The sequence below is a fragment of the Pseudoalteromonas sp. S4741 genome (assembly GCF_005886135.1).
Classification (GTDB): domain Bacteria; phylum Pseudomonadota; class Gammaproteobacteria; order Enterobacterales; family Alteromonadaceae; genus Pseudoalteromonas; species Pseudoalteromonas tetraodonis.
Genome location: NZ_PNCN01000058.1, coordinates 1 through 57,671 on the forward strand (window position 1 = coordinate 1; position 57,671 = coordinate 57,671).

The following is a 57,671-nucleotide window of genomic DNA, read 5'->3' on the forward strand; positions in this document are numbered from 1 at the left end:
GATCATGGAACGAGCATTTAGTTCCTTTAAATTAGTAATTTCTTATCCGAAGCTCAGGTTAACTAATAAAAATCAAAAGCTTAATATTTATAGTTTAGACTCATATGAAGAAAAAGCTACGCTAAGTTGTTGCTTTACGTTATCGGGGAGGTTTTTATTACAGGCAAAATATAAAGGGGCTTGATGGGCATTGATTGGCATTAGTGATTCGAGTTGTAATTTATTTAATAAATGAGATTGTTCATGGTTTATTCGCTGCGCAGGTATAACCACTAAATCAATACTCGAACTTCGTGTTTGAATTATCTTAAAAATATTATCAAAACTACTAAACAGCATTAAATTTTCGTTTTCTTTAAAGCCTTTTGAAAGTAGATAATGATGACTGTAGTTATCTTTTAAAACCGCAATACGGTATTGCTTAGCCTGCTCTAAATTAGTTAAGGAAATACCTTTGCTTTTAAGGGAGTAAAAATTAGTGTCAAATTGGGCGAGCTTAGCAAACCAAATAAAATTATGTTCCCGCTCAGGCGAACGAGAAATAGAAAATATACAGGTTTGGGGATCTCTCAGTGCAATATTGTAAGCCATACTCCAATCGCTTACAGAGATTGAATAATCAATGCCTGCGCTATCAAGCGCCAATCGGACTTTATCGGCAGCATCACCTACTAAATTGTTATTCGCGTCCAGATACTGCGCAGGCGCAAAGTTCTCTGTTACAACAGTAAGTTTAGCCGCACAATGATGGCTTACAATGAGCAATAATACGAAATACCACTTAGTCACAATAACCCACTATATAAAATTTAAGATGTTACTTTTTTGGTAAAAGCAAATTTAATATAGCGGATTAATTACAAATAGCCAATTTTGGGCCTGTGGGATTAACGATTCATTGCTGCAATTAAGAATGCTGAAATTTTAGCGCCTTCTCTAAGCGTCGTCTCTGAGCTTGATTGACCCACTAATGAGCTGTCGGTAAACGGCGCGATTTCCATCATATCTGCTCCGGTTATTGGAAACTCATCGGCAATGGCTGACAAAATATCAAGCGCATGCTGTGGTGTTAACCCATTTTCTTCAGGTGTACCTGTTGCTGAAGCAAATTGAGCATCTAGTGCGTCAATATCAAAGCTTACATACACTTCATCAACCTTGTCAGCCTTTAGTTGCGCGATTGTATCGGCAGCAACAGCGGCTGCGCCACGCTCAATAATTTCAGCAGCCCAGTGCTGTTTAACGCCAAAGGTACTTTCCCAATGTGATTTAGGCTTACCACTTGAGCGAATACCAAATTGAATTAAATGATGTGGCGCGGGTAAAAATTCTAAAATATGGGTACACCAAGAGCCAAAACATAAATCGATGCCCAAACGCTCTACGAGTAAGTCGGTGTGGGCGTCAAAATGAATAATAGCCGTACGTTTACCTTGCTCGCGTTTGGCTTTTAAGTACGCTTTTGTCAGCGGGTAACTAATAGAATGATCGCCACCAATGCCAAAAATTCCTTTATCGTGGAATGTTGCATAAAAGCTGTCACATACATCTTCGGTAATAGACAGTGGACTTACGAAATGATCGTTATTGTCATTGCCATAAAGCGCTTTTTGGCAATTGGTAATTGTTGCCTCGTTTAAGTATTTATCGTGTAATAAATGCGGTATTACGCGCACATCACCTAAGTCAAATGAACGACACTGTGTTTGCTGGTCAATTAGAGCTGAACGTAAAAACAAAGGCCCCCAGTTAGCACCGCGTAAAATACCACCACCACAATCAGAGCTAATCCCCAACATAACCGCTTTGTGGGGTGAGTTAGGTAATTCATTTAGCGAGTCACGCCATAAAACATCGACATTTTCAGTTTGACCATATAATTTATTTCTGAGTGCTGCTTTGCGTTCTTTTGCCGTATTAACCGTGAATACACCATCGCCAGGTGCACATAAACAGTGTTCAACTTTATTTTTAAATGCTTGAAATTGTGTGCTCATTGTAAACCCTTTTTCAATCTGAATATCTTGTCTATTATTGAGTAGTTATGCAAAACGACGAACGCTGAATAAATTAAAAATTAATTGTATGTGGTTATAAAAATCACTGAACGTTGTGTTCTGCGAGGTTAGGTCAGCGGCAAAACAATACAAAACCTACTAACTAACCTTATGAATATAAACAACTTAAAATTTAGCTAACAACTCTTTTAGCTAGCTACTGGTTTGCTCTGAGGTATGAATATAGTGTCTGAGCAAACAAGTCAACTGGCTCATTTTGTTAGTAATTTTAGCCATTGATTGAATATTCAGAGTTAATGAATAAACCAATACGGACATCCGTCCTGTACTTCATTTAGGTTTCTCGTAATCATGCTAAATTGACAACAACTCTTATTAAAAAGGCTTAGTTATGGAAAAGGTATTTCACTTAGGACTGTGTATTGATGATTTAAAAGGTGCAAAACTGGCTATTGTTCCAGGGGATCCAGATCGTGCAGCACGCATTTCACAGTTCTTAGATAATCCAACCTGCCTTGCTCAAACCCGTGAGTTTCACATTTATTTAGGCCAATTAAACGGCCACTCAGTGGTTGTATGTTCAACCGGTATCGGCGGCCCTTCAACGTCAATTGCGGTTGAAGAACTGGCTCAACTTGGCGTACGTAGCTTTCTTCGCATTGGCACAACAGGCGCGATTCAGCCGCACATTAACGAAGGCGATATTTTAATTAGCCAAGCCTCAGTTCGTTTGGATGGCGCGAGTCAGCATTTTGCACCGCTGTGCTACCCTGCTGTTTCTGATTTTTTTGCCACTCAAGCGATGGTAAAAGCCTGTGAAAACCTAAACATCGATTTTCATATCGGTATCACCGCTTCAAGCGATACCTTCTACCCAGGACAAGAGCGTTACGATACGCATTCTGGTTATGTTCCTAAGTCATTACAGGGTAGCTGTGAAGAATGGCAAAAACTAGGCGTGATGAACTACGAAATGGAATCGGCTACTTTATTTACTATGTGTGCCGCTCTTGGCCTACAAGCAGCCTGTGTTGCCGGTGTATTAGTAAATAGAACACGTCAAGAAATTCCTAACGTAGACCACGGCGAGATTGAGAAAAAATCGGTTGCCGTGGTACTTGAAGCCGCTAAAGTGTTACTTGGCTAATGTTGCGCTAATAACCTCAAGTGTTGGCAAGCCAGTAAAGCTTGCTAACACGGCTTTTGCCACCCCAGATTGGTTTTCATGACCAGCCGTTTCTAATAACGTAACTGATTTTACTGTTTGCTTATCAAAGCTCAGTCCTGCTAAAAACAACTGACTCACAGCACTTTGTAATGGCGATAAACTCGGGCTGTACGCTGCATTTTCTGCATAGCTGCCATAAAAATCACCGTTTTCAAACGTACTTATTTTTACTGCACTGTAATTTTGGCTGTACGGCACATAAGCCGCTAAAGCATAACTCATCAGCTTTTCATCAAGTTGTTCGTTTTCAAAACAATTAGTTTGCTTTGCTGGGTTAAATAAGCTGTGCTCATTGCCTAAATCGGTTGGTCCAAATGAGTGAGGTAATAACTCTGCCAATTTAAAGTTTTGTGCTGGCAGTAAAATATCAAGCTCTTTCGCATCAGCGAGTTCATTCATAAATTGACGACAGTACCCACATGGGAGATCACTAATCGCTATTTTAAGAATTTTTTTACCGCCATTTAACCAGGCATTATTAATGGCAGATTGCTCACCGTGCACCACTAAACTAAGTGCTTGATGGTCAAACTCAGCGTTAGCGCCAAAATAAAAAGTAGTGTTTCCTTGTGAATCGAGCCCTTTTGCAATTGCGCCGACATGAAATTTGGAAATAGGTGCAACCGAAAACTCTGAAGCCATAGGCACTAAGCCTTGTAATAAAATATCTTCGCTAACATTAAGCTCGGTGCAAAGCGCTGAAATATCGTTTGGGTATAAAATACCGCGTTGAGTTTTTAATTGACTGCGTAGAGCTTGCGTTTGCGCTACGTTTAATGAAATGTGTGAATTGCTAAGTGCTGTATTATGTTGCACTTTAAAAGTTGCTGAAGCCATAATAGTTTTTATTTGATCAATGGCCAAGTAGTGTAAAAGGTTGGCAAACTAAATACCAGCCTATTCAACGTAAAAAAAAGGAACACGTCGTGTGTTCCCTCTAAAACTAATCTAGTTTTGGATTAACCTGTATTACGCATACCCGCTGCAATGCCGGTCATAGTGATCATCAAAGCATTATCTATATCGTTTTCATTGCCTTTATCATCGCCACGAGAACGACGTAATAACTCAACTTGTAATACATTCAGCGGATCGGTGTATGGATTTCTAAGCCCGATAGACTCTTTGATCCAAGGCTGATCAGCCAATAAGCTTTTTTGTGGGCTTAATGATTGCACTAACGTTATAGCTTCACCAAGTTCATCACGTAAAGCTACACCCAGCGGCTTATACATCTCTTCCACCAGCGCATTATCGTAATGCTCACTCAACCAGCTATCCGCTTTACTAAATACCATTTCTAGCATTTCTAAACGCGCCCTAAAAAATGGCCATTGCAAGCTCATTTCACTTAAGGTTTCTATACCGTATTTTTCAAGCGCGGCTTTAAGCCCGCTCAATGCACCTAACCATGCAGGTAACATTAACCGGTTTTGACTCCACGCAAAAATCCATGGAATAGCACGTAAGCTCTCAACCCCTCCATTTGGATTTCGTTTTGCAGGCCTTGAGCCTAAAGGTAATTTTGACAGTTCCAATTCAGGTGTCGCCATTCTAAAGTAAGGCACAAAGTTTTCATCGTGGCGCACCACATTACGGTAATGCTCACACGACACATCGCTAATTAATGCCATTACTTCGCGCCACTGTGATTTAGGCTCTGGTGGTGGCAATAAATTACTTTGTAGTACCGCACCCGCATAAATATTTAAGCTTTGTAATGCCACATTAGGCAGGCCAAATTTAAAGCGGATCATTTCACCTTGCTCTGTTACCCTAAGCCCACCTTTTAACGACCCCGGCGGCTGAGAATGCAATGCTTGTGCAGCAGGCGCACCACCACGGCCAACCGTACCCCCACGGCCATGGAATAAAATAAGCTCAATACCGCGTTCATCCGCTAGTTGTACGAGCTTATCCATTGCCTCATATTGTGCCCAACCAGCAGCCATCATGCCTGCATCTTTGGCTGAGTCTGAATAGCCAATCATTACATTTTGGGTGTTTTTAATGTGTCCACGGTACCACTCGTTATTTAAAAGTGTAGTGATGACGTTGTGGCCATCGTTTAAATCATCCAAGGTTTCGAATAAAGGCGCCACAGGCAGTTCAAAACCACAGCCAGACTCTTTAAGTAATAGCTGCACTGCTAATATATCAGAGGCAGTTCGTGCCATAGAGATAATGTATAAACCAAAGGTTTTTTCATCTTGTTGCGCAATAACATCAAAGGTGTCGAGCACCTCTTGCACTTCTGGACTTGGTTGCCAATGCCTAGGAATTAGCGGACGACGTGAATTGAGCTCTGTCAGTAAAAAAGCTTGTTTGTCTTGCTCTTCCCATTGATTGTAATCGCCAATACCTAAATGACGAGTTAATTCAGAAAACACATCGCTGTGTCTTGACGAATCCTGTCGTACATCCAGTTTTGCCAAGCGCAAACCAAAGCTATTTACACGATGGATCACATCTAATAGCAAGCCATCAGCAACCACTTGCATATTGCATTTTAACAATGAGCGATAACACACCTCAATTGGGTGCTTAATTTGGTTAATATCAGTTATTAAATCTTGTGATTCTGTACGCTTGTTTTTAATTTTAGCGCTTAAGTACATCACTGTTTCAGCTACTTGGTTTTTAAGCTCTTTGAGCACGGCTCGATAAGGTTCAAACTCTTGCCCTGCCAGTTTAATGAGCTCATCACTGGCATCAGACATTGAAAGTTCAGCACACAAAGTTTCTAAATCACGCTGGTATAAATCCAGCGCCATCCAACGGCCATGATCGAGTACTTGCTTAGTCACCTCAGCGGTTACAAACGGGTTACCATCCCGATCTCCCCCCATCCACGACGTAAATTCTATCGGGCTGTAGTTGGCTGGTAGCTCAAGGCTCAAATGCTGTTTAACATGCTGGCTAAACTCACGTAAAAAACGTGGCACGGCATCCCATAAGCTATTTTCAATTACCGCATAGCCCCATTTAGCTTCATCAACAGGGCTTGGACGAGAACGACGAATATCGTCAGTATGCCAAGCTTGGCTAATAAGCTGCGCAATTCGATTTAATATCGCTTCGCGCTCTTGCGCAAGGTTGTCGGTTCGCTCAAGCGACGCTAAACAATCGCTTAGTTCAACATGTTTGTTAATAATAGTACGGCGAGTCACTTCGGTTGGGTGAGCGGTTAGTACTAAGTTTATGTGGAGTTTTGAGAGTGTGTCGGCTAAATGATTATGATTAAGCTGACCTTGTTCGGCCTTTGCTGCTAACGTTTTTAATGTTTGAGTGAGAGGATTTAGTTGGCAAAAACCAACATCATTAAAACGTGATACGGTATGAAACTGCTCTGCAACATTAGCTAAGTTTAAAAAATGATTAAATGAACGGGCAACCGGTAAAAGCTCCTCATCACTAAGCGCATGGAGTACATCAATTAACGCTTGGCGATCGGCTTCATGGCCACTGCGAGATGATTTTGATAAAGCCCGAATTTCTTCTACTTTATCTAAAATCTCTTGGCCTTGGGCATCTTTAATAGTTTGTCCTAATAATTGACCAAGTAGATTTACATTACCTCGCAAGGCGGCATATTGTTCACTCATTTCTAGCTCTCCTTCGTTTCTTGGAGACCTATTAATATCACTAAGAGGGAATATTTAATAGATCCATTTGCATTGTCTTGTCGTAAAAAAGCATATGTAAAATAAACACAAAGCGATAACATGATCATTTTTTACGATGGCAATTGCCCACTGTGCAATGCAGAAATGCAACATTTAAAACGTGCCGATGTTGATCATAAAATTACACTAGAAGATTTAAATGCGGATGATTTTAGTGAACGTTTTCCTGCAATCGATAAACAAAATGCCATGGATTTATTGCACGCCCAAACTGATAAGGGGCAGATGATTTACGGCTTAGACGTCACTTATCAAGCTTGGCGCACCGTTGGCAAATACCGTTGGCTTAAAATAATTCGTTTGCCCGTAATTCGCTTTTTTGCCGATCATGCTTACACTTTTTTTGCAAAATACCGCCATCATATAAGCCGTTTTTTAATGCCCAATGCGCAGTGTAGTAATGGTCAATGCAATATCAAATCTAAAGGTGAAAAATGAAAACAGTGATTTTATTTGGCGCCAGTAGCGCCATTGCACAATCCTACGTAAGTCATTTAAATCAGCAAGCAGCACAATTTAATATAATTTGTGTCAGCTCATCGAATATTGAGCATAATGATGACAGGGTAACCTATTTCCACAGCGACTACTCGGCGCAAAGCCTAAATGAGCTAACCCAGTCGTTAAAGTCACAACAAATTGAGCTTGCTCAGGTAATAATATTTAATGGTCAATTACACAACGACCAGCACATGCCAGAAAAAAAGCTCGAAGAAATTAACAGTGATTATTTTATGCAGCTTTTGCACTCTAATACACTTGTCCCCCTGCTGTGCTTACAAAGTATAGTGCCATTGCTTAATCACAAAACTCATTGCACAATTACTGCTTTAAGCGCTCGTGTAGGCAGTATTAACGACAATAAATTGGGTGGCTGGTATACCTATCGCGCATCCAAGTCTGCGCTGAACATGCTATTTAAAACAGCCACCATTGAACTTGCTCGTCGCGCTAAAAATACCAAACTTGTTTTATTTCACCCAGGTACTACAGATACACAGCTCTCTAAGCCATTTCAAAAAAATGTGCCCGCAGGTAAACTGTTTACCCCTGATTTTGTTGCTCAGCAATTATTTAAATTTACTTACGAAAACCCACAGCTAGAACTCAACGGCGAACCTGCCTACTTAGATTGGCAAGGAAACACCATAAAATGGTAAGGAACAAACACATGCATTTTTCGAAAGACCGCATAGCCGCACTTGAAAAACATACCCGTACACACTTTATCAATTCACTTTCAGGGTTTAAAAGTGCAAACTTAATTGGCACACAAGACTTACAAGGTAATACCAATCTAGCCATTGTCAGTTCAGTTATTCATTTAGGCGCTCACCCACCGCTAGTAGGCATGATAATGCGCCCGCACAGCGTACCAAGGCATACATTCGAAAATATTATAGAAACAGGCGTTTATACTATTAACCAAGTAAATAGTGATATTTACCAGCAGGCACACCAAACATCGGCACGTTACGCTAAAGATGAGTCTGAGTTTAATGCAACCGGTCTCAAAACAGAGTACTTAAACGACTTTAAAGCGCCTTTTGTTGCACAAAGCCGACTAAAATACGCAGTAAAATTTGTAGAGAATCAGCATTTAGCTGTTAATGGCACTGAGCTGGTTATTGGCGAAATAATGGATGTTTATGTAGATAAATCAGCACTCCAAAGTGATGGCTTTTTAGACTTACAAGCCATCGATACCGTTGCAGTAACCGGATTAGATAGCTACCACACGGCGAATAAGCTCAATCGTTTACCCTACGCGAAAAAATAGCCCAAGGTTATCAAGTCCTTGGGAATGAGGGACTTGATAACTTCCTCTATTTGTTCAATCCCTTGTTCACTAATCGCAATTAATTTGAATTGAACGCATTTAGCCTACACACTATGCAAAATTTTGTAGGAGAAATATATGACCACAGTTGGTATTGGTACACACACACCCGAACAAGCACTTGCTAGTTTAAGCAATATGACCCACTCAGTAACGCCAATTCAGGCCGATGAGTATTTAGTGCGTATGGCCAAAGCGCAAGCTTATATGCAAGCTAATAATATTGATGCGATATATTTAAATGCAGGTACTAACTTAACGTATTTTACCGGTATGAAATGGTACGCCAGTGAACGACTAGTCGGCGCTATTTTACCCGCCATGGGTGAGGTGCAATACATTGCCCCCCATTTTGAAATTGGCTCTTTAGATGGCTTTAAAGTCATTGATGGCCCAATACACGGCTGGCAAGAACACGAGAACCCGTTTGAGCTATTCGTTAAAGTGCTTAAACAACTGAATATTAGTGACACCGCTACCGTGGGCATTGATGAAAGCGCACAGTTTTTTATTTTTGATGGCATCAATAAAGCCAGTTCAGGGTTAAAACTAGTTAACGCACAACCTGTAACCGCACATTGTAGAATGCATAAATCAGCCAATGAATTAGCATTAATGCAATGTGCCATGGATATGACTTTAGCGGTTCATCAGGCTACGGCGAGCATGCTTTATGAAGGAATTAGTACAGTAGAAGTCGAAGAATTTATAAAAAAAGCGCATCAAAAAGTAGGTGCTCCGGGAAATTACTTCTGTATTGTATTGTTTGGCCTTGCTACCTCATTCCCTCATGGTGTAAAAGATCCACAAATTTTGAAAAAAGGCGACATGGTCCTTATTGATACCGGATGCAAAGTACACGATTACTTGTCTGATATCACGCGTACCTACGTATTTGGTGAAGCAACCAGTCGCCAGCGCCTATTTTGGGATTTTGAAAAAGCAGCCCAGTTAGCAGCTTTCAATCAAGCCGCCATTGGCAAAACCTGTGAATCGGTTGACGAAGCAGCCCGCAGTTACTTAGCAGCTCAAGGCTTAGGCCCTGAATACCAAACACCAGGTTGCCCACACCGCACAGGCCATGGTATTGGCTTAGACATTCATGAATGGCCATACTTAGTGGGCGGCGATAAAACCCCGCTTGCCACAGGCATGTGTTTTAGTAACGAGCCAATGCTGGTTATTCCAGATGAGTTTGGTGTGAGATTAGAAGATCACTTCTATATGACAGATGACGGACCGCGTTGGTTTACCCAGCCAAGCCACAGCATTGACGACCCATTTGGTTTAAACAGCTAACCTGAAAACATTCAATAAAAGAGCAGCACTTTCGCTGCTCTTTTTATGTTCAATGATTGATAAACTAAACTTCATCCCAATATCCATTGTTATTAAAAAGCAATCCTTCAAGGATCCTTATGAAAAACTTAAAAATAGATATCGTCTCAGATGTAATGTGCCCATGGTGTATTATTGGGTATAAAAACTTAGAAGCCGCATTGGCAGAATTAAAAGACGAAATGAGTGCGGATATTACATGGCACCCTTTTGAGCTTAATCCGGATATGCCACTTGAAGGGCAAGACTTAAACGAGCACTTGCAGCAAAAATACAGCTTAACCGAAGAAGAAAGCGCACGAAATCGTCAAAACATGGCGGATGCGGGTGAACGAGCTGGCTTTACCTTTAATTTTGACGGTAAACGCATCATGATCAACAGCTTTGATTTACATCGCTTGCTAATGTGGGCTCGTGAAGAAGGTAAGCAAACTGAGTTAAAACTGGCGTTTTTTGAGGCACACTTCACCGATTTAAAATATTTAAATCAAGAAGATGCATTACTGGATGTGGTAGAAAAAGTAGGCCTTAACAAAGACACAGCCAGAGAAATTTTACACTCAGATAAATACGTACAAGCGGTACGCCAAGAGCAAAATAACTTTAAACAAATGGGAATAACCTCAGTACCTACTTTCATTATAAATGATAAGTACGCGCTTACCGGTGGGCAACCGAGTGAATCGTTTATTCAAGCACTTAAGCAAATAAGTGAAGAAGAAGCCAACCAGGAGCAATAATTTTTCGGGTTAGGCTGCATTTTGCGGCCTAACATTATTAGTTTTTTAAGTTAAACACCTGTCTGTTGTTTAAATTAAGCCCGTCCTCAACATCATGATAATAGCGCTCATAAAGCGCGTTCAACTCACCGCTATCTGCTAACTTTGTTAAGCCTTGCTCTAATAACTCAATGATTGCTTTGTTATTTTCGTTTGCGTAAAAATAATAGTAATTATCGTATTGCAGCATAATATGTGGCTCAATAACAAAGTTATACTGAGGATGTTTACGTATTTCGGCTTTTATTGCTGTAACTGAACGCGGAAAATAATCGCCAAGTCCTTCATCTAACGCTTTTAACATGCTTTCATAACTCAAATCACCATTAACTGTTAGACCATTGTTTTTTAAAACATAAAAGTCTGACCAACTTTGTTTTTGCAACGAAATAAATGGTTTTAGCTGTGCCAAGGTTTTGATCTCAGAAAATTCTTTTAACCGACTATGTTTAACCATGAGCAAGCGCTTTGAATGCAGTCCATTATAAATAGGATAACTTGTGTGGATTAAATATCTTTGCTCTGCGAGGACGCTTGGCATAGTTAACCAAGCTAAATCAACATCACCGTTACGTTTGAGCTCTTGCAAAATCCTCTTGGTATTCATTGGCTCAATGCTGTAGGCAATATTGAGCTTTACATTAACCTCTGCAAAGCTCTTTTCTAATAACGCTAAAATATAGTAGTTTTTTGGTATGCCTTGGATGCTTGGTTTGCCAAGCTTAAGGGTAATTGTTTGCTCAGTGCTACTGGCAAAAAATGACACTGCCATTAAAATCAAACTGCAGCATAAAATAATAAGCTTCATAGTTATTCCAAGTTGCTTTAGCATGTAACAAACTGAACAAATAATAAGTATAGCGGCAACTTAAAATTGCGTTAGTTTATGTGCGATAAAGTACCTTAATAACATGCCAACCAAATTTCGTTTTTACTAAATGCGGTTCTAAAATTGCACCACTAAAGGCCACCTTATCAAACTGTGGAACCATTTGACCTCGTCTAAACTCACCTAAATCACCGCCTTTTTTACCCGATGGGCATGACGAATACTTTTTAGCTAAAGTTTGAAACTTTGCGCCTTTGCCTAATTGCTTGATGATGTCTTCTGCAATCTCTTTATGTTTTACTAAAATATGCAGTGCGTGCGCCGTATTTGCCATGTAAGTGCCTTTTTAATGCTTAAATTTAAACGCCGCGATTTTAGCACAGCCAGTACATTCAGGCATCTATTAAAGCACTTATAAATAGTGGGCTTGGTCTTGCTTTGAAGGGATCCTGCAATAGTGATATTTATCAAATAAGGTATATCGATTTGATGCAATTTTATCATAAAGCCAATTATTAAAACGATTTGGCAACACACTAAATATACCACTAAGTTTCCACGGATAGCCTAGCTGTTTAATCACCTCAAAAAATGCATGGCTTTGTATAAATGCTTGAGCGTTTTCAATGTAAACCATAGAGGCAAAATCAGTTGTCGAATAGCCAAAGTGCATTAATATTTGCTGCCCTTTTGGCGATTGTACACTGCACAGTTTAAACATGGCCTGAGGATCGTGAGCAATAATAAAATTACACCACGCACTACAAAGCTTGCACTGGGCATCGAACAGTATAATTTTTTGGCTTTTTATTAGCGCGGCGGTATGGGTCATTAATTGCTTGCTCAAGTGAGGGCTTATTGCTGCACAGGTTTTTTTTGTAGCTTGCGCTGCAAAGTGCGTCTATGCATATTAAGCTGCCTTGCAGTCATTGATACATTACCGTTGTTACTGTGTAATACATGTTGAATATGCTCCCACTCTAAACGCTCGGGTGACATAATCTCTTCAGGAATTTCGGTTACTGTCGATACCGGCTCTACTTTTAGCGCTTTTAATAAGCTTGCCATATCGACAGGCTTAGTTAAATAGTCATTAGCGCCCAAGCGCATCGCCTCTACGGCTGTAGCTATACTTGCAAAGCCGGTAAGCAATACAATATGCGCCTTGGGTAACAAGTGTCGCAGCGGTGCAATAAGCGCCAGCCCATTTTCATCTGCTAACTTCATATCTAATAAAATACAATCAGGTTGCTGCTGGCGAGCCCTAAGTAAGGCCTCTGTTTGGTTATGTGCAACCTCACAGTTAAAGCTGTGTTTTGTTAAGCGCCTTACCAAAGTGGTAGCAAGGTTAATGTCATCTTCAATAATTAGCAGCTTCATAGCGCCGACTCGGTTATTAATAGTGGCATTTGTATCTTGGCCACCGCTCCACCATCGGGGTGATTATAAACAGTTAACGAACCATTTAAACGCTCAAACGTGACATTTGATAGCATAACCGCTATTCCCATGCCTTGCTCGCTGGGCATGAGCTGCCCGCCTAACTCCGCTAACTCGGAGGATAAAAAACCAGCGCCAAAATCCCGAATAATTAACGCAATACTTTGCGCATCTGGCTGTTGCCAACTCAACTCTAATTGCATTTGGCCTTTTTTTTCGTTAGCAAGTGCTGCATTTTGTAATAAGTTTAAAATAGCAGGTAGCAGCATGGCATCACTTTTTAATGTGGCTTTAGGCGCCTCATTAAGCCAGTTTATTTGTTGATTAGGGTATTGTAATAGTAACGTATCATGAATTTGATTTTGCAGCTGCTCTGCTTTTATAGGTATTTGCGTGTTTTTATCTCGTAGCTGCATAGAGAGCTTTCTAAAATCATTAAGCTGAGTGCGGCATTGCAGCAAGGGTGATTGCATTTGCTGAATAATTTCATTGTTGGGATGCTCTTCTACAAGCTCTTCAAACAATAATTGTAAATTAGCAATAGGCGTTGCTAATTGATGAGTAATTTGCGCCGCTGCGCCATCGAGAGTAACCAGTTGTTCACTACGCAACTGTTTCTCTCTAACTTTAGCAATAGTGCGCTCACGTTGTTGTAAAGCACGGTTCATTGCACCAATAACCAACGCAATCACGCAGGCACTGATAACAAAATTAACCCACATGCCAATAAAGTGGCCACTCATGTTCATTTGGTGCATGCTATGCTCTGGCATTTTAATCAGTAGCATGCTGTAGGCAGCGATAGCCAGCACAGCAATATAGGCAAGCCCACGAGCGCTCAATGTAATTGCCGCTATCATAATAGGTAACAATAATAACGACACAAATGCGTTAGTTGCACCGCCACTTAAAGACAACAAAATAGTTAAAAAAAGTACGTCAGCGGTCAGTTGCATCAGCATGCCAACAGGCTTTGCTTGGCTAACATTTCTATAAGCAAAGATACTTGCTAACTGAAAAACCGCCTCAAGCGTAATAACGGCTAGCAACGGCATGAGCGCAATTTGATGCTCTAATAAAAAATAAACGCTTAACACTGCAATAAGCTGCACAGCAATGGCGCCACTGCGCAGCATTAATAACCGGCTAATAGCAGGATCGGTTTTAATTAACACAATAAGATTCACCTGATTGAATATACATTACTTTGTTATCCATTATAAATAATGCTTTTTAAGTAATGATTTCATAATAAGCGCCTCATATTAGCTGCTCACTCAGCCGCACTCAAGCATATATGGTCAACAAAGTATTTGTATTCTATTAAGCTTAGAAAGCCTATGAGCTATTGTGTAAAACAGGCACAATCATTAAAAGCTTTTAATTAACACAATAAAAACAAATCAATTACCTTTAAACAAAAATGCAGCAAATAGTCCGTAAAATAGCAGTAATTACTAAGCAAACCATGCTATAAACTAGTGTTAACAACTAATTTTTGATATAACGTCCTCATTAGACGAACACGTCATACCACTTTTAAGAGAACACACTATGCCTTACGCACATATCACTGGTTGGGGTAAATGCATTCCACCAGCAAGCATCAGCAACGACGAAATAAGTGAAATTGTAGATACAACCGATGAGTGGATCACCACACGCACAGGTATCAAGGCACGAAGAGTTAGCCATGTAAGTACTGCTGAACTTGCTAGTGTGGCTGCAAAACATGCCATTGCTTGTGCTGGCGTAGATGCAAAAGATATCGATTTAGTTATTTTAGCAACGTGCACCCCCTCAACAGTAGTTGCAAACACCGCCTCATTAGTACAAAAAAATATTGGTGCCACAGGCGCTGCAGCCATGGACACCAACGCGGCATGTTCTGGTTTCTTATATGCTTTACAAGCTGCGACAGCGCAAATTCAAGCTGGCATGATCAAAAAAGCCGTCGTTATCGCGGCTGAGCGCATGACGTGGTATGTAAACTGGGCACGACGCGACAGCGCAGTATTATTTGGTGATGGTGCCGGTGCCGTTGTGCTTGAAGCAGCAGAAACACCTGCAGGCTTATTAGGGACTAAAACCGGTTGTGACAGCGAAGATCGTGATATTTTACACATTACTAATTTTGGCAGTGATTTAAATAAATATGAGCCAATTGGTCCATCAGACCTTTTATTTGAAGGCCGTGAAATATTTAAACGTGCCGTTAAAGGCATGAGTGAAGCCTGTGACGACGTGCTTGAACAAGCCAATCTTAAGTTAGACGATATCGATGTACTAGTTCCGCATCAAGCCAATCTACGCATTATTCAAGCTATTCAAAATCGCTTAAAAGTGGATGACGAAAAAGTAATGGTCAATATTGGTGAATATGGCAACACCTCTGCTGCCACCATTGCAATTGCATTGTGTGAAGCCGTTGAGCAAGGCTTAATTAAACCGCATGCAAATATTATGTCGGCGGCATTTGGAGCTGGCCTTACTTGGGCGGCAAGCTATATAAAATGGGGCGAGCGAGTAACGCCTATTGCACTTAGTGATGCTAAGCTTCCACCGTGTAATAAAACGGGTTTAGAGCTTGTTGCACCGGCTGTAAAAGCGTGTAAAGACGCAGAGCCTAGCTAAAAGCTAATATACAACCATGCACATGTATTGATAAACAGCGCACTGCTTTTAGTGCGCTTTTTGCTTTTTAAGGAAAATATATGCAACTACTAGGCATTCATCATGTAGCCATCATTTGTAGCAACTATCCACGCTCTAAACATTTTTATAGTGAAATATTAAAACTCACGATTATTAATGAGCATTATCGTGCACAGCGTCAGTCTTACAAACTCGATTTAGCTTTACCTGATGGAAGTCAGTTAGAATTATTTTCGTTTAATGATGCGCCAAGTAGACCAAGCTACCCCGAAGCTCAAGGACTTAGACATTTAGCATTTAAAGTTGGGTGTATTAATACTGCTAAACATTATTTAGAGTCACACAATGTCATCGTCGAAAATATTAGAGAAGATGAAATAACCGGCAAAAAATTCACCTTTTTTGCCGATCCAGATGGCTTACCCCTTGAGTTATATGCACTTTAACATCTAATAACTCAAGGTATATTTAATTTAGTTAAATCGATTTTGTAGGTAAGTAAATACTGCACGAATACCCAGTGCCTCACCACCAGCTGGACGCCCAGGTAATGCACGTAAATTCCATGCCATTACGTCAAAGTGAACCCATGGTGTATTTGGCTCTATAAACTCTTTCAAATAAAGCGCAGCGGTTATTGCGCCACCAAATGGCGTACTTGCACAGTTAGCCATATCAGCCACATCGCTTTTCAAAAATGGTTTGTATTGCTCGAATAACGGCAATTGCCAAACAGGGTCGTTAACTTGCATGCCCGAGTCCATAATGGCATTTGCTACAGCGCGATCCGTTGAGAAAAAACCTGGTAACTCTGTACCTAAAGCAACGCGGCACGCACCGGTTAATGTAGCAAAATCTATGATTAATTCAGGATCATCGTTTTGTGCTTCGCTTAAAGCATCACACAGTACTAATCGCCCTTCTGCATCGGTATTGTCTATTTCGACCATAATACCTTTACGGGTTTTTACTACATCGCCAGGGCGAAATGCATTACGCGAAACAGCATTTTCAACCGCAGGCACTAAAACACGAAGGCGGATTGGTAAGTTAGCGGCCATAATTAGCTGAGCCAGGGCAATAACATGCGCGGCCCCACCCATGTCTTTTTTCATGTTGCGCATGCCTGAACTGGGCTTTAAATCAAGTCCACCGGAATCAAAACACACGCCTTTACCGACTAACGTAATTTGTGGCGCATCGACTGCCCCCCATTTCAAGTCAAGTAATCGTGGTTTATTTTCACTCGCGCGCCCTACCATGTGAATAGTTGGGTAATTTTGCTCTAATAACTCATCACCTATCCACTGCGAAAATTCACCGTCGAATGTATCTGCTAGGTCACTCATGACTTGTGATAAGTGCTGCGGCATCATATCGGCAGCTGGGGTATTAACTAAATCGCGTGCTAAATTAATGGCATCCGCTTGTTGTTTTACTTGTTCATATAATGTTTTATCAGCAATACCAAGCTGAGCTTTAGCGGTGGCTTTTTGTTTGTATTCACTAAACTCATAACCACCTAACACAAAGCCTAAAGCAAGTTGAGCAACTAAAGACTCATCACCTTGAATTTGATAACAACCCGCAGGTAATTTACTGGCAAGCTCGCCAGCAGCCCAAAAATCATCAGCGCTTTGCATTACACAAAATACCTGACTTAGCTCACCCGTTTCTGGATTTGGTACTAGTGCGAGTCCTGATTTTTCAAAATCTGTGTTTGCTAGCCAGCGCTGTACAAAACTCGGTTGCTGCGTAAGCCAATCGGTTAGTTCGTTTTTAACGATAAATGATAGAGGAATTCCTGAAGAGGTATGACGAAGTAAAGCACTCATTAAATGACTCACATAATAGAAAATGATGCCTTAGCATAACAATAAGCACTATTAAAAGGTATAGCTAATTATGTTCTGCTAGCTTACTTCTTCTTTGAGGGCGTTGAGTCTTGCTCTTGGTTTTGTTGAGCAATTTCTTGATCAATTTCTTTAATCGGCTTATTCATACTAAAAGAACTCGGCAATACATCAACCCCTACTAACTGCCCTAGTTTAACAACCAGTGGAATAGTTAATGGTGCAAACGGTAATAACGCAAAAACGCCTAGCCCTAGTCCTTTTAATATATCAACAAACTGCTCGTTGGCGCGTTTTAGTTCTGCTTTATTTGTTTGCCCTTGGGTATAACGCCTATAAATTATTAGCATTTCTTTGGTTTCTTGCCTTTCTTGGGCAAGCGCAATTTTAAGCGCGACCATAGCACGACGAAAGCGTAGTTGTTGTCGCTTTTTACTTATTTTCGCAACCCGCCAGGGCGCACGATGGATAACTTTATATAATCGCATAGCCTGTATTCTCACACAGCGCTTTCAGTTCACAAAGAATAATTTACACGCTTTATTCAATCATTTATTCTTAATGTTCATTTTCCTCAGTTTTAATTAAAAACATGCAAAAAAACATACCCAACACTAAACCCGAAAGGCCAAAATCTGATGAGTGCTGCGGCGGCGGTAGTTGCTGTCCATGTGTATGGGATGAGTACAAAGAAAAACTTGCACAGTGGAAAAAACATCATGGTGAAAATATCAATAGCAAGTCAGTTTAATTCAATAATAGAAAGTAGCTAAAATAGCTTATTTAGTTAATAACTATATATATCAATGCCTGCTTTTTCCCCCTTTCCCTGCCCTACTTATGATTAACTATGCATTATTTTTAGATAAATCATTTGGTTCAACTTGTTAAATAGTGATTAACCACCCATTACCCTCTTTAGTTTTTTATCTATAGTCTATTTCGAGGACTCACAGGAGGTGCGCTTAGTTTATTAAGCTTTTGAAACATCTCCATACGGAATTAATGGTGGCTTTTACTACGCTAAAGCAACCTATACTTTCTAATATGTGTTAATGATACTCAAAGGCGAAATGTGTGGTGCATTTCGCCTTTTTATTGGCCTCAAATAATAATCTTACTCTCGCTTATTTTGCTGTTTTAGGGTTATAGTTAATAAAAAGAATATTGTTTGGATTATGTTACTAAAAAAAGCGGATCATTTATTAGCACAAAACAAGCTTAGAGAAGCTGAGTTTCATTACAAAACGCTTTTACAAGCAGAGCCTGATAATGGTGATGCTCTGTTTGGCCTAGGTAAGGTGGCGCTGCGTTTAGAACAATTTGATGCCGCTGTCTATATACTACAACGAGCGTGTCAGCACCTCCCTTATTTACTAGAACCTTTGTATGCACTAAGTGATGCATTTAATGCGGTTAACTCCCCTGAAAATGCGCAAAAAGTACTCGAGTACGCAACCAGTATTGCCGCAGACAACCCAGATACCCATTATTATTTAGCTCAGCACTATTTAACCTTTGGCGAGCTCGATAAAGCACAGTCAACGCTTGAGGAAGCATTAAAGCTTGGAATAGCACCGGTTACGGCTTATGTTTTATTTGAATTGGTACAATTAGGACGTTTTAATAAAGCAAATAATTACATCGTTCAATTACACCATTTTTTAACTCAAACAAATAACCTACGCTTAAAAATGGTCTGCAACTATGCTTTAGCTAAAAGTTACGACAAGTTAGACGATACTGATCAAGCGTTTAACTATTTTGTGATTGCCAATCAGCAACAACACAAACTCAGTGAATTTAAAACTGAAGATTTAATTGGGTTTTATGATCAACTTATTGAATATAATAATGAAAGTGTGCTCAATTTTGCAAACCTAAATAAGCAGTATCCTGTTACGCCCGTGTTTATTATTGGTATGCCACGAAGCGGCTCAACCTTACTGGAGCAGATGTTAGCAGGACACAGTCAATGGGCAACGCTTGGAGAAGACACCAGTATTAGTAATAAGATAGTCGCTTTTTTAGAACAAAAAAAAGGGTTACGCTACCCTCAATGCTTAACTAAGCTAACAACGCCTTTAATTAACCAAGCCAGAGCCATGTATTTAGATACCTTAAGTTCTTCTGGGAGCAATTGCGCATTTGTGATCAATAAACTGCCTAGCAATTACCAAAACTTAGGGTTAATTTATATTTTATTCCCAGATGCTAAGTTTATTAACCTGAGTCGAAACTTTCATGCAACCGCATTTTCAGTGTTTACTAATTACTTTGCTGAAAACGAACCCTATTTTTGTGATTTAAATGAATTTACTTTGTACCATCAGCTTTATGAAAAATTGATGAGCCATTGGCAGCAATTTAACCGCTTAGCTATTTATAATTTAAGTTATGAGCAGTTAATTGAAAACCCTAAAGATCAATTAACCGCACTATTGAGTTTTACTGGCTGTGAATTTGAACAGACTTGTTTAGACTTTTACAAAAATAAAAGCGCCGTTACAACGCTCAGTAAACATGCGATTAGGCAGCCTGTAAATAACAAAAGCCTTGATAAATGGCAGCGTTATGAAGCCCCTTTACTTAGTCTGCTCTCGTTGCCTCAAACCAATTAAGCACATCCATAAACTGTTCTTGGCGTGCCTGTGGATGGGTAAGCATATTAATATGGTCGTAATCTACTTTGTGCCCAAAGCGGCGGCCATATATTTGCATTTTTTGCACCCCAGTACCTGACTCATCAATAAACTTTTGAATATCGATAGGCTGTGCCAATGCTTTATCTTTTACTGCCGCAATATGTAACGTTGGAGGAAGCGTGAGATTTGCTAATGTTTTAGCGTAATCAAAGCCATCATCACTGTCTATCCACGGATTTTTCTTAGCCCACTGCATACTTTGATAATGCGACTTTTGAGTTTCATCATCACTGCCCCACTTTAAGCGTTTTGCTGGTAAATAACCGTGTTTTTTCGCCAATATTGGCGCCATAAAATACCAAATTAAATTAGCCTGAAATAACTTTTTAGGGTGGTTATTAAATAGCGAACGCTTTGAACCAAAATAGGCACACGCTTTTACATCGTTTATCAACTCTGGAAAGCGAGCAAACACGCTATTAAGCAACACCCCACCCCAAGAATGAGCAACTAAAAAGTCAGGTTTTTTACTCTCTAACTGTTCAATTTTTTTAATAAATGCCGGAATATCTTCAACAATCGCCTCAGTTTGTCCATACCGTGCTTGCTTACAAATAGCTGGTTTACTTTCACCACGCCCGCGTAAATCAGCTACGTAGCAACAATACCCGTGTTCAGCTAAAAAAGGCGCTAACCCTTTATTGCTATGAGTGTAAAATATTTTGCCATTTTCTACCGCACCATGAATCAATAGCACCACAGGCCCACTTGGCTTCTGGTTGGCGATACGGCGCAAATGCAGTGTTTGATGGTCACCTAATTTAATAAAAACAGACTCTTGAGTAACTGCCAAAGCGAATTCCTTATAATTGTTAACAACTCATCCTACCAGCAATACCTGGTAAGCCAAAGGGAAAATTATGCACTTTTTCTGTCTGTATTTGTTACTATTGGCTTTTATTCCTGTTGTTAAAAAAGCCTCATGAAAGCAAAATCAACTCGTTCTAAATTACATCCACGCAATCAACACAAAAATGGTTACGATTTTAATTTGCTTACCTCGCAAACCCCTTCGTTAACTGCTTTTTTAATTACGACGCCAGCAGGCAATCAAAGTATTGATTTTAGTAATAACTTAGCTGTAAAAACCTTAAATCAGGCGCTATTAAAAAGCCATTACAACATTAACTTTTGGGACATTCCTGAGCACAACTTATGCCCACCTATTCCAGGTAGAGTAGATTATATTCATTACTTAGCTGACTTACTCAGCGAAGATAATCAGCAGGTTATTCCCACTGGCCGACAAATTAAAGTGCTTGATATAGGCACTGGCGCTAACTTAGTTTACCCGCTAACGGGCAATAGCGAATACCAATGGCACTTTACTGGCAGCGACATCGATTTAGCAGCAATAAAAATAGCCAAGCAGCTCGCTCAGTTTAATGATTTAAAAATAACGCTTAAACAACAAAAAAATCCCGAGCATATTTTTAAAGGGGTGGTTAATGCGAAAGATTTGTATCATTTAACGATGTGTAACCCGCCATTTCACGCCAGTGCAGAAGAAGCCAATAAAGGCAGTGAACGTAAATGGAAAAACTTAGGCAAAGCGCCTTCGCAAGCACTTAATTTTGGCGGACAAAGTAATGAGCTGTGGTGTGAAGGTGGTGAGCTGGCCTTTATTTCTACTATGATCAAAGAAAGCAGGGATCACAGTGACCAAGTAATTTGGTTTACCTCGTTGGTTTCTAAAAAAGAAACTCTAGCAGCCTTAGAAGCACAGCTAAAACAACAGCCTATTAGTGAATTTAAAATTGTTGAAATGGCACAAGGACAAAAAGTCAGTCGCTTTATTGCATGGAGCTATTTTGATAAAGCCACCCGAGAACAAATTTGTGAAGAATACATATAACAACCATATGGAGCACTCATGATAGATTTTCGCTCAAACACAGTGACCAAGCCTTGCAATAAAATGCGAGATATTATGTATCACGCCCCAGTTGGCGATGATGTATACGGCGATGATGAAAGCGTTAACCAATTAGAAGCCTATGCTATGTCCAAGATGCACTTTTTTGTAGCTCAGGCACACAAGCAAACCTACTTGCATTAATGGCGCATTGTGAGCGTGGTGATGAGTATATTTGTGGGCAAACTGCTCATAACTACAAGTTTGAGGGCGGTGGCGCTGCCGTTATAGGCTCTATTCAATCACAGCCTATTGAAAATGAAGCCGATGATAGCCACTTTGCGAAAACGCGATTACTGAGCCTTGAAAACACCATAGGTGGCAAAGTACTGGGTATTGATTATTTAATTAAAGCACGTGAATTTGTTGATCAACATAACTTAGCACTGCATTTAGATGGCGCGCGAGCATTTAATGTCGCAGCCGAGCTTAACCTTGACATTAAAGAAATCACCAAACATTTTGATTCAATCTCTATTTATTTATCGAAAGGCTTAGGTGCGCCAGTTGACCCATTATTAGGTTCTGAGCAGTTAATCGCTAAAGCAAGACGCTGGCGAAAAGTGCTTGGCGGCGGTATGCGCCAAGCGGGTATATTAGCTGCTGCGGGGCAATATGCTTTAGAAAATAACACTCAACGTTTAGTCGATGACCACGCTAATGCACGTTATTTAGCAAAGCAGTTAAATAAAATTTCAGGCCTTGAAGTAAATATGAGTAATACCACAAACATGGTTTACGCTACGTTTGATAACAGCATAAACATCACAAAACTAGCAGCAAATTTAAAAGCACAGGACATTGTGTTTAGCCCATGGCTAGCGCATTTTAATCCCAGATTCTAACAGGGTTGAGCGATAATCATCGTCTAGCCCTGCCATTTTCTTTTTTCTCGCCATACTGGCTGTTTTAGTTGTATCTTGTTTAAATAACGCCATGGCTATTTTTCTCATTACGTTAAAAACAAGGGGTCCTTGCTTCTTACGGATTCTTGATTCATCTTCCCTAAAGTTCATATCCAACATCCAATGCATACTTTCAACCTGCCAGTGGCTTCGTACCGCATTAAGAGCTTGCTCCGCACCTAACGCTAACGAACTAATATACCAACGCGTTTCTATCGTGTCTGTACCTGATGATTTATCGTGAACCTCAGCGGTTACTTGAATAACACTCTTTAAGCCAGACCATTGGTAGATTTTATCTAACCAGCTTTTATCAATAAGCAATTGCTGACAAACCCTTGTTTCAATGCGCCCATGCCCTGAGCTTATTTCGGTATGTTTATCATAGTTGCTATTGGTCAATCCTTCGCGCTCACTCTTGTGCCACCAAGCTTCTAATTCACTCTGCATACCTGAATGGTTACCTTTGAGCGCTAGGATATAATCAGCTTTTTGTTTAATTATTTGTTTCGCTATTTCTTGCTGGCAGCCCATAGCATCAAGTGTAATGATGCTATTTTCAATATCTAGCATGGTGAGTAACTCAGGTATGGCTGTGATTTCATTTGTTTTGCTATCAACGGCTGTTTGCCCTAAAACTAACTGGTGTTGGCAGCTCCATGCACTGACGGTATGTAAAGCACTTTTTCTATCTTTGGTTGTAAATGAACGACGTGCAGTTTTTCCATCCATAGCAATAATATCAGCACCCGTGGTTTCAATAAGTGAAGATATCCAAGATTGAAATGCATGCTCTATTTCATCTGATTTTAACCGACAAATGACACGGGCTATGGTGTCGTGTCTTGGAATACCCGCGTTGAAAGCGCCATATCTTTTTAACCAATCAAGTTTTAGATGCCCAAAGTCTTCAATATCCTCCCATCCTTGTGCACCGGAGATTACTGCACTAATGGCTAAAAGGAGAATATCGATAAGCTCATGCTTTTTACAGCGTTCAATGCGAGGATCGGTAATTGAATTAAAGTGTTTCAGAAAAGTAGCGCTCATATTTTACGTGACCAAGGTGATTATTATGCCTTGATCTGATCACTACATATTCTATAAGTTCAATTTATAATGATCTTGCCGTGGTGTTTAGCCCAAGTAAGCAACTTAGGCTAGTAACCCATTTAGGTATTACTAAAGCGGATATAGATACCTTTATTAAAGCCTTAACGGCCCATATTTAACGCCGCTTTGTAATGCTTGCGGCACACCGATTCATAACGATCGTTGCCGCCAATTTCAACTTGATTACCATCGGCAATAGCCTCGCCATTTTCATCGGTACGTAATACGTGATTTGCTTTGCGCCCACAATGACACACCGTTTTAAGCTCAATTAGCTTATCAGCCCAAGCAAGTAAATACTGTGACCCTATAAACAGCTCCCCTCTAAAGTCGTTACGCAATCCGTAACACAATACGGGTATACCTAACTCATCAACCACATCGGTTAACTGCATAACTTGATCTTTAGATAAAAACTGACATTCATCCACCAGCACACAATGACGTTTTTTATCTGCATTAAGAGTTTGAATTAGCTCAAATACATCTTTATCTGCATCATAAATATGCGCATCTGCTTGCAAGCCAATACGTGAGGATACTTTGCCCACTCCTGCTCTATCGTCAATGGCAGCCGTGAGGATCACCGGCTCCATACCGCGCTCTTTATAATTAAACGCTGATTGTAATAAAGTGGTTGATTTACCTGCATTCATTGCAGAGTAGTAAAAGTATAATTGCGCCATGGCCGTGCCTTCAAATAAAAAGTGCGCTTATGCTACCCTAAAGTGCAGAGAATACAAATTTGGAAACGCTATTTTATTTATTTTGCTTCATGCTCTAGTAACCATTGCTTACGCTCTAGGCCACCAGCATAACCAGTTAGCTTTTTATTTGCACCAATGATGCGGTGACACGGCACAATAATGCTGATTGGGTTTTTGCCATTTGCAGCCCCCACCGCCCTCACTGCTTTAGGATTATTTAATTGTATGGCAATATCTTTATAGGTTGCCACTTTAGCAAACGGTACGCTTTGTAATGCCTGCCATACGCTTTGCTGAAATGGCGTGCCGCCAGTATCAAGCTCTAAATCAAACTCAGTACGCGTATGAGCAAAGTACTCATTAAGCTGCGCCACACAAGATAAAACATGCGAATTAGTTACCTTATTTAAAGGCGTACTGATATAACTGGTCGGTGGATAAAACCCCACATAACTAATACCGTTTTCAGTTGCCTGAATAATAATATCGTCAATCGGGCTGGGTAAACTGGTTTGCACTATCATAATTGCTGCCAAAGTTGAAAAGTTAAGTAAGATCGAAATGGTGCACAGTTCGCAGATTCAAAAGAGCTTGCTGCCGCTTGTGCCTTTTTAACGCCTAAATCGCCATTGAGTAAAATATCGGGCTGGCTTTGGCCGCGTAACTTTGCATAATTAACCGTCCATGGGCCAATCCCTTTTAAACTAAGCCATTGATCTAAGTCATCACAATCGGGATTAACGGCACAAAATTCAGCGAGGTTATGCAGGGCATTTTTACGCGCCCGTGGCATTTTAAAGAACGCAAAATCACAGTTTGCTAACACTTCAGGCTCTGGAAAATAGACCTGTTGGTGTTGCTTTTCACCAAGCTGTGTTACTAAATTAGTCACTAGGTTGTGCGCCGCAGTTACACTCACCTGCTGACCTAACACAGCACGAATACCTGCTTCAAAGCTTGACCAAATACCCGGTAGCCTTAAGCCTTTCGTAAGTGGAAATGCATTATTAATGTGTTCGCTTAAATGTGCCTCGATTAGATTTATATCAGCATCTAAATCAAGTACACGGCGAATGTTGTTAATAACTGGCTGTAAATATTGCGTATTATCTATATCAATTTGCACCCGAAAATGATGTTTATCTGCAACAAACTCAGCATCAAAGCGCCCTCTACACGATTTATAAGTAAAAGTACGCCCATAACTGGTTGGCGTTAACCACTCTATTGGCTCTATTACTCGCTTTGCTAAAAACCCATGCAATGCCCGCCAGTTATACGGCGGACGAAAAGGCAAAATTAAGGTGAGCCCAATATTAGTTGGGTGCCTGGCGGTTCTGAGCGCTGAGGGCGCAATATTAAGTTGTTTTAAAAAAGCATCATTAAAACGCCGAACACTTTTAAAGCCTGAGGCAAATGCTATTTCGGTAAGCGATAAGCTGGTTTCTTGAATTAATTTTTTTGCAAAATGACATTGGTTAAATAATCGATATTGCGTGATAGAAATGCCGAAATATTGAGAAAATAATCGCCTTAAATAACGGCTGCTTATTCCTAAACGCGTAGCGAGCTTTTCGCAGTCGTGCTGATTATCATGATCAATTAATTGCTTGGCTCGTAGAGCCGTTGTTTTTGTTCCCTGCCAAGCCGCACTTCCTGGTGCACTATCGGGCCGACAACGAATACAAGGCCTAAACCCTGCTTGCGCTGCAGAGTGCGCAAACTGATAATAGGTTACATTTTTTTCATGCGCAGTGGGCGCGGGGCAAATTGGCCGACAATAAATACCTGTGGTTTTTACCGCTACATAAAAAAGCCCATCAAAACGCGCATCGCGGCTCTGACGCGCTTTTTGCCAATGCTGATTAACCATAAATTGCTCTTATAAGTTATGTAGCGCTTAGCTTAACAAAAACTAGGTATATTACTGGCCATATTCGGTACTAATCTTTGTTTGCAAAATCAATCAATGCCTGACCCGTTAAACGATATATAATCCATTCATTTTGTGGCTCAGCGCCCATGCTATTATAAAAATCAATCGCGGGTTTATTCCAATCAAGTACCACCCATTCAAAGCGACCACAGTCTTTATTGATTGCTCTGTTTGCCAGTTCTTTCATAATGGCTTTACCAGCCCCATTTCCGCGGCTATCTGGGCTCACGTATAAATCTTCTAGGTAGAGGCCATTTTTACCTAACCAAGTCGAGTAGTTGTAAAAATATACAGCAAAACCAATTGGCTCATCATCTTGTAAACATATTAAACTGTGTGCCGTTGCGCCTTCACAAAACAAGGTGTTTAAAATGGCTTGCTCATCGGTTTTAACTGCATCAGGTTCTTTTTCGTAAATAGCAAGCTCATTGATAAAGTGTAGAATTGTTTTTGCATCACTTGGCTTTGCATCGCGAATTTCTATTGCTGTGTTCATTGTTATTGACCTTTAAAAAACTACTTTTATGCCTGGCAAGCATTTAATTTAATATAAAAAGTGCTTAACTAATTATAATAATTTAAGTTATTAATACATTTATTTATACCCTAGCATATCGTTTTACATTCAATGAGTAACGTTCATGAGCTTATTTCAATTTAGCCATTAGGGCATTAAAAAAACAAATTAAAACAATGCTTTTATATATGGCAAAAAGTTGTCATTATGAGTACACAGTAAAGCAATGAGGAAGTTTAACTAAGATGGGTCATGGTCATTCACACAGTCACGTTGATGATAACCAAAGTGATAAACAGCTCACTCTTGCCGTATTTATAAATGTTTTACTGACTGCAGTGCAAGTTGTTGGCGGCGTATTTTCTGGCAGCCTTTCATTAATTGCCGATGCATTACATAACCTAAGTGATGCGGCCTCAATTTTTATCGCCCTCGTTGCTCGAAAAATTGGCAATAAGCAGGCTGATACAACCCACCATTTTGGCTACAAACGCGCTGAAATATTAGCCACACTTTTTAACAGTACAACCTTAATTGTGATTGGCTGTTATTTAGTTTTTGAAGCAATTAGCGGGTATGTAAACCCTCAACCTATCAATGGCTGGATCATTGTGTGGGTTGCTGCAGTAGCGCTATTCATTGATTTAGTCACTGCATTATTAACCTTTAAAGCCGGCGCTAAAAACAACATGAATATAAAGGCGGCGTTTATTCATAATGTGTCTGATGCCATGGCCTCTATTGTGGTTATTATTGCGGGTACTTTAATTATTTTATACCAGTGGTATGTAGTTGATTTAATAGCGACTATATTGATATCAATGTATGTTATTTATCACGGCGTATTATTACTTAAAGCCAGCTGCAGCATTTTAATGCAGGCAGCCCCCATTGGTTTTGACCAGCAACTTATCAGCAAAAAATTACTACAACAGTTTGCTATTACGCAAATAAAATCAATAAAAGCGTGGCAACTGGACGATACTACCACTCACTGTGAAATTGTGATGCAAACAGATACCCCTATTGAGCTTAATGCCATAAAACACTATTTACATGATGAATTTGCAATTGAACACTGCGTAATTGAGTGTTGTTCATCTTAGTTTGATTATACAAAGTGCTTTGTAATTAAAGCTGATCGCATCCTTATTTTTATGCCTTGTGCAACATAATGCAGAAGACCTGCTAACAATAATCCACTATCGGTACGAGTAAAACCTCTATTTTTAACACAACGCTATTTTTAATCTCTATTACCCCCTCTTATTAAATGCAAATAACAACAATTATCATTAACCTTGCGTTTACTTTAAATTACTCTTAATATTGCGCCCATCATTAATACAACTAAAACCATTCAAACGAAGGACCCGCATGTTTAAAACATCTCTGAGCTTAATAGCATTAATAGTCAGTGGCGCCAGTATTGCAGACGAATCAACGACCCAAAGAAATTTAAATCAAACAGAAATGGAGCACGTTATTGTTTCGGGTAGTCGTGTTTTTGAAAGTATTGATGAGGTTCCTGCTTCCATAACTATTATTAGTCAAAAACAAATAGAAGCGCATTTAAAAGTTAATCCAGAATTACAAAGCCTTTTAGCACAAATGGTTCCCGGCCTTGCTCCAGATACTGGAAGCTCAAGTAATTCAGGACAAACTTTACGCGGGCGGGCCCCACTGATCATGATTGATGGCGTGCCACAGTCAACACCATTGCGTAACGGATCATTAGGGGTGAAAACCTTAGATCCAAGCGCAATAGGTCGAATAGAGGTCATTAAAGGGGCAACGTCGATTTATGGTAACGGCGCATCAGGCGGAATTATTAACTATATTACCAAACAAGCACAAAGCGATGGGCAAACCCAAGGTAAAATAAGCTTATCGAGTCGTTTTAGTGCGGTAAAACTTGAAGAAAGCGCAGGCGCAAGGGTATCTGCAGCATTTAATGGTCGTGCAGATAAATTTAGCTACTTAGTAACTGCAAGTTACGAAGAAAACGGTGTACAACGCGATTCGCAGGGCGATATTCTCGGTTTACAATATGGTTTATCTGATGCCGTTACACAAAATTACTTCACTAAACTTGGCTATGACTTTGATGATGAAAAGCAACTCCAATTTAGTTATAACTACTTCAGCTCACAACAAAAAACCGACTTAGGCGATGTTGTTGGTGATATGAGCCTAGGAGAAAAAACCTACGCGATTCATGTGCCGTCAGAATTACAAAAGCAAGGTAAACCACAAGGGCCAGAAGGCAACAAAAATATAACCTTAAAATACACTGACTACGCACTGCTTGAAAACACACAAATGACGTTAGACCTCTATACGCAAGATATAGAAAATGTGTTTTTCTTTTCTCCAAACCTTGCCAATCCTGATGAGAATTATCAAGGTGGTCAATCCGTTATAAGTTCAGAAAAAAAAGGCGCCAGAGCAACTTTTAATACCCAGGTTGACTTTGACTCAGTTGAAGCATCATTTATTTACGGAATTGATGCGTTAAATGATGTGACTGCACAACCGCTAGTTGATGGCCGGGTTTGGGTGCCAGAAATGGACATGAAAAGTGTCGCGGGCTTTTTACAAACTAAGTGGGTCATCGCTAATGACTTAATAATAAAGGCCGGTGTACGCAAAGAAAATATTGACCTTAGTGTAGACGATTATCGCACGCTCAAATTATGTAAAACGGCCACGCAATGCTCTGTACCAATTAACGTAAAAGGCGACACGGTTGATTACAATGCTACAACCTATAACGTGGGTATTAAATACAATCTAGATGAAAAATTCAGCCCCTTTTTAAACTACTCACAGGGATCTGATATATCAGATATTGGCCGCCTACTTCGCTCTGCCACAGTAAATGATATAGGCCTTATTCAAACACAAGCTTCAATTATCGATAATTATGAAATTGGTTTTAATTCTCAATTCGATGCAGTTCGTTTAGAAGTCGCAGCATATCGAAGCACCTCTGAGCTTGGTACTACAAACAAATTTAATGAAGTAACCGGTGTTTATGAACCGGTTAGAGCACCTCAAGAAATTTGGGGTTATGAAGCCTTAGTAGACTACACCATAAATCCATCTCTTAAATTACTGGCAACGTATAGTTATGTAGAAGGTAAAAATACTGAAGCAGATATATATTTGGGCTCTAAGCAAATCAGCCCACCAAAAGCTACAGCCAACCTTAACTGGCAACCTACGAATACCCTGTCACTAACATTAAGTTACTTGTATGTGGGAGATAGAAAACGCTTTGAGCCTAATGATAATGGTAAATATGTTGGCGATCAGGGGCCTGTCGATAACTACACTGTGTTTAATTTAAGTGGTCAGTATCAGTTTGCAGATAGTTGGCAAGGTTTTATCGGGGTAGAAAACTTATTTAACCAAGATTACTTCCCTGCCCGTGCACAATCTTACACCTATGGTGGATACAACATTAAAGGTTTAGGTACCACGGCCACAGTGGGTGTTACTTATCAATTTTAATCACTTACGCGTTCATACTTTTACAGTATGAACGCGCTTATACCCTCAACTAACTTGCTGATCTAAAATACAAATAACAACCTGTCCATTTATCAACCAGCAATGCAAACTTAAACGAGAATCAAACTCAATATTAACCATATGATTTATAAGTAAATTACTTGCAATTCTGTGCCTATATACTAGACTAGCCACAATTAGAATTTTTAGGATAAGCGCTATGAAAGGTAATCAAAAAGTAATCGACGCCTTCAATACATTGTTAGCTAACGAATTAGCTGCTATTGACCAGTATTTTATTCATTCTCGTATGTACGACGATTGGGGCCTAAACAAACTTTATGAGCGTCTTAACCATGAAATGGAAGAAGAAAAAGACCACGCTGACTGGCTAATCAAGCGTATTCTTTTTTTAGAAGGCGTACCAAACATGACTAAACGTCGTGATCTGTTAATTGGTGACGATGTAAAAAGCATGATGCAAAACGACTTAACCTTAGAACTTGAAGTGGTTGAGTGTGTTAAAGAGGTTATTGCTATCTGTGAACAACAGCAAGATTATCAATCTCGTGAAATTTTAGAAAAGCTATTATTTGATACCGAAGAAGATCACGTTTACTGGTTAGAGCAACAACTGGGTCTGATTGACAAAATTGGCACTCAAAACTATCACCAAGCTCAAATGGGCGAATAAGGACTTATATTATGAAAGGCGATAAAGACGTTATTGCAGCACTAAATAAAGTACTTGCTAATGAGCTTGTGGGTATTAACCAATACTTTTTACATGCACGCATGTTTAAAGATTTTGGTTTTAGTAAACTAGACAAAGCTGATTACAAAGTATCGATACAAAAAATGAAAAACGCCGATCGTTTAATTGAGCGTATTTTATTTTTAGAAGGCCTGCCTAACCTTCAAGACTTAGGACGCTTACGCATTGGTGAAAACAGCGAAGAAATGATTGCCGCTAACATGAGCTTTGAACTTGATACAGTAGACGAGCTTCGTGCTGCCATTAAACTAGCTGAAAGTAAAAAAGATTACATTAGCCGTGAAGCGCTCGACAACATTTTAAATGAGCAAGAAGAACAAATTGATTGGCTAGAAACACAGCAACTACTGATTAAAAATACTGGGCTTGAAAACTACTTACAATCGCAACTGTAAATTAAAGTTATAAATACAAAAAAAGCAGCTAAAGCTGCTTTTTTTATGTTTAATTTTTAAATGTTAAACCAATTCGTTTAGATAGGGGCAATTATATAGACTACTATTAAGCCACTTGATCGGTGATATCTGCTATTTGAATCAGTTTACGATTGAGGATCTTTTTAGTACAGCAACAACACTTACCGCATTGGCTGCCCACTTTAAGCTCTTTAGTTAGCTCGCGCATGGTAGTAGCACCATCGTCGATGGTTTGCTCAATTTTTTTATCGGTCACACCGTGACAAAGACAAACATACATGAATACAAACAACTCTCAATTTCATTTAGTGGGTTTATATTAATCTAAACGAAAATAGTTATCAATTGGTTTTTGATCAAAAATTAAATTTTATTTTTTAATCTTGATCAGTGCCACTTAAATTGAGATTTATTAACTAAAATCTCACCTTGAACTTAGGTAGGATTAAGTAAATAGTTGGATGATTAAAATGAATTACATTAAGCCTGTTGGGTGGCGCCTTAGGCTTAACCAACCTATAGGTCGAATAAGTGGCGAAGCCACTCTATACCGACTATCACTGAGTGCCATAAGCAGACATTGGTAACGCCCACCACAGCCTCTTGTTAGGCATTCGTGATAACAAACTCGTGGTAGCCTTCTGTTTCAGGAGGGTCAACTTTATCAACACGCAAACATTTAATTTAGCAAACAAACTATTCCAAAATAGTGTCCATTTTATACCTATTTCCTTATCTGTGGTCCGGCATTAGCTTTCATTAAAGGATGAAGATTCGCCAGTAGTTATCTTTAAAAAATATCATGTTATAAACGAAACTACTCAAAAATAACAACAAAATAAATTTTAAGAATGGATTGAAAAAACGCCAATACGCTAATAGCCATACGGATAAAACTTCACGTCAAACAAAGAAACCCGACTGACTGCTTATCGCCAAACAGCCGAGGTTCGGCTCAGTGCCAATTTCAATCATGCGGTATAACTCGTTTCTGCCTAAAACGCTTTAGGGTAAATACTTTATAGGTGCCTTTGAGCTAATTTATACGTTCACTTATTATAGAAAAGCAGTAGTTTTGTGTCACAATACAACCATTAAGCTAAAAGCTTATTACCATCATGGAGTGGTTAACTATCCCTGACGGATGAGTGCCATAGGATAGTTATTAAATCAGCTATATGCTTATTTAGTTGCTGTTGTTGGTAACTTTGTTGAGAAAAGCCCAGCCAGTGCAATAAATACAAACGATATCGCTAAACAAGCCGCTAATCCGTATAGCTGGAAAATCCAGCCTGACAATACTGTACCAATCAAACGCCCCATCGCATTAGCCATATAGTAAAAGCCAACATCGAGAGAAACACCGTCGGCATCGGCCATGCTAACAATCAAATAACTGTGCAGCGATGAATTAATAGCGAACAGTACACCAAACAACATTAAACCAGCAATGAGCACTGTTTTTACTTGCCAATTAAAATACAGGGATAAGGCTATACCTAATGTAACCAGTGCCAGTAAACTCGCCCATTTGGTTGTTTCTATAGCAGGCGAAAACCCTTCTTTGAGATTCATTACCTTAGGTGCGATAGATTGTACGAAACCGTAACCAATCACCCATAGTGCCAAGAAGCCGCCTACCGTCCAATGATCCCAATTAAAGGCTTGCGACAAAAATACGGGCAGTGCAACCACAAACCAGACATCACGGGCACCAAATAAGAATAGTCGTGCAGCCGACAAAAGGTTAATTGAACGACTTTTTGAGAATATATCGGTGAACTTAGGTTTGCTCTTCGCTTTTCCTAAATCACTTTTTAAAGCGTAAAGGCTGTAACACCATACAAGTGCTAAACCACCCGTCATCAGCAGCATTGCACCTTTAAACGATAATAAGGTTAACAGTAAACCACCTAAGAAAAAGCCCACACCTTTTAAAGCATTTTTAGAGCCTGTTAATATTGCCACCCATTTGAAAAGCGTGCCTTCTTGCCCACCGGTAACCAACGACTTGATAGCACTTTTAGCACTCATTTTATTTAAGTCTTTGGCAATACCAGAAAGCGCTTGGGCAATCATCACATATACAACTGTTAACCATTCAGAGGGAACAGCTAGCATGAGCAAGGCAACAATTTGAATAGCCAAACCAATGTTCATGGTTTTATTTAGCCCTAAACGAGCACCTAAGAAGCCGCCAATCAAGTTGGTTACAACGCCAAAGATTTCATAAAACAAAAACAGCATAGCAATACTAAGCGGGCTATAACCTAACGCATGGAAATGAAGCACTACTAACATACGTAGTGCGCCATCCGTTAAGGTAAATGCCCAATAATTGCCTGTGACCACGAGGTATTGTTTAATATCGTCTGATAATGATGCCAAGCGCTTCATAGTGTCACTTTACCCTTTTATTGATAGACCCACTTTACGAGTAAGCTCAGCTGTTCTATTGGCGTATCCCCACTCGTTGTCATACCATGTATACAGTTTAACCTGAGTGGTGTTGACGACCATTGTTGATAGCGCATCGATAATGCTTGAACGCGGGTCAGTTTTATAATCAATTGACACTAGCGGCTTTTCTTCATAGCCCAAAATACCTTTTAACTCGCCTTCAGCCGCTTCTTTCAGCCAAGCGTTAATTTCAGCTTCAGTTGTTGGACGTTCCACTTCAAATACACAATCAGTTATTGATGCATTTGCCAGTGGTACGCGAACGGCATGACCATTTAGCTTGCCTTTTAGTTCAGGGAAAATATGGGTAATAGCCGTTGCTGAGCCTGTAGTGGTTGGAATAAGGCTCATGCCACAGGCACGCGCTCTACGTAAATCTTTATGCGGTGCATCTAAAATCGTTTGAGTATTAGTTATATCGTGGATGGTTGTCATTGAACCATGTTTGATACCGATTTTATCCTGTAATACTTTTATCACTGGTGCTAAGCAATTTGTGGTGCAAGACGCAGCTGTTACAATGGCATGTTGTTCAGCATTATAAAGGTGGTCGTTAACCCCCATCACCACATTGAGTACGCCTTCTTCTTTCACTGGTGCAGTGACCACTACTTTGTTAACACCCTGATCTAAGTAGGCTTGCAGCAGATCGATTTTTTTCATTTTACCTGATGCTTCAATGACGACATCACATTCAGACCAATCCGTATCATTAATTACTTTATTTTGAGTGACCCGAATAGCTTGACCGTTGATTATCACATTGTTGTCATCATTAGATACATCATGTGACCAAGTGCCATGCACTGAATCGTATTTTAATAGGTGTGCCAGTGTTTCTGCGTTGCCAGCAGGATCGTTGATTTGCACAAACTCAATGTTTTGCCAACCAAAGGCTGCTCTAAGCGTTAATCGGCCCATGCGGCCAAAACCGTTAATACCAATTTTAATTGTCATGGTTAAACTCCTACTTTTTGATATTCATTAAAAAATGAAAGTTGCACAGGGTTAGAAAGCGCCTTAGGGCGTACTTTCTGTACTTGATTAATAATACTTGTCTTGTTGTAACCTAGCTCATACATCAGTATGCCAATCACTAAGCCCGTGCGACCTGAACCGCCTTTACAGTGCACAGCTATCGTGCCCTGATTACGCAAAATAACTAACACATCATCAAGGTGAGATCTGAACGCCGTTGCAAAGTCATCACTAGGCGCATCATCATCTAAAATAGGTAACTGAAACCATTTTATGCCTTGTTCGTTACAAACTTGAGGAAGTGTTTCGGCCTCGTTTTTCTTTATTTCTATATCATACATTAAAGTGACAATCGCTTGCGCTCCTGCACCTTTCAATTGCTTTACTGATGTCGTTAAGTCTACGTCTTTCGTTCCTGGGCATGGCGTGAAAATAAAGCTAGCGCCGTTATCAAGTGTCAGTTTGTCAAATGGGTGAGTTTGCATAAAGATCCTCTAATTATTAGTTAAACCAATGTTTTGTTCTGTTAACTATGGCAACAAGAGATAGCATCACAGGCACCTCTACAAGTACACCAACGACTGTAGCCAGTGCTGCACCGGAATGGAGGCCAAAAAGAGAAATAGCTACAGCTACAGCTAACTCAAAGAAATTTGATGTACCAATTAAGCACGATGGAGCTGCAATGTTATGTTTAAGCTTGATTTTTAGCGCAATAAAATAGGCAATGATGAAAATGCCATAAGTTTGAATAACCAGCGGAATCGCGATTAGCAAAATATTGAGTGGTTGCTCTAAAATAGTGTTAGCTTGAAAGCCGAACAACAGCATAACTGTGGCTAGTAAACCAATGACAGAAAATGGTTTTAACTTTTCTAACAAGGTTGTGATAGTTGTTTCATCACGACCTGAGGCATTTAGGTGCTTTCTGGTCAATATCCCTGCAATTAAAGGCAGTAATACGTACAACACAACAGAGGTAAACAAAGTTCCCCACGGCACATGAATATCCGATACCCCCAGCAGTAATCCTGCAAGTGGGGCGAAAGCAAAAATCATGATAATGTCGTTAACCGATACCTGAACCAAGGTGTAGTTTGCGTCACCTTTAGTAAGTTGGGACCAGACAAATACCATTGCTGTACATGGCGCTACGCCAAGTAAAATCATTCCTGCGATGTATTCTTGCGCGGTTTCTGGCGAAACAAAATCGGCAAACAATCCTTCGAAGAAAAGCCAACCCAATGCAGCCATAGAAAATGGTTTGATAAGCCAGTTAATCACTAAAGTTAACACCAGTCCTTGTGGATTTTTACCCACCTCTTTAATTGTTGAGAAATCTATTTGTACCATCATTGGGTAGATCATTACCCAAATGAAGATTGCAACGACGATATTAACATGCGCCACTTCGAGCTCTGCGATTGCTTCAAAAAACGGCGGGGAAATAACCCCCAATGAGACACCTGCAGCAATTGATATAGCGACCCAAACAGATAAATAGCGTTCAAAAATTCCCATAACAATACTCCCTAGTTACAGCAGCTTGCTACACGCGTGGGACGATCACCCATCGCATTTAATCTGGCTAGCTCTTGTTCAATGAAAATGGGATCATTCACTACCGTTGATGTAATAGTTTGCTTCATCCACTCTGGTAGTGTTGGATTTATCGAATAAAAAACCCATTGCTGGTGTTTTCTATCGGATAAAATGCCCGTTTTTCTGAGTTGTGCTAAGTGACGAGAAACTTTAGGTTGGCTCTCTTCACTCAGAGCAGTCATTAGCTCACAAACACATGCTTCACCCTCAACAGCAATAATTAATAGACTTTTCAAACGAATATCATCAGCTAGCGCTTTGTAAAAAGTAGTTGGTGTGATTGGCGCTAGTTTTTGCTTTTCTTTTGTTAGCAAAAACACTTTGAGCCGTTCATTTAGCTCTTGTAGTGTTTTTTCAAACGGATTGGCTTCTTTGCGGGAGCGAGGCTCAGGAAAATCCCATGCAAGGCAATTAGTGCCATTAACTCGGCTATCGCACTCTTTTGCCGCTTTATCACACAGGGTAATAACAAAATCAAAATGGATATTGCTAACTTCATCAAGGTGTTTTGAGCGTAAACCATCGGTACGCAACCCAAAGTGTTCAATAGCTGACAGCGTTCGGCTGTCCACATTATTTGGCTCAGTACCAGCACTGTAAACCTCGTACTCACCTTGACCATGATGTTTTAACAACGCCTCGGCCATGATAGATCTAGCCGAGTTTTCAGTGCATAAAAATAGAACTTTCATAACTACTCCATAACAAATTAGTTATATAATAAATTAATTATACAGTAAGTGCGATAGTAATCATTAAAAAAGAAATTAATAGGAATATTGTTTGAACGATACTGTCAGTCTGTGCTCAATCATTTTTTCATTAAAGTTTAATGAAAGCCTTCTTTGAGTAAGTTTTTCATTATTAAATTGATGCTTAGAAACTCTGTTGGGTGGCGCCTTCGGCTTAACCAACCTCCCTTTTGACGTAGGTCAGATAAGTAGCGAAGCCATGCGATCCATAATCACCTTGGCAATGAGAGTTCGCGAAAAATACTAGAATACGAAACACCTGCGCAGCGATTTAAGCTGTGTGTTGCATAGAATGGTTTAACTCACAGCGCTAAGCGGAACTTCAATCAAAACATAACTTGCTTGGCGTCTTGCAAACAATGGGAAGGTTAGTAGCAGGGATTGATAGTTTATACGACGATCGTGTCGTACCACTTAAGCAAATTAAACATGTGTCTGATGATTACGCTGTAAATATTGTTGACTTACTTCACAAGTATCGTGCTGAGTCTATTACCAAATCAGCGCTTTTAGCGAATATTAATGATGCTAGAAATACGGCTGATAATGAATGGAAAGCCTACCTGAGCACACAGCTAACAGCTGAAGAAAAGCGCTTAGTAGATAATGTTGAAAGTAAACTACAGCCTGTGCTTACGCACTTGAAAAATTTAATTGTAAGTATTAATAGTGGTGAGTTTTTATTAATCCCACAAAAGCAATTTGTTTATGAGCTTTACCAATTATTTGATCCGCTGAGTGCCAGCTACCAAGCTTTAATTGATTTACAACTTAAAGAAGCAAGTGATTTTAAAGTTAAAGCTGATGAGAATTATCAATTTATAAAATTGATAATGAGTGTGATAATCGCGATATTGATTTTACTGTTACTGATTGTTGCTTACTTTATTTATTCTTCGATACAAAACCCATTAATGTCATTACGCGATACCATAACGCACATTGCGACCAATGCTGATTTAACAGCTAGTGCTGAGGTTCAAGGTAAGAATGAGATTGCAGATACCGCATCTAACTTTAATGATATGCTACTTCGGATCCAAGGTTTAGTAAAAGATATGGCAGGCGCAACACTGACACTTGCCTCTGCAGCTGAAGAAATGAACTCTATTAGTATTCAGGTTGCCAGTTCAGCAACGCAGCAAGAGCTGGCGATTCTGGTCGTGGTTTTGCCGTTGTAGCCGATGAAGTAAGGCAACTTGCCCACAATAATCTAAAGGCAACCGCTAGCATTAATGAAATGATCACTAAACTACAAGGCATGGCTCAGCAAGCTGTTAATGCCATGGGTAACGCTGAAAGCAGCGCTAAAGAGAGTGTTGACCATGCTAATTATTCTTCGCAGGTGCTCAGCGAAATTAACCGTGAAGTTACTGAAATTGCAGATATGAATACTCAAATATCAACCGCAACACAGGAGCAAAAAATGGTCGCAAATGAACTAAGCAGTAATATTAATGAGTTTAGTGCGAGTATCACGTCGGTTAGCGAAAACTCACAGCAAAATGCACAGGCATCGCAGGAACTCGCACAGCTTGCGGCAATGCTACAAGGGCAAGTTAATGTCTTTAAAGTTTAGGTACTTTCATTTTGCCGCATATTGCAGCTGATACCTAAATGAAAACATCATTTGCCATCATTCAATCATTTACAATGAGTAAATGATGGCATGCTTGTTACTTTAAGCACTAGTTTGATTTGACAATATATTGATCCAATCACTGGGGTTTGAGAGTATAAACTGATACGAGCTGCCATCTTGCGTGAAAACCTCTATCGCATCAGCTGTTATTGGAACAAGGCCTGCGCCTTTGCCTTTACATTCAACCACTTTTAAAATTGTATCACGGGCAATTGTATATGGTTCTAACCCTAATTTTTCATTAAAAGGTTCAAAATTTAAGTCGGTTTGCGTAATCCAAAACTTTCCGTCCGCTTTCATAACTCCATTTTGAATGGTTGCCATTGTTGATTTAACGACCGTTGATTGCATATTTAAATTCCTTTACACGTTCATATAATTTCAAATTGTTCAACTTCCTTCTGTTTATTATTACAGCTAACTTGATAGCCAAAAGCAAGTTTATTTGTGCACTAACGCCATAAAGCCACCTTTTAAATTTAAAAGTTACCCGCATATATTTACCTGCTTTAAATTTTGTGGAATAATCGCTTCCCTCTTAGGGGAGTAGCCCGCTCAGTAATGAGTAAACTTATCAACATAATTGCATCTCATATGCATGGTAAGTTTGTAATGTTGTAGCAAGCGTTATCGGCGAGACCTAGGTAGACACTATCCTCATGGCGGGAGATAGCTGTTTGCCTTGGTTTAGTATTCCCGCCTGAAGATTATATTAATGGATATTTTTTTAACCTCTACCGTCACTGTTGCCCTTGCTGAAATAGGCGATAAAACCCAGCTTTTATCTTTACTATTAGCTGCTCGCTTTCATAATAAAATTGCACTTATTTTAGGCATTCTCGCTGCTACTATTATTAATCATGGTTTATCTGCATGGTTTGGTGATTGGCTAAGCGGGAACTTTGCCGTCGAATACTTACCTTGGATAGTCAATATAAGCTTTATTGTGGTAGGGCTGTGGCTACTTATTCCAGATAAAGATGAAGAAGTGAGCCATAAATACGACCGCTATGGTGCATTTTTAGTGGCCTTAATCTTATTTTTTATTGCTGAAATTGGGGACAAAACACAAATTGCAACCGTGTTGCTCGGTGCACAATATCAATCAGTACTTTGGGTTACGGTGGGTACTACAGTAGGCATGTTAATTGCCAATGTCCCTGTTATTTATGCCGGTAAGGCGTTACTAAAAAGAATTCCATTAAATACCGTAAGAGCGATAGCAGCCAGTGTTTTTGTACTGTTGGGTATTTATGGTTTAGTGGCTATATAATGATTAAATAACGTTTAAATCACTCTTTAATCGTTAAACAATAAAAAGCGCTTACCTACTTTTATACAAGTTAGTTGTAAGCGCTTTTTATGTAAGGGTATATGATTTAGGCGTTATTTACACAATAGCAGCCTTTTGTATCCGCTATTAATAATGATGAGTTAAATCCGGCCTGTAAATTACTAATAACGGTTTCCACAAAGCCACTACCTTGAGAGCATGCCAGCCCTTCAGATAAAGGCCCTGCATAAACAAACTCACCATTTTTATCAATTAAAACGGCGGCAGGTGTGGCAGGGATCACTGACTTTAACTCATTATTTAATACAAAATTTTGCACTTCAACGCCTTGGTTTGTAGCAAAGCGTTGCAGGGCTGATAAATGAGGCTGTGCTTGAATTGTACAGCCGCAATTTTCTTGCGTAATAATCACAAGTTGAGCACTGTCTTTGTTTTGCCACAGTACTTGGTTTTTAAATTGCGAAAACCAGTTTTGTTGTTTAAGCATATTACCCTCATCAAAGGGCTTTAGCTGCCCTAGCTGAAAGTAAACAAGTGCCGACACAACAAAAGCAAGCCATATACAAATTAAGCTAATGGTGAAATAACGAGACTTACTTAAATTTTGCAATACTTTGCTCTAATACATCAATACTTACGTCTATCAGCTGTACTTTAGCCGTTAACTGCTCAACTATTTTAGTCTCTTGATACTGATTTTGGCGCATTTGATCTGTACTCATTGCTATTTGCTCTGTATTTCCAGCCTGCTCGGCAACCACTTGAGCGACTGAGTTAGTACTGGCAGATACCGCTTGAATTTGATCACTCATTGACGAAATTTTTTCTTTCATCGTTGCGCTTATTTTTGTTAAATCAACCACAAATTCTACACATTGATTCATAGATTGAGTTGACGTGCGACTATTATTTACCAGATCAGTAAGCGTAGACGCTATTTTGGTTGTTGTTGCTTGGCTGCTATTTGCAAGCGAGCGTACTTCATCGGCAACAACAGCAAACCCTCTGCCATGCTCCCCCGCTCGTGCGGCCTCTATTGCAGCATTAAGGGCTAATAAATTAGTTTGGTCGGCTATGCCTGAAATCTCATTGAGTAAGCTAGTAATAACATCGCCAGCGGCCACTAAATGGCTTAACTGCTCTTCAGTATTTGTTAACAAGGTGAGTAGCTCGGTGCTTTTTCTGTCGGTTTGTGATACTTCTTCCAGCGCAACATTGGCTGATTCAGTAATACTATTAACTTGTTGTTTTAAAGTATCGCTTTCTTGTTCAACTAACTTAAAACCATGCGCAACTTGTGAGCCTGAATTAGCAATATCATCTGTTTGCGCGTTTCGTTGCTGCGCGCTATTGGCTAACTCATCATGAACATGAATAAGTTCTTTAGAGTTATTTTTTAAAGAGTCAGACTGTACTTGAACTTGCTTAATCACATCTGATAAGTACCCAAGTAAAGTATTAAAACCAACTACCGCTTTGCTTGTTGTGTCATCTGCTCGCATAGAAAGCTTAACTTGATTTGGATCTTGCATTATTTGCTCTGTGGCATAGCTTAACGATAAACCCGCACGGCGTTCAAGCTGCAGTGTTTTAGCAATAAAACCGGCCACAAGCGCTTCCACAATGGCATACGCTGCGTGAATAAGCACAGTTGAAAAAGCGAGTCGGTCTGGATCAAATACGTAAAAACCAGTATTTTGTGTTTGCAGGTAGTAAAAAGATAAATGGTGTATAGCTACAAACACAATAGCGGTAATAAACACTCGCCACTGTATGAACATTATTAGCATGGCTAAGAAAATGAATATTTCGAAATGCACTTCAATAAGGCCATAGGCTTGTTGAATATGTAAAAATGAAAACATCATAATTGCAGCCGCAACAACATGCGGGGTCATTTTGCTATCAGGTTGGGTTTTTAAAAGCCAAATGGGGAGCAAACATAACGGTAAGCCGACAAGAAATGCTTCTGTCAGGGTGCCAAAATAAAGACCAATACCTATAGACTCAATAAACAAAAGACTAAAAATAATTGTAAATAACCGACTTACACTAGACATAAAAACCTTAAATTAATTGTGTACAAATCATTTGATTTAAAACCGTTTTTAATGCGCTACTTAACAATTGGTAGTATTTGTTTAAAGGTAGACGTCCCTGCTTTTGTTGTCCATTGAAATATGATGGTCTCTACGCAAGACACTATAGCACCGGCTTGACGAAGCTGTTCTAGTGCAATAGCTTTGTGCTCTGTGTTTCTTGATGCTACTGCATCAGCTGCCACAGTGACCGCATAACCCTGCTGCAATAAATCTAAGCATGTTTGTAACACACAAACGTGCGCTTCAGTGCCAATAACAACTATGTGCGGACGCTTTAACTGCGCAAGAGTATCTAAAAACCCCTCTTGCACACAGGCACTAAAGTTAATTTTTTCAAAATAGTGTGCATTAGGTAACGCAGATTTTATTTTCTCATCACTTTCACCTAGTCCTTTTTTATAATGTTCTGTAATTATTGAAGGAATTTGATGAATAGCACTTGCTTTTGCTAACTGCAGAGCACAATCTAGCGTGTCGTTAAACGAAGCAATCGCTGGTGCTAACTTACTTTGTAAGTCGATAACTAAAAGTAAACTGTGCTCTGCTTTAATATTTCCTGCGTAATTCATACTATGTCCTTACGTTATAATCAAATTAACCTTGTAACACACCAACAAAAACATAACAAACAGTTTACACTTAATGCTTTTTTGTAATGTTTGAATTAAACTCAAGTTATATTACGCCAATATTTAATACCAACCTTGTTCGTTGTAAGGGTAAGTGCTTTTGAGTAAGTTTTTCTTTATTGTTTATATGTTTTTATTTGTTTGCTCGCAGCATAGCTTTGCTTCACAAACTTATTCAGAACAATTACAACGTATCACTAACAACGAACAATTGTCGCAAAGCTTTATAGTGAAATCACTCCAAGATGACATCGGCTATGTATGGATTGCTACAACTGAAGGTTTATACCGATTCGACGGATACCAAGTCACGCCTTACGAGAGCGAATTGGGTTTAAAAAATAACTACATTAATAGTATTTATAAAGCAATTGACGGCCAAATTCTGGTTAATACTCAACTTGCAGGAAGTTATTTGATTAACCCTAATACCTTGCAAGCAGAGCTAATATATTCAGGGCACTTAAACCAAAATCAAGAAAAGTTCTTTCCTGTTGAGGCTGTTGCTGAACAACCGGCGCATTTTTATTTTTCTATTGATTCGCACATCTACCGATATGGTAAAACATCAAAAGATCTAACACTCATCTCATCTTTGCCCGATGAAAATATGTTTATTAGAGCATTATCATTATACCAAAACACATTGTATATTGGTGCCGATCAGGGGCTATATGTTTATAACTTTGCCAATAACGACCTACAACAAATAACACTTAACGACATTCAAGAAGTTACAAACGATAGCAACAATGTTAAATTTTTATCCATAGATGATGAGCTCGGTTTGCTAATTGGTACGGTTGAAGGAATGTATCGGATTGCTTTTGATGAAATTAAAAATATAAACCCTTCAGCATTAACAACTTTGATAAGTGACTATAATATTTGGGATTATATAAACACACCGTATGGTGAGTTTATTGCCACAGAAAGTGGGTTATTTGAATTCGATAGAAAAAACACAAGCATTAGCCCTATTTTAAACTTCAAAGATAGTAACTACAACGTAACAGAGAACACGATAAACGATATTATGTTTGATGAATCAGGCTTACTTTGGTTAGGCTCTAGAACACATGGAATATTTACTTGGGCAGCACAAACAAAAAAGTTTAAAAAAATAACCTTACCTGAAAATAATATTGTAAACACTATTTACCAAGATAATAGTAAATTACTGTGGATAGGCACTGACGATGGGCTTGTTCAGTATAACTTAGAAACCCAAAAGAGTGACTTATATCTACAATCTAAAGATAGCAAAGCGGTTTATGGCCTATCGGCTATAGGTGATATTTTCCCTGCATATGGCAAAGGCGATAACTACCTATGGCTAGCAACTTTTTCCGGGCTCGATCTCTTTAATAAAGAAACAACAACATTTGAAAAAAACAAATACATTACTCAGTACAAGTTAAATACCAACTATACGTTCGGCATTGCACAAGTTGCACCCGATACTTTTGCTTATATAAACAATGATAACTTTTATATATTTAATGGTAACACAGGCGAAAACCGAGTTATTAATGGACTAAAAGATCAGGTATTGCCCATACTTGCATATACGTTTCATACCCCCTCTGAGGCTTTCCCTGGCGAATTACTGTTAAGTACCTCTGACACGCTTTATCGATACAACGAAGAAACAGCGACTTTAATTACTATTTTTAAATCTAAAACAGCAAAAAACAATCTTTACAATACAGTAGAGAATTATTATTACGATGCTCAGCGAGAGCTGCTGTGGTTAGCCACCACCCAAGAAGGCTTAATTGCAGTAAACGCTAAAACATATCAGCAAGTGCATGTATTTGATAAACACAACTCATTAAATACTAACTCTATTTTTAAACTTATTGCAGATAATAAAGACTTTTTATGGATAAGTACTGATAACGGTCTTTATCAACTTAATTTAGATACGCTTAACATCACCACGTACACAATAAAAGATGGCTTAAGTAACAATCAATTTACAGCACTAGCAGCATTAAGGTTACACAACAACGAGTTAGCGTTTGGTAACCGTAGCGGCGTGCTAATGTTTGACCCAGAACAGTTTGATAATGAACAGCGAAAAATCAATAATAACTTAGCAATTACTAATATTAGTTTGTTTTCACAAGCCCTTAATTACTCCCCTTCAAAATACAGCACTGATCCATTAATGCTTAAGCACGACGATATGGGCTTAACGGTTCGGTTTTCAAATTTTGACTATAAAAATATTAATAAAACCTACTACAAAGTTGAGCTTACAGGCCCTTCATCTTTGAGCTACAACGATTTAAAATCTAACCAGGTGTTTTTTACTAAATTACAACCTGGTGATTATATTTTGTCTGTGTCTACTCAACAGCGAAATGGAGTGATCACAAGTGACCCCATTCAGTTAAAATTTAGTGTAGCTTACGCCCCTTGGCAGTCTCCTATTGCATATACTTTATATTTTATTGCTATTGTTGTTATTTTGTTTTTATTTTTCTGGCAATACCGAAGCCGTAAAATTGCAATTGAACAAGCTCACCGCGCCGCTGTGCACTCTAAAACACAAACTGAGCTGGCACTAAAAAGTAATAAAAGCGGTGTATGGAACTATAGCTTTGCAGATAACTCCGTAAATACAGATAGATGCGCAGAGCTTGGCTACGAGAACTTACCTGAACGCATCGATATAAGTAGTTTTTTTAATATTATGCATCCTGATGAGCGTCGCAGGCTACAAAGTAAATGGAATACTTTTACAAACCAAACAAAGCAAAAACACTGGCAAGCTACTTATCGTTTACGGCACAAGGATGGGCACTGGTTATGGTTTCATGATTTGGGGCAAACTATTCATAATGAAGACACTAAAGAGCCTCTTTATGTGTCGGGTATTTTTACTAATATTACCGAGCAGCTGGCAAACGAACAACAAGCCAAAATATTAGGCGAAGCATTTAGTCAAATAAATGACTTTTTACTAATTTTAGATGAAGACCTTGTGCCATTTTCAGCCAATAACAGCTTTATGGATGTGTTTTCTGATGAAGGCAGAGAGGGGATTATTACCTCAAAATTATTTATTAATGCCATTGGTCAAGCTAAGTGTAGAGAGTTTGCAACAATTTTAAAAGCACTTAAACCAAAAGAAAACTGGCAAACAAATGCTTATGTAAAGACCACAAAAGCTGAAAAACACCCTATTCATTTAAGTGCCACAGCCGTTGCTAATAAAAAAGATAAAGTCAGTTATTATGTTATTGTTATTACCGATTTAACAGAGCAGAAACGCGCTGAAAATGAGTTACGCTACCTTGCTAATTACGATGCGTTAACGGGCTTACCTAATCGTAGTTTAATGAATCAAAAAATCGAAAATGCCATTACAAGCGCCGCTAAAGACGATTCGCAATGCGCTGTTATATTTATAGATTTAGATAAATTTAAACCCGTCAATGACTCTTTTGGCCATGCAGTGGGTGACAAACTATTGTGCAATATTACCGAGCGAGTGAGCCAATACTTAGGTGATGACGCTACACTTGGCCGCCAAAGTGGTGATGAATTTTTAGTGTTAGTTGAAAACGTTACCTCAATGGCCTCTTTACAACACACCCTCAACGAAATGAGCAAAGAGCTGGCTAACAAGGTTATTATTGAAGACTTCGCTATTAATATATCAGCCAGTATTGGTATTGCATTGTACCCATACGATGCAACATCGACCGATGCCCTCATACGTAACGCAGATATTGCCATGATGCATGCTAAACAAGCAGGCAGAAATGGATTTCAATTTTTTAATGAAAAAATGAATGAGCAAATTAAACAAAAGCTTATTCTTGAAAACGACTTAAAAGATGCTGCTAGGGATAATCTGTTTTTTAATCACTATCAACCTATTGTTAATACACTAGATAAAACAATAAGTGGGGTTGAATTACTCATGCGCTGGGAAAACCAAGGCAAACCGGTTTCTCCCGCTTTATTTATCCCTATTGCTGAAGAGACTGGCATAATTGATATGTTAACTGAGCAAGCTTTACAGCGTGCAATTACTGAGCTTGCTCCACTTTTGAACATTAACCCGTTGTTTTACATATCGTTAAATTTGTCTCCAAAACATATTTTAAAGGCCAACATAACGCAGCAGCTCAGCTCCATACTAGAAAAAGCACAGATAAAACCACAACAACTTCGTTTAGAAATTACAGAAAACACGCTATTAGAAGATAAATACAAAGCGGCTAAGCAACTAAAAAGCTTACAGGCTGCTGGGTTCAAACTGTTTCTTGATGATTTTGGCACTGGCTATTCATCGTTAACTTATTTGAGTCAATTTCCAATTAATGTGATAAAAATAGATCAAAGCTTTGTTAATAGTATTGGTATTGATAAAGGGGATGAATCTATTATTAAAACGATTTACTCACTCGCTGAAAACTTAGAGTTATATTGTATTGCAGAAGGGGTAGAGACGCGGGAGCAGCTAGAGTTTTTAAAAAATATAGGTTGTCATAAGCTACAGGGATACTACTTCGCTCGTCCTATGAGTGCTAACGATTTAATGAGCCCGGAGTGCTTCGAAAAAATTATTGATTTGATATGAAACTAAAAGCGACTTAGTTAAGTCGCTTTTAGGTTTAACGCATTAGTGTATGTGCTTGCATTCGTAGCTTTCTATTTGTAATACGCTGTTGCGCACATTAAATTTATCTGCAAGCAGTTTAATTACCTTTAAGCGGCACTCTTCATCATGCTTTTCTATAGTGCAATGTTGCTTTAACACCACATGAGCCCCCACTATCACCTTTTTATTTTTACGAACAACAGTCACATTGTGCACATTTTCAACATGTTCCATGGTGGCTATTTCTGTTTCAATATCGGCCACTTTAGGTAACTTAGCTTTATTTGAACGCAGCCCTTTGATACAGCTAACAATGACCTTAATACCGGTAAACAAGACAAAAGACGCAATTAACATGCTCGATAAAATATCAATTACATTCCAGCCTGTTAAGTATATAAGTACACCAGCAGCAAAAGTAGAAACCGTTGATATTAAATCAAAAAACGAGTGTAAAAACACGGCATACACATTAATGCTCGCCTTACGGCCTTTATAAAGCACCCATGCCGCTGCGCCATGAAATAAAAAACCAATAGCAGCAATTACCGACATTAAGTAACTATTAATAACCAGCTCATGTCCCCCTTTATGATGCATAAAGCGCTCAGTGCCCTCATATAAAATAAGTGAACTAATGGCTAGGTATAAAACGCCGTTGATCAACCCCCCTATTAGCTCAGCTTTTTGATGGCCATCGTTATAGGTTTTAGCTAAATGAATAGCAAAGCTAGACGCAATGAGAGCAATGAACAAAGAGCTATTATGAACAAACAAATGCCCTGCATCAGCAAGTACTGCAAGTGAGTTTGCGTAATACGCACCCACTAATTGAATCACCATAAATGAGCAGGTAATTGCAAGTGCAATTAACAAACGGCGACGAGAAGCGTGATGTGTGGTTATTTCTGTCATGAAATATAATAGACCTTCACTAAAAATAAAGTAAGCTTATGAAATAAAGCAAATTGGGAAATACGTAATGATATACAGTCACAATTGTAATACGTAGGCCAAATAAACGCACTAAAAACTTAGTAAAATACAAAAAACTGTACTAAAAGTAACTAAGCGGATACAAAAATAATAATTAATTCATAAATATGGGTAGTTTTCATATTTTAATGCGGAGAAACCAGTGAGCCATGACTCAAACAATACAATTTGGCAGATTTTTAATCTAATTAATTTAGCGGTGATTGTTTATGACAATAAAACACATAATTACATCTTAAACCAACATGCCAAAACGTTACTTAACATAAATAGTGACGACGCGCTTAGCAGCGATGTTTTTAACAATATTACGCTTCGCGACTTTAATGATGATACGGTGATAACCATTGAGCAATTATTTTCATCAAATATCACAGCTGTTTTATTAGAGTGTGAATTTTCGCCGCAGCTTTTAAATGTTAACCACTCAATAGTTAATGACTCTGTGTCTATGATCACTTTAGAGCAAGATCGTACACTTACAGAACAATATAACTTTGATCAAATTATCTCTAAAATTTCTACCAAACTCATTGATATACAAAATGACAATATAGACCAGCAAATTAACTTTGCCCTTAAAGCCATTGGCACTGTTTTGAAGGCAGACCGCAGTTATTTATTTGAATTCAACACCGACAACGAAACTATCACCAATACTCACGAATGGGTCAATACGGGCATTATCGCTTGCAAAGACAGACTACAAAATGTACCCAAAGTTGAGCTACCCTACTTTTTTGAAATAATGAATGAGAGCCATCTATTTCAAGTCAATGATATTGAACAACTACCAACAAAAGCCGACGCTGAAAAAGCTGAATTTAAAGAGCAAAATATTCAATCTGTTTTGTGCATAGGCCTACGTTTTGATGAAGAGCTAGTAGGCTTTATTGGTTGTGATTGTGTTAAAACAAAACGTTATTGGAGCAAAGTAGATTTAATTAGAATAAAGCTCGTAGGCGAAATCATTAATAATGCACTTAAAAATATTAACTATAAAAAAAAGCTACAGTTAACCCAACAGCAATTAATTAACGCCAATATAAAGCTCAATAAATTAGCGAATACCGATGCGCTAACTAATATTGCTAATCGTCGTTTTTTTGATACTTCCCTAAAGAGCGAAATTAAACGCTCTGCAAGACAACACCAACCAATTAGTTTAATTATGTGTGATATCGACTTTTTTAAGCGCTATAACGACAATTATGGCCACCACAAAGGCGATGAAACGTTAAAACACGTTGCTCGTGCTTTAAAAAGTTTATGTAAGCGTGAGGGTGACATAGCAGCTCGCTATGGCGGTGAAGAATTCGCAATCATTTTACCTGCTACAAATATAGAGCAATGCCATAAATTTGCTTTGTTAATTGAGCAAAAAATAAAAGCACTTAATATTACGCATGAGTTCTCTCCTATTGCCCCTTACATAACACTTAGCTTTGGTTGCTTTTGTAGTTATCCAAATGCAGATACACACACAGAAAGCTTAATAAAAAGCGCTGACATCGCTTTATATAAAGCAAAGAAAGCTGGCAGAAATCAAATATGTATTTTTGAATAATCTATCTATAAAACCTACCTGCTGTTTTTATAGTACAAATTAAAAACTAATGATAATCTGTAGCTTGTTGAAATTATAAGCATCGTGCAGTTTTTGAACTGAACGTAATTAACAAGGAAAAACCCTATGGATCCCATCGCAGAAATTATAAATATTGTTTTTACTGTTGAAGCGTTTTTACTGATTTTTGTTTTAGTGCTGCTAAAGAGTAGCGTTAAATTTGTACCACAAAACCGTGCATGGCTGATTGAGCGTTTTGGTAAATACCAATCAACCAAAGAAGCGGGCTTAAATTTTATTGTTCCCTTTATTGATCGCATTGCTGCCGACCGTAGCTTAAAAGAGCAAGCCCAAGATGTCCCCTCACAGTCAGCTATTACCAAAGACAATATTTCGTTATCTGTTGATGGTGTACTGTACTTTCGTGTGCTTGACCCATACAAAGCCACTTATGGGGTTGACGATTACGTATTTGCAGTAACGCAGCTAGCACAAACCACCATGCGTTCTGAACTGGGTAAAATGGAGCTTGATAAAACCTTTGAAGAACGTGATGTCCTCAATACTAATATCGTAACCTCTATCAACCAAGCAGCTGAGCCCTGGGGTATCCAGGTTTTACGTTACGAAATAAAAGACATTGTACCACCACAATCCGTGATGGAAGCGATGGAAGCGCAAATGAAAGCCGAACGTGTTAAACGTGCGCAAATTTTAGAATCAGAGGGTGATCGTCAAGCAAACATCAATGTTGCCGAGGGTAAAAAACAGGCTCAAGTTTTAGGTGCTGAAGGTGAAAAAGCTGAACAAATCTTGCGCGCAGAGGGTGAAGCTAAAGCTATTATTGCTGTTGCAGAGGCGCAAGCTGATGCGCTGCGTAAAGTAGGTGAAGCTGCAGATACTGAGCAAGGCCAAAAAGCGATTCAACTCGATTTAGCAACCAAAGCCATTGCCGCTAAAGAAGCTATTGCGAAAGAATCGTCTGTTGTTTTATTACCCGATAGCGCCACTGATGCAAGCTCATTAGTTGCACAAGGCATGTCAATTATTAACTCACTAAATCAAAAGCAAAAACCTTAATCTGTTGAGGATAAATAATGACGCTTATTACTAACAACTTACCTGAAGCACTGATGATTTTAGGTGTGCTTGCGCTCATTATCGAAGTGGCTGTGTTAGGTATGTCTACCTTTATATTATTATTTTTAGGTATGTCTTTGTTTACTAGCGGTTTAATGATGAACTTTAACTTGTTAGATGACTCTTTAACTACCGCATTGTGGAGTAACACACTTATTACAGCTGGGTTTGCGCTATTTTTATGGAAACCATTAAAGCGTATGCAAAACAATGTGGACAAAAAAGGTGTACAAAGCGACTTTGCTGAGCTTGATTTTGTTTTAGCTGACGATGTTGATGAAAACGGTCTCACAATGCATCTTTACTCTGGAATTAGTTGGAAGTTAAAAAGTAAACAGCCACTTTCTGCAGGTACACATGTTAAGGTCGTAAAAAAAGAAGTAGGCACTATGTGGGTTGAAGCCATTTAGCCAACTAGAATCACATTAGATTTTAAGGGCTGTAATATCACTATTACTGCCCTTAAAATTTTTTATTTGTTAGCTTAAGTCATCAGCACTTAGGATAACCACGCCATATAAGTCATTAATGGTTGCTAAAGCACTTTTATGTAGATCAGATGCCAACACATCACTTACTGAAGTTTGTAATGGTCTTGAAGCGCACGCGTCAGCGACTACCGTTTCGTGGTTACCTCTTAAAAATGCACCTTGCGCTGTAAATGTCACACACATGTGGGTCATAAACCCAACAATGATCAATTTATTATTACCGATTACTCCTGCAGGCCAGAATTTATCAATCTCGCACGTTTTATCAAAGGCGGCCATCTATTTGATTTAGATTGGCTGTGGCAAGAAACAGTTCGTGAAATCCCCTTGAATACCGACGAATTCTCGCAATCTCTTTACGATTTTATATTGTTGCAACGGGAATAGATTCAGGTAAAGCTCACTATTTGCAAGCAACGGGCAATGAAATGGTTGAGCAATTAAAAGCCTCTTGCGCCATCCCAATCGCTTATCGGGATTACCCAACAATAAACGGGATCGCCATGACCGATGGTGGCGTTGCCGATTCTATTCCGGTAAAAAAAGCCTATGAAATGGGTGCATCAGAAATAACAGTTATCCTTTCCCAACCTTTAGGCTATCGTAAAAAAGACAACAAAGTACCGTGGTTAACTAAACAACTCTATAAACAGAGCCCAGCGCTTGCAGAGGCCGCCATACAGCGTTCTATAAATTATAATGACAGTATTGATTTTTTGCACCATGCTCCGTCAGATTGCAAAATAAATATTATTGCACCACCAACAGGGTTTAAAGTCGGCCGCACCACCAAAAATCGAGCTATACTCAATTCAGGCTATCAAATGGGCATAAGTGAAGCTATAAGTTACTTGGATAACCCTAGATTTGGTAGCAATGGTTATGAGCGATAAAACCATTACAAACAGATTGCTCGAAGTCAAAATTGCATTTACATCTAATTCAAGCTATTAATTTTTAAACCCGCGAGTTAATGTAATAAGGAGTTATGTGATAATGGCTTATTGTCAAAAAATAGATTATGTTTAGGTGTAGTGTTTGCTCGTGTTCTTGTGTACATACTAAATAAAATAAGGTTTTTTGTGAATTTTCTTCGATGCTTTCATAATATAGTCTCTGATCAACAGCTTAGCTTTGATCAAAAAATTGCAGACTTACTTGCTTTTGGGCTCGATGTTTTTCAGCTCGATTTGGCTATTATCAGCCGCGTAAAAAATAATTCTTACACTGTTTTACATGCTATTACCCCTGACAATTCTCTTGCTATTGGTACTGAGTTTGAGTTAAACGGCACCTATTGTACACATACTTTGTTGGCCAACTCTGCACTGGCATTTCATAATGCGTCGCAAAGTAGTATTGCAAATCATCCTTGCTATATTAATTTCCAATTGGAGGCGTATATTGGAGCGCCTATACGAATAGGTACAGATGTATTTGGAACTGTTAACTTTTCATCAGCTCAAGAATGCGCCCCTTTTAGCGATGAAGCTTATGATTATATTGAATTATTGGCTCAGTGGTTGGGCTCAGAATTTGCGCGCAATCAGGATAAAGTTAATCTCACTAAAAATAGTGACACCTTATTGAAACTTGAAAGCGTTGCAAATATAGGCACATGGGAAGTCGACCTAATAGACAATAGCATTTTTTGGAGCCAGCAAACTCGACGTATTCATCAAGCCGAAGAAGGCTATACTCCAAACATGGAAACAGCCATTGAATTTTATAAAGCGGGTAAAAGTCGAGATAGTATTAATAAAGCGGTAGAAAATGCGGTATCTAAGGGTGAAAAATGGCATTTAGAGCTGGAAATAGTTACCGCAAAGCAGCAAAACATTTGGGTGTCGACTTTTGGTGAGGCCGAGTTTAACAACGGCAAATGTGTGCGATTATTTGGTACTTTTCAAGATATAACTGAAGCCGTTAAGTTACGCGAAGAGTTAAAACAAAAAAAAGCACTTGCAGAACAACTTCTCCAAGACCGAAGTATGCTGTTTGCCAAAATTAGTCATGAGCTTAGAACCCCGCTTAATGGTATTACGGGAATGTTAGCGACTCTCATTGATGAACACGATTATGACAAGCGAGCAGAAAAAATAAAAGTAGCCCTTCGAAGTGCTGACATTTTATTAAGTATTATTAATGAAGTACTCGATTTTTCAAAAATAAATCATGGTGAGTTAAAACTGGAGCCTCACCACTCTCTACTTAAAACGGTATTTACCGATTTGGTTTCTTTATATTCGGTATTGTTTAGTAATAAAAACATTGAACTACTAGCCACAAACAACATTCCTAATGATGTTTGGGTATACTGCGACACCTCTCGATTAAGCCAAATTGTATCTAATTTACTGAGTAACGCGCTAAAATTTACAGAGCATGGATCTGTTTCTCTTGAATCGCAGTTAACATTAGATACAAAGTCCCCTTTACTTACCATTAAAATAACCGACACAGGTCGCGGCATGAGTAAAGCGTATTTAAACTCATTATTTAAGCCTTTTACCCAAGAGGTTGATGCTAACAACAATAAAGATGGCACTGGGTTAGGCTTAGCCATTGTTAAAGAGCTCGTTGGTTTTATGAATGGCAAAATTGAGGTAACCAGTGAGATTAACGTGGGCACATGTTTTACCTTAACTATCCCGATTGAACTTGGTAAACAACAAAAACAAACACCTAGCCTTAAATCTATTAATAATCACAGTAATAAGTTATCTGTTCTGGTAGTTGATGATAACGAAATAAATCGCCTGGTATTAGAAGCGGCACTGGATAAGTTTAATATAAAATCAGACTTTGCTATAGACGGCCAAGATGCCTTGTTAAAATGCAAGCAAAAGCATTTTGACCTTATTTTTATGGACTGCATCATGCCTATCATGGATGGTTTCGAGGCCACTAGGCAACTAAAAGCACAAGGTATTTGTGACCCGCAACAAACCTATATTGTGGCGTTAACTGCTAATGCTTCCTCACAAGATAAACTAAACTGCCAGCAAGCGGGCATGGACATGTTTATAGCCAAACCGTTTAAGCTTCCAGCGATAGAAGAAGCAATTACAAATACACTAAAAAGACTGGGCGTAGCCACACCATAACAACAAATGTCGCTCAGATTAACTTGCACAAAAAACAAAGGATCATTATGACAAATAAAATCATTGGTATTGCACTTATTGTTATTGGCGTAGCGCTTGGTATGTGGGGTTATGATGTTTACGATTCTGCATCTTCACAAGTTACCCGCGCATTAAATGGCGAAACCCCTATAGAAGCATGGCTAGGCTTTATTGGCGGGGCAGTGTGTATTTTAGTGGGTATTACCCGACTTAAATAGCGCTCAAAAAAGCCGCCTTTGGAGAGGGCGGCTTGGGTGAACAAACAGCTATGGGTGAGAGCTGTTATATCAAGAGACTTTAAGCTAAAACACTATTAAGCAGCGCTTTGCTCTGCATCGGGCGTTTGACGAATTAAATAGTCAAACGCACCCAGGCTTGCTGTTGCGCCCGCCCCCATCGCAATAATAATTTGCTTAAATGGCGTAGTGGTTGCATCACCTGCAGCATAAACGCCTTGTAACGATGTTGCGCCTTTGGCATCAATGAGTATTTCACCAAATTGGCTCAGTTCAAGGTCGCTGTCTTTCAACCATTCGGTATTAGGTATTAAACCAATTTGTACAAATATACCGGCTAAGTTCAACTGCCTACTCTCGCCGCTAAGGCGGTCGGTATAACTTAACCCCGTTACTTTTTTGCCATCACCAAGTACTTCCGTGGTTTGGGCATTTTTAATAATAGTGATGTTTTTTAAGCTATTAGCTTTACGAATGAGTACCTCATCGGCGCGTAACGTATCTGCAAATTCAAGTACAGTAACGTGTTCAACTATATTGGCTAAATCAATTGCCGCCTCAATACCTGAATTACCACCTCCAATAACTGCAACCGATTTACCTTTAAATAAAGGCCCATCACAGTGCGGGCAGTATGCAACGCCATGGCCTTTATACTGTTGCTCACCGGGTACATTCATTTCGCGCCAGCGTGCACCGGTTGCTAGTACGAGTGATTTTGCCTTTAACACAGCGCCATTTTCTAGCGTAATATCATACCCATTACTGCCTTTTTGCAGGTTTGCCGCGCGTTGGTTGTGCATAACATCAACATCGTATTCTTTAACGTGTTCTTCCAACTGAGCCACCATTTTTGGCCCTTGCGTTGCTTTAATTGAAATAAAATTTTCAATCGCTAATGTATCAGCAACTTGACCACCAAATCGCTCTGCTACAACCCCAGTATTGAGCCCTTTACGTGCTGAATAAATAGCTGCCGAAGCACCAGCTGGCCCACCACCGACGACAAGTACATCAAACACCGACTTTTCATTGAGTGATGCTGCTTGGCGCTGTGCACCTTTGCTATCCACTTTATTTAAAATATCAGTGAGGCTCATAGCCCCTTGGCTAAAGGGTTCACCATTTAAATATACAGCGGGTACAGCCAGTATGTTTCTTTGCTCTACTTCATCTTGAAATAATGCCCCATCAATCATGGTGGCTTTAATATTGCTATTTGTTGCTGCCATAGTATTGAGTGCCTGCACAACTTGCGGGCAGGTTTGGCAACTCAAGCTAATGTACACTTCAAAATTGAGTGTTTGCTCAAGTGTTTGTATTTGTTCAATGTCATCTTTACTTGCTTTACTAGGGTGACCACCCGTATGTAATAGCGCTAACACTAAACTAGTAAATTCGTGTCCCATAGGTACCCCTGCAAAGGTAATATGGGTATTTTTTTCTGGTGAATGCACCACCATAGAAGGCCTGCGGGCGTTAGTATCGGGATTATTTATTACACTAAACTTATCGCTTAGTGACGCTAAATCATTCGCTAAACTTTCTACTTCTGTTGATTTTTTGCTGTCGTCCAAGGCGATAAGCAGCTCAACAGGCTGAGTCAGCGATTCAAAATGGCTTTTTAGTTGGTTCTTTATGTTGTTGTCTAACATCGCTTAGCCCCTTAAGGAAAATTAAAACAGCAAGGTTCCCATGCCATCAGTGCATGTGCGAAATTTTAGAAACGTGTGATGGCGTGGGAGAGTGCCCAGTGAACCTATACAGGCTCACTGGGTTTAGAGTCATGTTCTACTCTAAATTTAGTTAGTGGTAAGGTTTAAATCTTACCAACTAGGTCTAGTGAAGGTGCTAATGTGTCT

54 protein-coding genes and 4 pseudogenes (1 of these 58 running past the window's edge) are annotated in these 57,671 nt (G+C 39.2%); 27 read left to right on the forward strand and 31 right to left on the reverse strand.

Annotated elements, in window-relative coordinates; all coding sequences use genetic code 11:
* Nucleotides 1–87: 87 nt before the first annotated feature.
* Nucleotides 88–789, reverse strand: coding sequence for a substrate-binding periplasmic protein (locus tag CWC30_RS09320; protein WP_138626949.1), 702 nt, complete (start codon nucleotides 787–789; stop codon nucleotides 88–90).
* A gap of 98 nt (nucleotides 790–887) precedes the next feature.
* Nucleotides 888–1,997, reverse strand: coding sequence for an arginase family protein (locus CWC30_RS09325; protein ID WP_069438997.1), 1,110 nt, complete (start codon nucleotides 1,995–1,997; stop codon nucleotides 888–890).
* 412 nt (nucleotides 1,998–2,409) lie between these two features.
* Here CWC30_RS09325 and udp point away from each other — a divergent pair, with 412 nt between their 5' ends.
* Complete coding sequence (gene udp / locus CWC30_RS09330; RefSeq protein ID WP_008112319.1) at nucleotides 2,410–3,165, forward strand: uridine phosphorylase; 756 nt, start codon at nucleotides 2,410–2,412, stop codon at nucleotides 3,163–3,165.
* On the opposite strand, the gene cdd is transcribed toward udp, so the two are convergent.
* Both cdd and ppc read right to left on the reverse strand, forming a co-directional pair.
* Nucleotides 3,154–4,083, reverse strand: a complete 930-nt coding sequence (cdd, locus tag CWC30_RS09335; protein ID WP_138626950.1) for a cytidine deaminase — start codon at nucleotides 4,081–4,083, stop codon at nucleotides 3,154–3,156. The two genes, udp and cdd, sit on opposite strands and share 12 nt — an antisense overlap.
* 122 nt (nucleotides 4,084–4,205) lie before the next feature.
* Nucleotides 4,206–6,851, reverse strand: coding sequence for a phosphoenolpyruvate carboxylase (gene ppc, locus CWC30_RS09340; protein WP_138626951.1), 2,646 nt, complete (start codon nucleotides 6,849–6,851; stop codon nucleotides 4,206–4,208).
* A 120-nt stretch (nucleotides 6,852–6,971) separates the two neighbouring features.
* Between ppc and CWC30_RS09345 the strand changes: the two genes are divergently transcribed.
* The 5 genes from CWC30_RS09345 (at nucleotide 6,972) to CWC30_RS09365 (ending at nucleotide 10,850) form a co-directional block, all read left to right on the forward strand.
* Nucleotides 6,972–7,370 (forward strand): thiol-disulfide oxidoreductase DCC family protein, encoded by a 399-nt coding sequence (locus CWC30_RS09345; protein WP_016899157.1) that lies wholly within the window; start codon nucleotides 6,972–6,974, stop codon nucleotides 7,368–7,370.
* Nucleotides 7,367–8,092 carry an SDR family NAD(P)-dependent oxidoreductase gene (locus CWC30_RS09350; RefSeq protein ID WP_096039057.1) on the forward strand — a complete coding sequence of 242 codons (726 nt, stop codon included), beginning with the start codon at nucleotides 7,367–7,369 and terminating at the stop codon, nucleotides 8,090–8,092. The genes CWC30_RS09345 and CWC30_RS09350 overlap by 4 nt, the downstream gene beginning before the upstream one ends.
* An 11-nt stretch (nucleotides 8,093–8,103) precedes the next feature.
* Complete coding sequence (locus CWC30_RS09355) at nucleotides 8,104–8,712, forward strand: flavin reductase family protein (RefSeq protein WP_036983871.1); 609 nt, start codon at nucleotides 8,104–8,106, stop codon at nucleotides 8,710–8,712.
* Nucleotides 8,713–8,850: 138 nt separating this feature from the next.
* Nucleotides 8,851–10,071 (forward strand): M24 family metallopeptidase, encoded by a 1,221-nt coding sequence (locus CWC30_RS09360; protein ID WP_096039056.1) that lies wholly within the window; start codon nucleotides 8,851–8,853, stop codon nucleotides 10,069–10,071.
* Nucleotides 10,072–10,190: 119 nt separating this feature from the next.
* On the forward strand, nucleotides 10,191–10,850 hold the full coding sequence (locus CWC30_RS09365) for a DsbA family oxidoreductase (protein WP_138626952.1): 660 nt from the start codon (nucleotides 10,191–10,193) through the stop codon (nucleotides 10,848–10,850).
* Nucleotides 10,851–10,887: 37 nt separating this feature from the next.
* Here CWC30_RS09365 and CWC30_RS09370 read toward each other — a convergent pair whose 3' ends face one another.
* The 5 genes from CWC30_RS09370 to CWC30_RS09390 all read right to left on the reverse strand — a co-directional run bounded on the left by CWC30_RS09370 (nucleotide 10,888) and on the right by CWC30_RS09390 (nucleotide 14,333).
* Nucleotides 10,888–11,697 carry a substrate-binding periplasmic protein gene (locus CWC30_RS09370; protein ID WP_138626953.1) on the reverse strand — a complete coding sequence of 270 codons (810 nt, stop codon included), beginning with the start codon at nucleotides 11,695–11,697 and terminating at the stop codon, nucleotides 10,888–10,890.
* Nucleotides 11,698–11,773: 76 nt separating this feature from the next.
* Nucleotides 11,774–12,052 carry a peptidylprolyl isomerase PpiC gene (gene ppiC / locus CWC30_RS09375; protein ID WP_008464312.1) on the reverse strand — a complete coding sequence of 93 codons (279 nt, stop codon included), beginning with the start codon at nucleotides 12,050–12,052 and terminating at the stop codon, nucleotides 11,774–11,776.
* 78 nt (nucleotides 12,053–12,130) lie between these two features.
* Nucleotides 12,131–12,550: a thiol-disulfide oxidoreductase DCC family protein gene (locus CWC30_RS09380; protein WP_138626981.1), complete on the reverse strand. Its 420-nt coding sequence runs from the start codon at nucleotides 12,548–12,550 to the stop codon at nucleotides 12,131–12,133.
* 23 nt (nucleotides 12,551–12,573) lie between these two features.
* Nucleotides 12,574–13,098: a response regulator transcription factor gene (locus CWC30_RS09385; RefSeq protein ID WP_069439001.1), complete on the reverse strand. Its 525-nt coding sequence runs from the start codon at nucleotides 13,096–13,098 to the stop codon at nucleotides 12,574–12,576.
* Nucleotides 13,095–14,333 (reverse strand): sensor histidine kinase, encoded by a 1,239-nt coding sequence (locus tag CWC30_RS09390; RefSeq protein WP_096039052.1) that lies wholly within the window; start codon nucleotides 14,331–14,333, stop codon nucleotides 13,095–13,097. The genes CWC30_RS09385 and CWC30_RS09390 overlap by 4 nt, the downstream gene beginning before the upstream one ends.
* A gap of 379 nt (nucleotides 14,334–14,712) precedes the next feature.
* Here CWC30_RS09390 and CWC30_RS09395 point away from each other — a divergent pair, with 379 nt between their 5' ends.
* Together CWC30_RS09395 and gloA2 are read left to right on the forward strand one after the other, a co-directional pair.
* The gene (locus CWC30_RS09395; protein WP_036983864.1) at nucleotides 14,713–15,792 is read left to right on the forward strand and encodes a ketoacyl-ACP synthase III; all 1,080 of its coding nucleotides are present in this window, start codon (nucleotides 14,713–14,715) and stop codon (nucleotides 15,790–15,792) included.
* Between the two features lie 80 nt (nucleotides 15,793–15,872).
* Nucleotides 15,873–16,259, forward strand: coding sequence for an SMU1112c/YaeR family gloxylase I-like metalloprotein (gene gloA2, locus CWC30_RS09400; RefSeq protein WP_008464296.1), 387 nt, complete (start codon nucleotides 15,873–15,875; stop codon nucleotides 16,257–16,259).
* 27 nt (nucleotides 16,260–16,286) lie between these two features.
* On the opposite strand, the gene CWC30_RS09405 is transcribed toward gloA2, so the two are convergent.
* Entirely contained in the window at nucleotides 16,287–17,648 is a 1,362-nt protein-coding gene (locus tag CWC30_RS09405) for a leucyl aminopeptidase family protein (protein WP_036983863.1), read from the reverse strand.
* Between the two features lie 83 nt (nucleotides 17,649–17,731).
* Nucleotides 17,732–18,154, reverse strand: a complete 423-nt coding sequence (locus tag CWC30_RS09410) for a hypothetical protein (protein WP_013463120.1) — start codon at nucleotides 18,152–18,154, stop codon at nucleotides 17,732–17,734.
* A gap of 104 nt (nucleotides 18,155–18,258) precedes the next feature.
* Here CWC30_RS09410 and CWC30_RS09415 point away from each other — a divergent pair, with 104 nt between their 5' ends.
* On the forward strand, nucleotides 18,259–18,417 hold the full coding sequence (locus CWC30_RS09415; protein ID WP_076921669.1) for an oxidoreductase-like domain-containing protein: 159 nt from the start codon (nucleotides 18,259–18,261) through the stop codon (nucleotides 18,415–18,417).
* A 427-nt stretch (nucleotides 18,418–18,844) separates the two neighbouring features.
* Nucleotides 18,845–20,287, forward strand: coding sequence for a tetratricopeptide repeat-containing sulfotransferase family protein (locus CWC30_RS09420; protein ID WP_138626954.1), 1,443 nt, complete (start codon nucleotides 18,845–18,847; stop codon nucleotides 20,285–20,287).
* On the opposite strand, the gene CWC30_RS09425 is transcribed toward CWC30_RS09420, so the two are convergent.
* Nucleotides 20,256–21,164: an alpha/beta fold hydrolase gene (locus tag CWC30_RS09425; RefSeq protein WP_036983859.1), complete on the reverse strand. Its 909-nt coding sequence runs from the start codon at nucleotides 21,162–21,164 to the stop codon at nucleotides 20,256–20,258. The genes CWC30_RS09420 and CWC30_RS09425 overlap by 32 nt on opposite strands.
* Nucleotides 21,165–21,293: 129 nt before the next feature.
* On the opposite strand from CWC30_RS09425, the gene rlmF reads away from it, so the two are divergent.
* The gene (gene rlmF / locus CWC30_RS09430; RefSeq protein ID WP_138626955.1) at nucleotides 21,294–22,226 is read left to right on the forward strand and encodes a 23S rRNA (adenine(1618)-N(6))-methyltransferase RlmF; all 933 of its coding nucleotides are present in this window, start codon (nucleotides 21,294–21,296) and stop codon (nucleotides 22,224–22,226) included.
* A gap of 18 nt (nucleotides 22,227–22,244) precedes the next feature.
* Nucleotides 22,245–23,101, forward strand: a pseudogene (gene ltaE, locus CWC30_RS09435) (low-specificity L-threonine aldolase); the annotation flags it as partial.
* 3 nt (nucleotides 23,102–23,104) lie between these two features.
* On the opposite strand, the gene CWC30_RS09440 reads toward ltaE, so the two are convergent.
* Nucleotides 23,105–24,241: an ISAs1 family transposase gene (locus tag CWC30_RS09440; protein ID WP_024602346.1), complete on the reverse strand. Its 1,137-nt coding sequence runs from the start codon at nucleotides 24,239–24,241 to the stop codon at nucleotides 23,105–23,107.
* Nucleotides 24,242–24,321: 80 nt separating this feature from the next.
* Between CWC30_RS09440 and CWC30_RS19125 the strand changes: the two are divergent.
* Nucleotides 24,322–24,423 (forward strand): annotated as a pseudogene (locus CWC30_RS19125) (low-specificity L-threonine aldolase); the annotation flags it as partial.
* On the opposite strand, the gene CWC30_RS09450 reads toward CWC30_RS19125, so the two are convergent.
* The 4 genes from CWC30_RS09450 to CWC30_RS09465 all read right to left on the reverse strand — a co-directional run bounded on the left by CWC30_RS09450 (nucleotide 24,406) and on the right by CWC30_RS09465 (nucleotide 27,443).
* On the reverse strand, nucleotides 24,406–24,990 hold the full coding sequence (locus CWC30_RS09450) for a thymidine kinase (protein ID WP_036983857.1): 585 nt from the start codon (nucleotides 24,988–24,990) through the stop codon (nucleotides 24,406–24,408). The pseudogene CWC30_RS19125 and the gene CWC30_RS09450 overlap by 18 nt on opposite strands.
* A gap of 77 nt (nucleotides 24,991–25,067) precedes the next feature.
* Nucleotides 25,068–25,535 (reverse strand): methylated-DNA--[protein]-cysteine S-methyltransferase, encoded by a 468-nt coding sequence (locus tag CWC30_RS09455; protein ID WP_138626956.1) that lies wholly within the window; start codon nucleotides 25,533–25,535, stop codon nucleotides 25,068–25,070.
* Nucleotides 25,532–26,884, reverse strand: coding sequence for a DNA-3-methyladenine glycosylase 2 family protein (locus CWC30_RS09460; RefSeq protein WP_138626957.1), 1,353 nt, complete (start codon nucleotides 26,882–26,884; stop codon nucleotides 25,532–25,534). The genes CWC30_RS09455 and CWC30_RS09460 overlap by 4 nt, the downstream gene beginning before the upstream one ends.
* Before the next feature lie 70 nt (nucleotides 26,885–26,954).
* A complete protein-coding gene (locus tag CWC30_RS09465) occupies nucleotides 26,955–27,443 on the reverse strand; it encodes a GNAT family N-acetyltransferase (RefSeq protein WP_016899173.1) in 489 nt (162 codons plus the stop codon).
* A 266-nt stretch (nucleotides 27,444–27,709) separates the two neighbouring features.
* Here CWC30_RS09465 and CWC30_RS09470 point away from each other — a divergent pair, with 266 nt between their 5' ends.
* The 4 genes from CWC30_RS09470 (at nucleotide 27,710) to bfr (CWC30_RS09485) (ending at nucleotide 32,150) form a co-directional block, all read left to right on the forward strand.
* The gene (locus tag CWC30_RS09470; RefSeq protein WP_138626958.1) at nucleotides 27,710–28,570 is read left to right on the forward strand and encodes a cation diffusion facilitator family transporter; all 861 of its coding nucleotides are present in this window, start codon (nucleotides 27,710–27,712) and stop codon (nucleotides 28,568–28,570) included.
* Nucleotides 28,571–28,841: 271 nt separating this feature from the next.
* Complete coding sequence (locus CWC30_RS09475) at nucleotides 28,842–30,980, forward strand: TonB-dependent receptor (RefSeq protein WP_138626959.1); 2,139 nt, start codon at nucleotides 28,842–28,844, stop codon at nucleotides 30,978–30,980.
* Between the two features lie 220 nt (nucleotides 30,981–31,200).
* Nucleotides 31,201–31,674, forward strand: coding sequence for a bacterioferritin (gene bfr, locus CWC30_RS09480; protein ID WP_013463107.1), 474 nt, complete (start codon nucleotides 31,201–31,203; stop codon nucleotides 31,672–31,674).
* Nucleotides 31,675–31,685: 11 nt separating this feature from the next.
* On the forward strand, nucleotides 31,686–32,150 hold the full coding sequence (gene bfr / locus CWC30_RS09485) for a bacterioferritin (protein WP_008112262.1): 465 nt from the start codon (nucleotides 31,686–31,688) through the stop codon (nucleotides 32,148–32,150).
* 106 nt (nucleotides 32,151–32,256) lie between these two features.
* Here bfr (CWC30_RS09485) and CWC30_RS09490 read toward each other — a convergent pair whose 3' ends face one another.
* The 6 genes from CWC30_RS09490 to CWC30_RS09520 all read right to left on the reverse strand — a co-directional run bounded on the left by CWC30_RS09490 (nucleotide 32,257) and on the right by CWC30_RS09520 (nucleotide 37,903).
* Nucleotides 32,257–32,451 carry a (2Fe-2S)-binding protein gene (locus CWC30_RS09490; protein ID WP_010389142.1) on the reverse strand — a complete coding sequence of 65 codons (195 nt, stop codon included), beginning with the start codon at nucleotides 32,449–32,451 and terminating at the stop codon, nucleotides 32,257–32,259.
* Between the two features lie 902 nt (nucleotides 32,452–33,353).
* Complete coding sequence (gene arsJ / locus CWC30_RS09500) at nucleotides 33,354–34,568, reverse strand: organoarsenical effux MFS transporter ArsJ (protein WP_138626960.1); 1,215 nt, start codon at nucleotides 34,566–34,568, stop codon at nucleotides 33,354–33,356.
* A 9-nt stretch (nucleotides 34,569–34,577) separates the two neighbouring features.
* Nucleotides 34,578–35,588, reverse strand: coding sequence for an ArsJ-associated glyceraldehyde-3-phosphate dehydrogenase (locus tag CWC30_RS09505; RefSeq protein ID WP_138626961.1), 1,011 nt, complete (start codon nucleotides 35,586–35,588; stop codon nucleotides 34,578–34,580).
* 2 nt (nucleotides 35,589–35,590) lie between these two features.
* Entirely contained in the window at nucleotides 35,591–36,094 is a 504-nt protein-coding gene (locus CWC30_RS09510; protein WP_069440175.1) for a phosphatase domain-containing protein, read from the reverse strand.
* Between the two features lie 16 nt (nucleotides 36,095–36,110).
* Complete coding sequence (gene arsB, locus CWC30_RS09515) at nucleotides 36,111–37,130, reverse strand: ACR3 family arsenite efflux transporter (protein ID WP_138626962.1); 1,020 nt, start codon at nucleotides 37,128–37,130, stop codon at nucleotides 36,111–36,113.
* An 11-nt stretch (nucleotides 37,131–37,141) separates the two neighbouring features.
* Complete coding sequence (locus CWC30_RS09520; protein ID WP_138626963.1) at nucleotides 37,142–37,903, reverse strand: metalloregulator ArsR/SmtB family transcription factor; 762 nt, start codon at nucleotides 37,901–37,903, stop codon at nucleotides 37,142–37,144.
* 419 nt (nucleotides 37,904–38,322) lie between these two features.
* Between CWC30_RS09520 and CWC30_RS09525 the strand changes: the two genes are divergently transcribed.
* Both CWC30_RS09525 and CWC30_RS18760 read left to right on the forward strand, forming a co-directional pair.
* Nucleotides 38,323–39,144 (forward strand): MCP four helix bundle domain-containing protein, encoded by an 822-nt coding sequence (locus CWC30_RS09525; protein WP_249929845.1) that lies wholly within the window; start codon nucleotides 38,323–38,325, stop codon nucleotides 39,142–39,144.
* A 14-nt stretch (nucleotides 39,145–39,158) separates the two neighbouring features.
* Nucleotides 39,159–39,542, forward strand: a pseudogene (locus CWC30_RS18760) (methyl-accepting chemotaxis protein); the annotation flags it as partial.
* A 102-nt stretch (nucleotides 39,543–39,644) separates the two neighbouring features.
* On the opposite strand, the gene CWC30_RS09530 reads toward CWC30_RS18760, so the two are convergent.
* A complete protein-coding gene (locus CWC30_RS09530; protein ID WP_013463090.1) occupies nucleotides 39,645–39,956 on the reverse strand; it encodes a hypothetical protein in 312 nt (103 codons plus the stop codon).
* Between the two features lie 364 nt (nucleotides 39,957–40,320).
* Here CWC30_RS09530 and CWC30_RS09535 point away from each other — a divergent pair, with 364 nt between their 5' ends.
* A complete protein-coding gene (locus CWC30_RS09535) occupies nucleotides 40,321–40,878 on the forward strand; it encodes a TMEM165/GDT1 family protein (protein WP_069440178.1) in 558 nt (185 codons plus the stop codon).
* Between the two features lie 106 nt (nucleotides 40,879–40,984).
* On the opposite strand, the gene CWC30_RS09540 is transcribed toward CWC30_RS09535, so the two are convergent.
* Genes CWC30_RS09540 through CWC30_RS09550 form a run of 3 tightly spaced genes read right to left on the reverse strand, consistent with a single transcriptional unit; the run spans nucleotide 40,985 to nucleotide 43,570 of the window.
* Nucleotides 40,985–41,509, reverse strand: a complete 525-nt coding sequence (locus CWC30_RS09540) for a DUF6436 domain-containing protein (RefSeq protein WP_013463088.1) — start codon at nucleotides 41,507–41,509, stop codon at nucleotides 40,985–40,987.
* Nucleotides 41,493–42,959, reverse strand: coding sequence for a methyl-accepting chemotaxis protein (locus CWC30_RS09545; RefSeq protein ID WP_138626964.1), 1,467 nt, complete (start codon nucleotides 42,957–42,959; stop codon nucleotides 41,493–41,495). The genes CWC30_RS09540 and CWC30_RS09545 overlap by 17 nt, the downstream gene beginning before the upstream one ends.
* Before the next feature lie 56 nt (nucleotides 42,960–43,015).
* Nucleotides 43,016–43,570 (reverse strand): isochorismatase family protein, encoded by a 555-nt coding sequence (locus CWC30_RS09550; RefSeq protein ID WP_036983839.1) that lies wholly within the window; start codon nucleotides 43,568–43,570, stop codon nucleotides 43,016–43,018.
* A 160-nt stretch (nucleotides 43,571–43,730) separates the two neighbouring features.
* Between CWC30_RS09550 and CWC30_RS09555 the strand changes: the two genes are divergently transcribed.
* On the forward strand, nucleotides 43,731–48,230 hold the full coding sequence (locus tag CWC30_RS09555; RefSeq protein WP_138626965.1) for an EAL domain-containing protein: 4,500 nt from the start codon (nucleotides 43,731–43,733) through the stop codon (nucleotides 48,228–48,230).
* Between the two features lie 42 nt (nucleotides 48,231–48,272).
* Here CWC30_RS09555 and CWC30_RS09560 read toward each other — a convergent pair whose 3' ends face one another.
* Nucleotides 48,273–49,166 carry a cation diffusion facilitator family transporter gene (locus tag CWC30_RS09560; protein ID WP_036983838.1) on the reverse strand — a complete coding sequence of 298 codons (894 nt, stop codon included), beginning with the start codon at nucleotides 49,164–49,166 and terminating at the stop codon, nucleotides 48,273–48,275.
* Between the two features lie 223 nt (nucleotides 49,167–49,389).
* Here CWC30_RS09560 and CWC30_RS09565 point away from each other — a divergent pair, with 223 nt between their 5' ends.
* From CWC30_RS09565 to CWC30_RS09575, 3 genes are all read left to right on the forward strand, one after another.
* Nucleotides 49,390–50,814: a sensor domain-containing diguanylate cyclase gene (locus CWC30_RS09565; RefSeq protein WP_138626966.1), complete on the forward strand. Its 1,425-nt coding sequence runs from the start codon at nucleotides 49,390–49,392 to the stop codon at nucleotides 50,812–50,814.
* A gap of 126 nt (nucleotides 50,815–50,940) precedes the next feature.
* The gene (locus tag CWC30_RS09570) at nucleotides 50,941–51,894 is read left to right on the forward strand and encodes an SPFH domain-containing protein (RefSeq protein ID WP_138626967.1); all 954 of its coding nucleotides are present in this window, start codon (nucleotides 50,941–50,943) and stop codon (nucleotides 51,892–51,894) included.
* 17 nt (nucleotides 51,895–51,911) lie between these two features.
* Nucleotides 51,912–52,364: an NfeD family protein gene (locus CWC30_RS09575; protein WP_036983833.1), complete on the forward strand. Its 453-nt coding sequence runs from the start codon at nucleotides 51,912–51,914 to the stop codon at nucleotides 52,362–52,364.
* A gap of 69 nt (nucleotides 52,365–52,433) precedes the next feature.
* Here the strand turns inward: CWC30_RS09575 and CWC30_RS09580 are convergent, their stop codons facing one another.
* A complete protein-coding gene (locus tag CWC30_RS09580) occupies nucleotides 52,434–52,724 on the reverse strand; it encodes an isochorismatase family protein (protein WP_138626968.1) in 291 nt (96 codons plus the stop codon).
* On the opposite strand from CWC30_RS09580, the pseudogene CWC30_RS09585 reads away from it, so the two are divergent.
* The 3 genes and pseudogenes from CWC30_RS09585 to CWC30_RS09595 form a co-directional block, all read left to right on the forward strand.
* Nucleotides 52,659–53,338: pseudogene (locus CWC30_RS09585) on the forward strand (patatin-like phospholipase family protein); the annotation flags it as partial. The gene CWC30_RS09580 and the pseudogene CWC30_RS09585 sit on opposite strands and share 66 nt — an antisense overlap.
* Nucleotides 53,339–53,527: 189 nt before the next feature.
* Nucleotides 53,528–55,552, forward strand: coding sequence for a hybrid sensor histidine kinase/response regulator (locus CWC30_RS09590; protein WP_138560747.1), 2,025 nt, complete (start codon nucleotides 53,528–53,530; stop codon nucleotides 55,550–55,552).
* Between the two features lie 47 nt (nucleotides 55,553–55,599).
* Entirely contained in the window at nucleotides 55,600–55,791 is a 192-nt protein-coding gene (locus CWC30_RS09595) for a DUF3185 family protein (RefSeq protein WP_138626969.1), read from the forward strand.
* A 95-nt stretch (nucleotides 55,792–55,886) separates the two neighbouring features.
* Here the strand turns inward: CWC30_RS09595 and ahpF are convergent, their stop codons facing one another.
* Both ahpF and ahpC read right to left on the reverse strand, forming a co-directional pair.
* Nucleotides 55,887–57,464 (reverse strand): alkyl hydroperoxide reductase subunit F, encoded by a 1,578-nt coding sequence (ahpF, locus tag CWC30_RS09600; RefSeq protein WP_076922006.1) that lies wholly within the window; start codon nucleotides 57,462–57,464, stop codon nucleotides 55,887–55,889.
* Between the two features lie 164 nt (nucleotides 57,465–57,628).
* Nucleotides 57,629–57,671, reverse strand: partial view of an alkyl hydroperoxide reductase subunit C gene (gene ahpC / locus CWC30_RS09605; RefSeq protein WP_036983829.1) — the end only. Its footprint extends 527 nt past the window's final position; only the last 43 of its 570 coding nucleotides appear in the window; its start codon lies off the right edge, out of view; the stop codon is at nucleotides 57,629–57,631.

Bases quoted from the DNA above. Each gene is read 5' to 3' on its own strand.
- CWC30_RS09325 (WP_069438997.1), bottom strand. From the start codon at position 1,997: ATGAGCACACAATTTCAAGCATTTAAAAATAAAGTTGAACACTGTTTA.
- udp (WP_008112319.1), top strand. From the start codon at position 2,410: ATGGAAAAGGTATTTCACTTAGGACTGTGTATTGATGATTTAAAAGGT.
- cdd (WP_138626950.1), bottom strand. From the start codon at position 4,083: ATGGCTTCAGCAACTTTTAAAGTGCAACATAATACAGCACTTAGCAAT.
- ppc (WP_138626951.1), bottom strand. From the start codon at position 6,851: ATGAGTGAACAATATGCCGCCTTGCGAGGTAATGTAAATCTACTTGGT.
- CWC30_RS09345 (WP_016899157.1), top strand. From the start codon at position 6,972: ATGATCATTTTTTACGATGGCAATTGCCCACTGTGCAATGCAGAAATG.
- CWC30_RS09350 (WP_096039057.1), top strand. From the start codon at position 7,367: ATGAAAACAGTGATTTTATTTGGCGCCAGTAGCGCCATTGCACAATCC.
- CWC30_RS09355 (WP_036983871.1), top strand. From the start codon at position 8,104: ATGCATTTTTCGAAAGACCGCATAGCCGCACTTGAAAAACATACCCGT.
- CWC30_RS09360 (WP_096039056.1), top strand. From the start codon at position 8,851: ATGACCACAGTTGGTATTGGTACACACACACCCGAACAAGCACTTGCT.
- CWC30_RS09365 (WP_138626952.1), top strand. From the start codon at position 10,191: ATGAAAAACTTAAAAATAGATATCGTCTCAGATGTAATGTGCCCATGG.
- CWC30_RS09370 (WP_138626953.1), bottom strand. From the start codon at position 11,697: ATGAAGCTTATTATTTTATGCTGCAGTTTGATTTTAATGGCAGTGTCA.
- ppiC (WP_008464312.1), bottom strand. From the start codon at position 12,052: ATGGCAAATACGGCGCACGCACTGCATATTTTAGTAAAACATAAAGAG.
- CWC30_RS09380 (WP_138626981.1), bottom strand. From the start codon at position 12,550: ATGACCCATACCGCCGCGCTAATAAAAAGCCAAAAAATTATACTGTTC.
- CWC30_RS09385 (WP_069439001.1), bottom strand. From the start codon at position 13,098: ATGAAGCTGCTAATTATTGAAGATGACATTAACCTTGCTACCACTTTG.
- CWC30_RS09395 (WP_036983864.1), top strand. From the start codon at position 14,713: ATGCCTTACGCACATATCACTGGTTGGGGTAAATGCATTCCACCAGCA.
- gloA2 (WP_008464296.1), top strand. From the start codon at position 15,873: ATGCAACTACTAGGCATTCATCATGTAGCCATCATTTGTAGCAACTAT.
- CWC30_RS09405 (WP_036983863.1), bottom strand. From the start codon at position 17,648: ATGAGTGCTTTACTTCGTCATACCTCTTCAGGAATTCCTCTATCATTT.
- CWC30_RS09410 (WP_013463120.1), bottom strand. From the start codon at position 18,154: ATGCGATTATATAAAGTTATCCATCGTGCGCCCTGGCGGGTTGCGAAA.
- CWC30_RS09415 (WP_076921669.1), top strand. From the start codon at position 18,259: ATGCAAAAAAACATACCCAACACTAAACCCGAAAGGCCAAAATCTGAT.
- CWC30_RS09420 (WP_138626954.1), top strand. From the start codon at position 18,845: ATGTTACTAAAAAAAGCGGATCATTTATTAGCACAAAACAAGCTTAGA.
- rlmF (WP_138626955.1), top strand. From the start codon at position 21,294: ATGAAAGCAAAATCAACTCGTTCTAAATTACATCCACGCAATCAACAC.
- CWC30_RS09440 (WP_024602346.1), bottom strand. From the start codon at position 24,241: ATGAGCGCTACTTTTCTGAAACACTTTAATTCAATTACCGATCCTCGC.
- CWC30_RS09450 (WP_036983857.1), bottom strand. From the start codon at position 24,990: ATGGCGCAATTATACTTTTACTACTCTGCAATGAATGCAGGTAAATCA.
- CWC30_RS09455 (WP_138626956.1), bottom strand. From the start codon at position 25,535: ATGATAGTGCAAACCAGTTTACCCAGCCCGATTGACGATATTATTATT.
- CWC30_RS09460 (WP_138626957.1), bottom strand. From the start codon at position 26,884: ATGGTTAATCAGCATTGGCAAAAAGCGCGTCAGAGCCGCGATGCGCGT.
- CWC30_RS09465 (WP_016899173.1), bottom strand. From the start codon at position 27,443: ATGAACACAGCAATAGAAATTCGCGATGCAAAGCCAAGTGATGCAAAA.
- CWC30_RS09470 (WP_138626958.1), top strand. From the start codon at position 27,710: ATGGGTCATGGTCATTCACACAGTCACGTTGATGATAACCAAAGTGAT.
- CWC30_RS09475 (WP_138626959.1), top strand. From the start codon at position 28,842: ATGTTTAAAACATCTCTGAGCTTAATAGCATTAATAGTCAGTGGCGCC.
- bfr (WP_013463107.1), top strand. From the start codon at position 31,201: ATGAAAGGTAATCAAAAAGTAATCGACGCCTTCAATACATTGTTAGCT.
- bfr (WP_008112262.1), top strand. From the start codon at position 31,686: ATGAAAGGCGATAAAGACGTTATTGCAGCACTAAATAAAGTACTTGCT.
- CWC30_RS09490 (WP_010389142.1), bottom strand. From the start codon at position 32,451: ATGTATGTTTGTCTTTGTCACGGTGTGACCGATAAAAAAATTGAGCAA.
- arsJ (WP_138626960.1), bottom strand. From the start codon at position 34,568: ATGAAGCGCTTGGCATCATTATCAGACGATATTAAACAATACCTCGTG.
- CWC30_RS09505 (WP_138626961.1), bottom strand. From the start codon at position 35,588: ATGACAATTAAAATTGGTATTAACGGTTTTGGCCGCATGGGCCGATTA.
- CWC30_RS09510 (WP_069440175.1), bottom strand. From the start codon at position 36,094: ATGCAAACTCACCCATTTGACAAACTGACACTTGATAACGGCGCTAGC.
- arsB (WP_138626962.1), bottom strand. From the start codon at position 37,130: ATGGGAATTTTTGAACGCTATTTATCTGTTTGGGTCGCTATATCAATT.
- CWC30_RS09520 (WP_138626963.1), bottom strand. From the start codon at position 37,903: ATGAAAGTTCTATTTTTATGCACTGAAAACTCGGCTAGATCTATCATG.
- CWC30_RS09525 (WP_249929845.1), top strand. From the start codon at position 38,323: ATGGGAAGGTTAGTAGCAGGGATTGATAGTTTATACGACGATCGTGTC.
- CWC30_RS09530 (WP_013463090.1), bottom strand. From the start codon at position 39,956: ATGCAATCAACGGTCGTTAAATCAACAATGGCAACCATTCAAAATGGA.
- CWC30_RS09535 (WP_069440178.1), top strand. From the start codon at position 40,321: ATGGATATTTTTTTAACCTCTACCGTCACTGTTGCCCTTGCTGAAATA.
- CWC30_RS09545 (WP_138626964.1), bottom strand. From the start codon at position 42,959: ATGTCTAGTGTAAGTCGGTTATTTACAATTATTTTTAGTCTTTTGTTT.
- CWC30_RS09550 (WP_036983839.1), bottom strand. From the start codon at position 43,570: ATGAATTACGCAGGAAATATTAAAGCAGAGCACAGTTTACTTTTAGTT.
- CWC30_RS09560 (WP_036983838.1), bottom strand. From the start codon at position 49,166: ATGACAGAAATAACCACACATCACGCTTCTCGTCGCCGTTTGTTAATT.
- CWC30_RS09570 (WP_138626967.1), top strand. From the start codon at position 50,941: ATGGATCCCATCGCAGAAATTATAAATATTGTTTTTACTGTTGAAGCG.
- CWC30_RS09575 (WP_036983833.1), top strand. From the start codon at position 51,912: ATGACGCTTATTACTAACAACTTACCTGAAGCACTGATGATTTTAGGT.
- CWC30_RS09580 (WP_138626968.1), bottom strand. From the start codon at position 52,724: ATGGCCGCCTTTGATAAAACGTGCGAGATTGATAAATTCTGGCCTGCA.
- CWC30_RS09595 (WP_138626969.1), top strand. From the start codon at position 55,600: ATGACAAATAAAATCATTGGTATTGCACTTATTGTTATTGGCGTAGCG.
- ahpF (WP_076922006.1), bottom strand. From the start codon at position 57,464: ATGTTAGACAACAACATAAAGAACCAACTAAAAAGCCATTTTGAATCG.